56 protein-coding genes (2 of these 56 cut by a window edge) are annotated in these 57,113 nt (G+C 52.6%); 37 read left to right on the top strand and 19 right to left on the bottom strand.

The features are described 5' to 3' along the window. The 8 genes from hflK to HV261_RS25465 form a co-directional block, all read left to right on the top strand. Positions 1–951, top strand: the 3' portion of a protein-coding gene (gene hflK, locus HV261_RS25500; protein WP_137384000.1) for an FtsH protease activity modulator HflK. Its footprint begins 303 nt before the window's first position; only the last 951 of its 1,254 coding nucleotides appear in the window; the start codon falls outside the window, past its left edge; it ends in the stop codon at positions 949–951. A gap of 2 nt (positions 952–953) precedes the next feature. Then, the gene (gene hflC, locus HV261_RS25495) at positions 954–1,958 is read left to right on the top strand and encodes a protease modulator HflC (RefSeq protein ID WP_005122169.1); all 1,005 of its coding nucleotides are present in this window, start codon (positions 954–956) and stop codon (positions 1,956–1,958) included. 82 nt (positions 1,959–2,040) lie between these two features. Next, positions 2,041–2,238 carry a DUF2065 domain-containing protein gene (locus HV261_RS25490; RefSeq protein WP_202039811.1) on the top strand — a complete coding sequence of 66 codons (198 nt, stop codon included), beginning with the start codon at positions 2,041–2,043 and terminating at the stop codon, positions 2,236–2,238. Positions 2,239–2,340: 102 nt separating this feature from the next. Next, on the top strand, positions 2,341–3,639 hold the full coding sequence (gene purA, locus HV261_RS25485) for an adenylosuccinate synthase (RefSeq protein ID WP_202039810.1): 1,299 nt from the start codon (positions 2,341–2,343) through the stop codon (positions 3,637–3,639). Positions 3,640–3,855: 216 nt separating this feature from the next. Then, entirely contained in the window at positions 3,856–4,281 is a 426-nt protein-coding gene (gene nsrR, locus HV261_RS25480) for a nitric oxide-sensing transcriptional repressor NsrR (protein WP_005134424.1), read from the top strand. Between the two features lie 38 nt (positions 4,282–4,319). Beyond that, entirely contained in the window at positions 4,320–6,782 is a 2,463-nt protein-coding gene (rnr, locus tag HV261_RS25475) for a ribonuclease R (protein WP_202039809.1), read from the top strand. Between the two features lie 70 nt (positions 6,783–6,852). After that, the gene (gene rlmB / locus HV261_RS25470; RefSeq protein WP_003830482.1) at positions 6,853–7,584 is read left to right on the top strand and encodes a 23S rRNA (guanosine(2251)-2'-O)-methyltransferase RlmB; all 732 of its coding nucleotides are present in this window, start codon (positions 6,853–6,855) and stop codon (positions 7,582–7,584) included. 119 nt (positions 7,585–7,703) lie between these two features. Then, the gene (locus tag HV261_RS25465) at positions 7,704–9,326 is read left to right on the top strand and encodes an isovaleryl-CoA dehydrogenase (protein WP_202039808.1); all 1,623 of its coding nucleotides are present in this window, start codon (positions 7,704–7,706) and stop codon (positions 9,324–9,326) included. 85 nt (positions 9,327–9,411) lie between these two features. On the opposite strand, the gene yjfN is transcribed toward HV261_RS25465, so the two are convergent. Both yjfN and bsmA read right to left on the bottom strand, forming a co-directional pair. Next, positions 9,412–9,687: a DUF1471 family protease activator YjfN gene (gene yjfN, locus HV261_RS25460; protein WP_202039807.1), complete on the bottom strand. Its 276-nt coding sequence runs from the start codon at positions 9,685–9,687 to the stop codon at positions 9,412–9,414. 147 nt (positions 9,688–9,834) lie between these two features. Continuing rightward, complete coding sequence (gene bsmA / locus HV261_RS25455; protein WP_040232967.1) at positions 9,835–10,164, bottom strand: biofilm peroxide resistance protein BsmA; 330 nt, start codon at positions 10,162–10,164, stop codon at positions 9,835–9,837. A 181-nt stretch (positions 10,165–10,345) separates the two neighbouring features. Between bsmA and yjfP the strand changes: the two genes are divergently transcribed. Beyond that, complete coding sequence (yjfP, locus tag HV261_RS25450; protein WP_202039806.1) at positions 10,346–11,095, top strand: esterase; 750 nt, start codon at positions 10,346–10,348, stop codon at positions 11,093–11,095. On the opposite strand, the gene ulaR is transcribed toward yjfP, so the two are convergent. Next, a complete protein-coding gene (gene ulaR / locus HV261_RS25445) occupies positions 11,092–11,847 on the bottom strand; it encodes an HTH-type transcriptional regulator UlaR (protein ID WP_202039805.1) in 756 nt (251 codons plus the stop codon). The genes yjfP and ulaR overlap by 4 nt on opposite strands. 105 nt (positions 11,848–11,952) lie before the next feature. Continuing rightward, positions 11,953–13,017 (bottom strand): L-ascorbate 6-phosphate lactonase, encoded by a 1,065-nt coding sequence (ulaG, locus tag HV261_RS25440; RefSeq protein ID WP_202039804.1) that lies wholly within the window; start codon positions 13,015–13,017, stop codon positions 11,953–11,955. 367 nt (positions 13,018–13,384) lie between these two features. Here ulaG and ulaA point away from each other — a divergent pair, with 367 nt between their 5' ends. The 6 genes from ulaA to HV261_RS25410 are packed head-to-tail and all read left to right on the top strand — an operon-like array spanning position 13,385 to position 17,795. Beyond that, complete coding sequence (gene ulaA / locus HV261_RS25435; RefSeq protein WP_202039823.1) at positions 13,385–14,782, top strand: PTS ascorbate transporter subunit IIC; 1,398 nt, start codon at positions 13,385–13,387, stop codon at positions 14,780–14,782. A gap of 15 nt (positions 14,783–14,797) precedes the next feature. Continuing rightward, on the top strand, positions 14,798–15,103 hold the full coding sequence (gene ulaB / locus HV261_RS25430) for a PTS ascorbate transporter subunit IIB (protein ID WP_045439008.1): 306 nt from the start codon (positions 14,798–14,800) through the stop codon (positions 15,101–15,103). Positions 15,104–15,114: 11 nt separating this feature from the next. Next, positions 15,115–15,582 (top strand): PTS ascorbate transporter subunit IIA, encoded by a 468-nt coding sequence (gene ulaC / locus HV261_RS25425; protein ID WP_202039803.1) that lies wholly within the window; start codon positions 15,115–15,117, stop codon positions 15,580–15,582. Between the two features lie 12 nt (positions 15,583–15,594). Continuing rightward, positions 15,595–16,245, top strand: coding sequence for a 3-keto-L-gulonate-6-phosphate decarboxylase UlaD (locus tag HV261_RS25420; RefSeq protein WP_202039802.1), 651 nt, complete (start codon positions 15,595–15,597; stop codon positions 16,243–16,245). A gap of 9 nt (positions 16,246–16,254) precedes the next feature. Beyond that, a complete protein-coding gene (locus tag HV261_RS25415) occupies positions 16,255–17,109 on the top strand; it encodes an L-ribulose-5-phosphate 3-epimerase (RefSeq protein WP_202039801.1) in 855 nt (284 codons plus the stop codon). Further along, positions 17,109–17,795, top strand: coding sequence for an L-ribulose-5-phosphate 4-epimerase (locus tag HV261_RS25410; RefSeq protein ID WP_202039822.1), 687 nt, complete (start codon positions 17,109–17,111; stop codon positions 17,793–17,795). The genes HV261_RS25415 and HV261_RS25410 overlap by 1 nt, the downstream gene beginning before the upstream one ends. A gap of 131 nt (positions 17,796–17,926) precedes the next feature. On the opposite strand, the gene yjfY is transcribed toward HV261_RS25410, so the two are convergent. Beyond that, the gene (gene yjfY / locus HV261_RS25405) at positions 17,927–18,202 is read right to left on the bottom strand and encodes a DUF1471 family protein YjfY (RefSeq protein ID WP_202039800.1); all 276 of its coding nucleotides are present in this window, start codon (positions 18,200–18,202) and stop codon (positions 17,927–17,929) included. Positions 18,203–18,502: 300 nt separating this feature from the next. On the opposite strand from yjfY, the gene HV261_RS25400 reads away from it, so the two are divergent. The 6 genes from HV261_RS25400 to HV261_RS25375 all read left to right on the top strand — a co-directional run bounded on the left by HV261_RS25400 (position 18,503) and on the right by HV261_RS25375 (position 21,931). Then, entirely contained in the window at positions 18,503–19,267 is a 765-nt protein-coding gene (locus HV261_RS25400; RefSeq protein ID WP_202039799.1) for a TSUP family transporter, read from the top strand. Positions 19,268–19,425: 158 nt separating this feature from the next. Beyond that, positions 19,426–19,821 (top strand): 30S ribosomal protein S6, encoded by a 396-nt coding sequence (gene rpsF, locus HV261_RS25395; RefSeq protein ID WP_003025672.1) that lies wholly within the window; start codon positions 19,426–19,428, stop codon positions 19,819–19,821. 6 nt (positions 19,822–19,827) lie between these two features. Further along, positions 19,828–20,142: a primosomal replication protein N gene (gene priB, locus HV261_RS25390; protein ID WP_006686338.1), complete on the top strand. Its 315-nt coding sequence runs from the start codon at positions 19,828–19,830 to the stop codon at positions 20,140–20,142. A gap of 4 nt (positions 20,143–20,146) precedes the next feature. Further along, positions 20,147–20,374, top strand: a complete 228-nt coding sequence (gene rpsR / locus HV261_RS25385; protein WP_000135199.1) for a 30S ribosomal protein S18 — start codon at positions 20,147–20,149, stop codon at positions 20,372–20,374. A gap of 41 nt (positions 20,375–20,415) precedes the next feature. Then, positions 20,416–20,865, top strand: coding sequence for a 50S ribosomal protein L9 (gene rplI / locus HV261_RS25380; protein WP_137383988.1), 450 nt, complete (start codon positions 20,416–20,418; stop codon positions 20,863–20,865). Positions 20,866–21,007: 142 nt separating this feature from the next. Then, positions 21,008–21,931 carry a DMT family transporter gene (locus HV261_RS25375; RefSeq protein ID WP_202039798.1) on the top strand — a complete coding sequence of 308 codons (924 nt, stop codon included), beginning with the start codon at positions 21,008–21,010 and terminating at the stop codon, positions 21,929–21,931. Positions 21,932–22,019: 88 nt separating this feature from the next. Here HV261_RS25375 and HV261_RS25370 read toward each other — a convergent pair whose 3' ends face one another. Then, entirely contained in the window at positions 22,020–22,670 is a 651-nt protein-coding gene (locus HV261_RS25370) for a LysM-like peptidoglycan-binding domain-containing protein (RefSeq protein WP_202039797.1), read from the bottom strand. 218 nt (positions 22,671–22,888) lie between these two features. Between HV261_RS25370 and fklB the strand changes: the two genes are divergently transcribed. Both fklB and cycA read left to right on the top strand, forming a co-directional pair. After that, on the top strand, positions 22,889–23,509 hold the full coding sequence (fklB, locus tag HV261_RS25365; RefSeq protein WP_202039821.1) for a peptidylprolyl isomerase: 621 nt from the start codon (positions 22,889–22,891) through the stop codon (positions 23,507–23,509). Positions 23,510–23,817: 308 nt separating this feature from the next. Continuing rightward, entirely contained in the window at positions 23,818–25,227 is a 1,410-nt protein-coding gene (cycA, locus tag HV261_RS25360) for a D-serine/D-alanine/glycine transporter (protein WP_137383985.1), read from the top strand. A gap of 148 nt (positions 25,228–25,375) precedes the next feature. On the opposite strand, the gene ytfE is transcribed toward cycA, so the two are convergent. After that, positions 25,376–26,038: an iron-sulfur cluster repair protein YtfE gene (ytfE, locus tag HV261_RS25355; RefSeq protein WP_137383984.1), complete on the bottom strand. Its 663-nt coding sequence runs from the start codon at positions 26,036–26,038 to the stop codon at positions 25,376–25,378. A 245-nt stretch (positions 26,039–26,283) separates the two neighbouring features. On the opposite strand from ytfE, the gene HV261_RS25350 reads away from it, so the two are divergent. Beyond that, positions 26,284–27,855, top strand: a complete 1,572-nt coding sequence (locus tag HV261_RS25350; RefSeq protein WP_202039796.1) for a methyl-accepting chemotaxis protein — start codon at positions 26,284–26,286, stop codon at positions 27,853–27,855. Between the two features lie 41 nt (positions 27,856–27,896). On the opposite strand, the gene HV261_RS25345 is transcribed toward HV261_RS25350, so the two are convergent. The 3 genes from HV261_RS25345 to HV261_RS25335 form a co-directional block, all read right to left on the bottom strand. Next, the gene (locus HV261_RS25345) at positions 27,897–28,862 is read right to left on the bottom strand and encodes a DMT family transporter (protein WP_202039820.1); all 966 of its coding nucleotides are present in this window, start codon (positions 28,860–28,862) and stop codon (positions 27,897–27,899) included. 76 nt (positions 28,863–28,938) lie between these two features. Beyond that, on the bottom strand, positions 28,939–29,763 hold the full coding sequence (locus HV261_RS25340; RefSeq protein ID WP_202039795.1) for an AraC family transcriptional regulator: 825 nt from the start codon (positions 29,761–29,763) through the stop codon (positions 28,939–28,941). Between the two features lie 81 nt (positions 29,764–29,844). Beyond that, positions 29,845–30,693, bottom strand: coding sequence for an SDR family oxidoreductase (locus tag HV261_RS25335; RefSeq protein ID WP_202039794.1), 849 nt, complete (start codon positions 30,691–30,693; stop codon positions 29,845–29,847). 90 nt (positions 30,694–30,783) lie between these two features. Between HV261_RS25335 and HV261_RS25330 the strand changes: the two genes are divergently transcribed. Continuing rightward, a complete protein-coding gene (locus HV261_RS25330) occupies positions 30,784–31,164 on the top strand; it encodes a winged helix-turn-helix transcriptional regulator (protein ID WP_202039819.1) in 381 nt (126 codons plus the stop codon). 62 nt (positions 31,165–31,226) lie between these two features. On the opposite strand, the gene HV261_RS25325 is transcribed toward HV261_RS25330, so the two are convergent. Continuing rightward, a complete protein-coding gene (locus tag HV261_RS25325) occupies positions 31,227–33,170 on the bottom strand; it encodes a bifunctional 2',3'-cyclic-nucleotide 2'-phosphodiesterase/3'-nucleotidase (RefSeq protein WP_202039793.1) in 1,944 nt (647 codons plus the stop codon). A gap of 187 nt (positions 33,171–33,357) precedes the next feature. Between HV261_RS25325 and cysQ the strand changes: the two genes are divergently transcribed. Beyond that, positions 33,358–34,098: a 3'(2'),5'-bisphosphate nucleotidase CysQ gene (gene cysQ, locus HV261_RS25320; protein ID WP_202039792.1), complete on the top strand. Its 741-nt coding sequence runs from the start codon at positions 33,358–33,360 to the stop codon at positions 34,096–34,098. Here cysQ and HV261_RS25315 read toward each other — a convergent pair. Then, complete coding sequence (locus tag HV261_RS25315; protein ID WP_202039791.1) at positions 34,088–34,645, bottom strand: YtfJ family protein; 558 nt, start codon at positions 34,643–34,645, stop codon at positions 34,088–34,090. The two genes, cysQ and HV261_RS25315, sit on opposite strands and share 11 nt — an antisense overlap. A gap of 326 nt (positions 34,646–34,971) precedes the next feature. Between HV261_RS25315 and ytfK the strand changes: the two genes are divergently transcribed. Further along, on the top strand, positions 34,972–35,178 hold the full coding sequence (gene ytfK, locus HV261_RS25310) for a stringent response modulator YtfK (RefSeq protein WP_003025710.1): 207 nt from the start codon (positions 34,972–34,974) through the stop codon (positions 35,176–35,178). A gap of 65 nt (positions 35,179–35,243) precedes the next feature. On the opposite strand, the gene paeA is transcribed toward ytfK, so the two are convergent. After that, complete coding sequence (paeA, locus tag HV261_RS25305; RefSeq protein WP_202039790.1) at positions 35,244–36,581, bottom strand: polyamine export protein PaeA; 1,338 nt, start codon at positions 36,579–36,581, stop codon at positions 35,244–35,246. 298 nt (positions 36,582–36,879) lie between these two features. After that, positions 36,880–37,518: a peptide-methionine (S)-S-oxide reductase MsrA gene (gene msrA / locus HV261_RS25300; protein WP_202039789.1), complete on the bottom strand. Its 639-nt coding sequence runs from the start codon at positions 37,516–37,518 to the stop codon at positions 36,880–36,882. A 212-nt stretch (positions 37,519–37,730) separates the two neighbouring features. Here msrA and tamA point away from each other — a divergent pair, with 212 nt between their 5' ends. From tamA to HV261_RS25285, 3 genes are read left to right on the top strand one after another with little or no spacing between them, the layout of a single operon-like run. After that, complete coding sequence (gene tamA / locus HV261_RS25295) at positions 37,731–39,464, top strand: autotransporter assembly complex protein TamA (protein WP_202039788.1); 1,734 nt, start codon at positions 37,731–37,733, stop codon at positions 39,462–39,464. Continuing rightward, a complete protein-coding gene (gene tamB, locus HV261_RS25290; protein ID WP_202039787.1) occupies positions 39,461–43,237 on the top strand; it encodes an autotransporter assembly complex protein TamB in 3,777 nt (1,258 codons plus the stop codon). Before tamA ends, tamB begins: the two co-directional genes overlap by 4 nt. Positions 43,238–43,239: 2 nt before the next feature. Then, positions 43,240–43,584, top strand: a complete 345-nt coding sequence (locus HV261_RS25285) for a gamma-glutamylcyclotransferase family protein (RefSeq protein WP_048212859.1) — start codon at positions 43,240–43,242, stop codon at positions 43,582–43,584. Between the two features lie 57 nt (positions 43,585–43,641). Here the strand turns inward: HV261_RS25285 and HV261_RS25280 are convergent, their stop codons facing one another. The 3 genes from HV261_RS25280 to ppa all read right to left on the bottom strand — a co-directional run bounded on the left by HV261_RS25280 (position 43,642) and on the right by ppa (position 47,544). Further along, complete coding sequence (locus HV261_RS25280; RefSeq protein WP_202039786.1) at positions 43,642–45,651, bottom strand: TonB-dependent receptor domain-containing protein; 2,010 nt, start codon at positions 45,649–45,651, stop codon at positions 43,642–43,644. A gap of 85 nt (positions 45,652–45,736) precedes the next feature. After that, positions 45,737–46,807, bottom strand: coding sequence for a 7-bladed beta-propeller protein YncE (gene yncE, locus HV261_RS25275; RefSeq protein WP_202039785.1), 1,071 nt, complete (start codon positions 46,805–46,807; stop codon positions 45,737–45,739). Positions 46,808–47,016: 209 nt separating this feature from the next. Beyond that, positions 47,017–47,544, bottom strand: a complete 528-nt coding sequence (ppa, locus tag HV261_RS25270) for an inorganic diphosphatase (protein ID WP_005134479.1) — start codon at positions 47,542–47,544, stop codon at positions 47,017–47,019. 309 nt (positions 47,545–47,853) lie between these two features. On the opposite strand from ppa, the gene ytfQ reads away from it, so the two are divergent. The 5 genes from ytfQ (at position 47,854) to HV261_RS25245 (ending at position 53,656) form a co-directional block, all read left to right on the top strand. Further along, positions 47,854–48,810 carry a galactofuranose ABC transporter substrate-binding protein YtfQ gene (gene ytfQ, locus HV261_RS25265; RefSeq protein WP_048212856.1) on the top strand — a complete coding sequence of 319 codons (957 nt, stop codon included), beginning with the start codon at positions 47,854–47,856 and terminating at the stop codon, positions 48,808–48,810. A gap of 103 nt (positions 48,811–48,913) precedes the next feature. Beyond that, positions 48,914–50,416 carry a galactofuranose ABC transporter, ATP-binding protein YtfR gene (gene ytfR / locus HV261_RS25260; RefSeq protein ID WP_202039784.1) on the top strand — a complete coding sequence of 501 codons (1,503 nt, stop codon included), beginning with the start codon at positions 48,914–48,916 and terminating at the stop codon, positions 50,414–50,416. Positions 50,417–50,429: 13 nt separating this feature from the next. Continuing rightward, complete coding sequence (gene ytfT, locus HV261_RS25255; protein WP_202039783.1) at positions 50,430–51,452, top strand: galactofuranose ABC transporter, ATP-binding protein YtfT; 1,023 nt, start codon at positions 50,430–50,432, stop codon at positions 51,450–51,452. Further along, complete coding sequence (gene yjfF, locus HV261_RS25250; protein ID WP_202039782.1) at positions 51,439–52,440, top strand: galactofuranose ABC transporter, permease protein YjfF; 1,002 nt, start codon at positions 51,439–51,441, stop codon at positions 52,438–52,440. The genes ytfT and yjfF overlap by 14 nt, the downstream gene beginning before the upstream one ends. Before the next feature lie 103 nt (positions 52,441–52,543). After that, positions 52,544–53,656 carry a methyl-accepting chemotaxis protein gene (locus HV261_RS25245; protein WP_202039781.1) on the top strand — a complete coding sequence of 371 codons (1,113 nt, stop codon included), beginning with the start codon at positions 52,544–52,546 and terminating at the stop codon, positions 53,654–53,656. 125 nt (positions 53,657–53,781) lie between these two features. Here HV261_RS25245 and fbp read toward each other — a convergent pair whose 3' ends face one another. Next, positions 53,782–54,780 (bottom strand): class 1 fructose-bisphosphatase, encoded by a 999-nt coding sequence (gene fbp, locus HV261_RS25240; RefSeq protein WP_199982346.1) that lies wholly within the window; start codon positions 54,778–54,780, stop codon positions 53,782–53,784. Between the two features lie 175 nt (positions 54,781–54,955). On the opposite strand from fbp, the gene mpl reads away from it, so the two are divergent. Next, positions 54,956–56,335 (top strand): UDP-N-acetylmuramate:L-alanyl-gamma-D-glutamyl-meso-diaminopimelate ligase, encoded by a 1,380-nt coding sequence (gene mpl, locus HV261_RS25235; RefSeq protein ID WP_202039780.1) that lies wholly within the window; start codon positions 54,956–54,958, stop codon positions 56,333–56,335. Positions 56,336–56,478: 143 nt separating this feature from the next. Then, complete coding sequence (locus HV261_RS25230) at positions 56,479–57,003, top strand: GNAT family N-acetyltransferase (RefSeq protein WP_202039779.1); 525 nt, start codon at positions 56,479–56,481, stop codon at positions 57,001–57,003. Positions 57,004–57,040: 37 nt separating this feature from the next. Here the strand turns inward: HV261_RS25230 and yjgA are convergent, their stop codons facing one another. Next, positions 57,041–57,113, bottom strand: partial view of a ribosome biogenesis factor YjgA gene (gene yjgA, locus HV261_RS25225; RefSeq protein WP_202039778.1) — the final stretch only. Its footprint extends 479 nt past the window's final position; 73 of the gene's 552 nt are visible here — the last part of the coding sequence; its start codon lies beyond the right edge, outside the window; its stop codon occupies positions 57,041–57,043.

Raw genomic sequence — 57,113 nt, 5'->3', positions numbered from 1 at the left:
GAAGCGGAACGTGGCGTGGTGACACGCTTCGGTAAATTCAGCCATCTGGTTGAGCCGGGTCTGAACTGGAAACCGACCTTTATCGATGAAGTGACTCCGGTCAACGTTGAAGCTGTGCGTGAACTTGCCGCATCCGGCGTGATGCTGACATCAGACGAAAACGTCGTGCGCGTTGAAATGAACGTGCAGTACCGCGTGACCGATCCGCAGCGTTACCTGTTTAGCGTAACCAGCGCGGATGACAGTCTGCGTCAGGCAACCGACAGCGCCCTGCGTGGGGTCATCGGTAAATACACCATGGATCGAATCCTGACCGAAGGGCGTACCGTTATTCGTAGCGATACCCAACGTGAACTGGAAGAAACCATTCGTCCGTACAACATGGGTATCACCCTGCTGGACGTCAACTTCCAGGCAGCGCGTCCGCCGGAAGAGGTAAAAGCGGCGTTTGATGATGCTATCGCAGCGCGTGAAAACGAGCAGCAGTACATCCGTGAAGCAGAAGCGTATACCAACGAAGTTCAGCCACGTGCAAACGGTCAGGCGCAGCGTATTCTGGAAGAAGCGCGTGCGTATAAGACCCAGACCATCCTGGAAGCACAGGGTGAAGTGGCGCGTTTCGCAAAAATTCTGCCGGAATATAAAGCCGCACCGCAGATTACTCGCGAGCGTCTGTATATCGAAACCATGGAAAAAGTGCTGAGCCATACCCGTAAAGTCCTGGTTAACGATAAGGGCAGCAATCTGATGGTTCTGCCGCTGGATCAGATGCTGAAAGGCGGTAATGCGCCAGCAGCGAAGAGCGACAGCAGTTCAAATCTGCTGCGTCTGCCACCGGTAACGTCTTCCGGTACTGGAGCAAGCAACACCTCGTCCACCAGTCAGGGCGATATTATGGACCAACGCCGCGCGAACGCGCAGCGTAACGACTACCAGCGTCAGGGGGAATAACGATGCGTAAGTCAGTTATTGCGATTATCATCATCGTTCTGGTAGTTCTGTTCATGTCTGTCTTTGTGGTCAAAGAAGGCGAGCGCGGTATTACCCTGCGCTTTGGGAAAGTTCTGCGTGACGATGACAACAAACCGCTGGTCGTTGCACCAGGCCTGCACTTCAAGATTCCGTTTATTGAATCCGTGAAGATGCTGGATGCGCGTATTCAGACCATGGACAACCAGGCCGATCGCTTTGTGACCAAAGAGAAGAAAGACCTGATCGTTGACTCTTACATCAAGTGGCGCATCAGTGACTTTAGCCGCTACTACCTGGCAACGGGCGGTGGCGATGTTTCTCAGGCAGAAGTGTTGTTGAAACGTAAGTTCTCTGACCGTCTGCGTTCTGAAATCGGTCGTCTGGACGTGAAAGATATCGTTACCGATTCCCGCGGTCGTTTGACCCTGGAAGTCCGTGACGCGCTGAACTCCGGTTCTGCTGGCACAGAAGATGAAGTCGCGACTCCGGCGGCGGATAGCGCGATCGCCGAAGCGGCTGAACGTGTGCAGGCTGAAACGAACGGTAAAGTCCCGGTCATCAACCCGAACAGTATGGCGGCACTGGGTATCGAAGTGGTCGATGTGCGTATCAAGCAAATCAACCTGCCAGCTGAAGTGTCCGAGGCTATTTACAACCGTATGCGCGCTGAGCGTGAAGCGGTAGCGCGTCGCCATCGTTCACAGGGTCAGGAAGAAGCGGAAAAACTGCGTGCAACAGCGGACTATGAAGTCACTAAAACGCTGGCAGAATCTGAGCGTCAGGGCCGCATTATGCGCGGTGAAGGCGATGCAGAAGCCGCTAAATTGTTTGCCGATGCGTTCAGTCAGGATCCTGATTTCTACGCCTTCATCCGTAGCCTGCGCGCTTACGAGAAGAGCTTCGAAGGAAACCAGGATGTCATGGTCATGAGCCCGGACAGCGATTTCTTCCGCTACATGAAGACGCCGAATAGCGCAACACGCTAAAATAGCGCCAGCGGTTTTAGACCAGCAAAACCACCGGCATCCCCAGGGATGCGGTGGTTTTCTTTTTATATAAGGACGACGGATGAACTCAACAATTGTGCTGGCGCTCGCGCTGGTTTTGGTGCTGGAAGGCTTGGGTCCTATGCTGTATCCCCGCGCCTGGAAGAAAATGATCTCGGCGATGGCACAACTTCCTGAAAATATTTTGCGTCGTTTTGGTGGAGGTCTTGTGGTCGCGGGCGTGGTCGTCTACTACATGTTGAGGAAAACGATTGGCTGATCAATAAGTAGACTAATTTGCAGATTTTTGGATGCAAAAAGTGCTGTATATCTGAAAAAGCGGTGGTAGAATCCATTTTTAAGCAAACGGTGATTTTGAAAAATGGGTAACAACGTCGTCGTACTGGGCACCCAATGGGGTGACGAAGGTAAAGGGAAGATCGTCGATCTTCTGACTGAACGGGCTAAATATGTTGTACGCTACCAGGGCGGTCACAACGCAGGCCATACTCTCGTAATCAACGGTGAAAAAACCGTCCTCCATCTTATTCCATCAGGTATTCTTCGCGAGAATGTAACCAGCATCATCGGTAACGGTGTTGTACTGTCTCCATCCGCGCTGATGAAAGAGATGAAAGGGCTGGAAGATCGTGGTATCCCGGTTCGTGAGCGCCTGCTGCTGTCTGAAGCGTGTCCGCTGATCCTTGATTATCATGTTGCGTTGGATAACGCTCGTGAGAAAGCGCGCGGTGAGAAAGCGATCGGTACCACCGGTCGTGGTATCGGCCCGGCTTATGAAGATAAAGTGGCTCGTCGCGGTCTGCGCGTTGGCGATCTGTTTGATAAAGTAACTTTCGCTGAAAAACTGAAAGAAGTGATGGAATATCACAACTTCCAGTTGGTGAATTTCTACAAAGTTGAAGCAGTTGACTACCAGAAAGTGCTGGATGATGTGATGGCGATTGCCGACATCCTGACGTCTATGGTTGTTGATGTTTCCGATCTGCTGGACCAGGCGCGTAAGCGTGGCGATTTTGTCATGTTTGAAGGTGCGCAGGGTACCCTGCTGGATATCGACCACGGTACCTATCCGTACGTAACGTCTTCCAACACCACTGCTGGTGGCGTGGCGACCGGCTCCGGCCTGGGCCCGCGTTATGTGGACTACGTTCTGGGTATCATCAAAGCTTACTCTACCCGTGTAGGTGCAGGTCCGTTCCCGACTGAATTGTTTGATGATGTCGGCGAGTTCCTGTGCAAACAAGGTAACGAGTATGGCGCAACGACGGGTCGTCGTCGTCGTACCGGTTGGCTGGACTCCGTGGCTGTACGTCGTGCAGTACAGATTAACTCCCTGTCTGGCTTCTGCCTGACCAAACTGGACGTCCTGGACGGTTTGAAAGAGGTTAAAATCTGTGTTGCTTACCGTATGCCGGATGGCCGTGAAGTCACGACTACTCCGCTGGCAGCAGACGACTGGAAAGGTATTGAGCCGATTTACGAAACCATGCCTGGCTGGTCTGAATCCACCTTTGGTGTGAAGGATCGTAGCGGTCTGCCGCAGGCAGCACTGAACTACATCAAGCGTATTGAAGAACTGACCGGTGTGCCGATTGATATTATCTCAACTGGCCCAGACCGTACTGAAACCATGATCCTGCGCGACCCGTTCGACGCATAATTCTGGTTACAGCGTAGCGTCAAATGGCGCTGCGCTTGCACTAATTTAGGCCGGGTGAGGCGCTTTGCATCAGAATCCGGCTTAAAATCACGTAGGTTCCTCGCTTTTTTCCTTCCCGAACTGAAATAAATTAGCGACCTGGCTGGTGGCTGGTTTATCATCAATATAAATAATACTACCAGGCTTATCCGTTTTATCCCTTTTCCTGAGGTTGATGTGCAGTTAACAAGTTTCACCGATTACGGATTACGTGCGCTAATCTACATGGCGTCGCTACCCGAAGGACGTATGACCAGTATTTCTGAGGTGACAGAAGTCTACGGCGTGTCCCGTAATCATATGGTCAAAATAATCAATCAACTTAGCCGGGCGGGCTTCGTTACTGCTATTCGTGGAAAAAATGGCGGCATCCGCCTGGGCAAACCGGCTAAGGCTATTGGAATTGGTGATGTGGTTCGCGAGCTGGAACCCTTATCGCTGGTTAACTGTAGCAGCGAGTTTTGCCACATTACCCCTGCCTGCCGACTCAAGCAGGCGCTTTCTAAGGCAGTGCAAAGTTTTCTCACGGAACTGGACAACTACACACTTGCTGATTTGGTTGAAGAGAATCAACCGCTTTATAAATTATTGCTGGTGGAGTGACGAAAATCTTCATCAGAGCTGACAATGGAGGAACCTCGATGTCACAAGATCCTTTCCAGGAACGCGAAGCTGAAAAATACGCGAACCCTATCCCGAGCCGGGAATTTATCCTCGAACATTTAACTAAACGTGAAAAACCGGCCAACCGCGATGAGCTGGCCGCTGAACTCAACATTGAAGGTGAAGAGCAGCTGGAAGCGCTGCGTCGCCGCCTGCGCGCGATGGAGCGTGACGGGCAACTGGTCTTTACCCGTCGTCAGTGCTACGCGCTGCCGGAGCGTCTTGACCTGCTAAAAGGCACCGTTATTGGCCATCGTGATGGCTACGGTTTCTTGCGCGTCGAAGGACGCAAAGATGATTTGTACCTGTCCAGCGAGCAGATGAAAACCTGCATTCATGGCGATCAGGTACTGGCACAACCGCTGGGTGCAGATCGTAAAGGTCGCCGCGAAGCACGTATCGTGCGCGTGCTGGTACCGAAAACCAGCCAGATTGTTGGTCGCTACTTTACTGACGCGGGTGTGGGATTTGTCGTACCGGACGATAGCCGACTGAGTTTTGACATCCTGATCCCGCCTGAAGAGGTGATGGGTGCCCGTATGGGCTTTGTGGTGGTGGTTGAACTCACCCAGCGCCCGACTCGCCGTACCAAAGCGGTGGGTAAAATTGTCGAAGTGCTGGGCGATAATATGGGCACCAGCATGGCCGTTGATATGGCTCTGCGTACTCATGAAATTCCCTATATCTGGCCGCAGGCAGTAGAGAAACAGGTCGCCGGCCTGAAAGAAGAAGTGCCGGAAGAGGCGAAAGTCGGGCGTGTTGATTTGCGCGATTTACCGCTGGTTACTATCGATGGTGAAGATGCGCGTGACTTTGACGATGCCGTTTACTGCGAGAAAAAGCGTGGCGGCGGCTGGCGTTTATGGGTGGCGATTGCTGACGTAAGTTATTACGTTCGCCCACCGACCCCGCTGGACCAGGAAGCCCGTAGCCGCGGTACATCCGTGTACTTCCCATCGCAGGTTGTTCCAATGCTGCCGGAAGTGCTGTCAAACGGATTGTGTTCGCTCAACCCGCAGGTGGACAGGCTGTGTATGGTCTGTGAAATGACCATTTCGTCGAAAGGTCGCTTAACCGGCTTTAAATTCTACGAAGCGGTAATGAGCTCCCATGCGCGCCTGACTTACACCAAAGTCTGGCACATGCTACAGGGTGACCAGGAGCTGCGTGAACAGTACGCGCCGCTGGTTAAACACATTGAAGAGCTACATAACCTCTACAAAGTACTAGATAAAGCGCGGGAAGAGCGCGGCGGTATCTCGTTTGAGAGTGAAGAGGCGAAGTTTATCTTCAATGCTGAACGCCGTATTGAGCGTATTGAGCAGACGCAGCGTAATGACGCGCACAAACTGATTGAAGAGTGCATGATCATGGCGAATATCTCAGCGGCGCGATTCGTTGAGAAAGCCAAAGAGCCTGCGCTGTTCCGTATTCACGATAAGCCAACGACCGAAGCGATTAACTCTTTCCGCTCGGTACTGGCCGAGCTGGGGCTGGAGCTGCCTGGTGGTAACAAACCAGAGCCGCGTGATTATGCCGAACTGCTGGAGTCGATTGCTGATCGACCTGACGCAGAAATGCTGCAAACTATGCTGCTGCGTTCGATGAAGCAGGCGATTTACGATCCGGAAAACCGCGGTCACTTTGGTCTGGCGCTGCAATCTTATGCACACTTTACCTCGCCGATCCGTCGATACCCGGACCTCTCGTTGCACCGTGCAATCAAGTATCTGCTGGCGCAGGAGCAGGGTCATAAAGGTAACACCACGGAAACGGGTGGCTACCATTATTCGATGGAAGAGATGCTGCAACTGGGCCAGCACTGTTCGATGGCAGAGCGCCGTGCTGACGAAGCCACGCGCGATGTTTCCGACTGGCTGAAGTGCGACTTTATGCTGGATCAGGTCGGTAATGTCTTTAAGGGCGTTATTGCCAGCGTGACGGGTTTTGGCTTCTTTGTTCGTCTTGATGAGCTGTTTATCGACGGTCTGGTGCATGTCTCCTCGCTGGATAACGATTACTATCGTTTTGACCAGGTAGGGCAACGCCTGACTGGCGAATCCAGCGGTCAGATGTATCGTCTTGGCGATCGTGTAGAAGTCCGTGTGGAAGCCGTCAATATGGACGAGCGCAAAATCGACTTTAGTCTGATTTCCAGCGAACGAGCGCCGCGCAACGAGGGTAAAACCGCGCGCGAAAAAGCCAAAAAAGGCGATGCAGGTAAGAATACCGGTAAACGTCGTCAGATGGGCAAAAAGGTGAATTTCGAGCCGGACAGTGCTTTCCGCGGTGAGAAAAAAGGCAGAGCCAAACCTCAGGCGGATAAGAATGCGGCTGAGAAAAAAGGCGACAAAAAAGCGAAAAAGCCATCGGCGAAAACGCTTAAAATCGCTGCCGCCACCAAAGCCAAACGCGCGGCGAAAAAGAAAGTCACGGAATAAGCCATAAACCGTAAGCCGGGTGGCCAGCGTGTCGCCCGGCGTTACACCTAAACTATTAACGAGTACATTCATGAGTGAAATGATTTACGGCATCCATGCGGTGCAGGCTCTGTTGGAGCGTGCGCCTGAGCGCTTTCAGGACGTCTTTATTCTCAAAGGTCGTGAAGATAAACGTCTGCTGCCGCTGATCCATGCACTGGAAGCACAGGGTGTTGTCATCCAGTTAGCTAACCGCCAGTTCCTGGATGAGAAAAGTGAGGGTGCGGTTCATCAGGGGATTATTGCGCGCGTGAAGCCGGGTCGTCAGTATCAGGAAAACGATCTCCCGGATCTGATTGCTACGCTCGATCAGCCGTTCTTTTTGATCCTCGATGGCGTCACCGATCCGCATAACCTGGGCGCATGCCTGCGTAGCGCAGACGCTGCCGGTGTGCATGCGGTTATCGTGCCGAAAGATCGTTCTGCACAATTGAATGCGACGGCGAAAAAAGTTGCCTGTGGCGCGGCAGAAAGCGTACCGCTGATCCGCGTGACCAACCTGGCGCGCACCATGCGTATGTTGCAAGAAGAGAACATCTGGATCGTTGGTACCGCAGGCGAAGCTGACCATACGTTGTATCAGAGCAAAATGACCGGACGTCTGGCGCTGGTAATGGGCGCAGAGGGCGAAGGTATGCGTCGCCTGACCCGTGAACACTGCGATGAACTGATCAGCATCCCAATGGCCGGGAGCGTTTCATCGCTTAACGTCTCAGTCGCGACGGGAATTTGCCTGTTTGAAGCTGTTCGTCAGCGCGGGTAATTGATTCCCTCTTCTCTTAAGCCATCCTTCGGGATGGCTTTTTTGTGACCTTTATCCCAGGCACTCTCTTCTCTGACTGGCCATACTTATGGCGACGGCCATTGACGGAGGGAGACACAATGCACTGGCAAACGCATACCGTTTTTAACCAACCTGTACCGCTCAATAACAGCAATTTATACCTGTCCGATGGCGCACTGTGTGAAGCCGTTGCTCGCGAAGGCGCGGGCTGGGACAGCGATCTTCTCGCCAGTATTGGCCAGCAATTAGGGACCGCAGAATCGCTCGAGCTGGGCCGCCTGGCCAATACCTTTCCCCCCGAATTATTGCGTTACGATCCGCAGGGGCAGCGCCTGGATGATGTGCGGTTTCATCCCGCCTGGCATTTACTGATGCAGGGATTGTGCGCAAATCGCGTGCATAACCTGGCCTGGGAAGAGGAGGCGAGGCAGGGCTCGTTTGTTGCCCGGGCGGCACGTTTTATGCTGCATGCGCAGGTGGAGGCGGGCACCTTGTGCCCGATAACCATGACCTTTGCCGCCACGCCGCTGTTACTGCAGATGCTACCTTCACAATTTCATGACTGGTTTACCCCTCTGCGCAGCGATCGCTATGACTCACATTTGCTGCCCGGTGGACAAAAGCGTGGGGTGCTGATTGGTATGGGAATGACGGAGAAGCAAGGGGGTTCAGATGTGCTGAGCAATACCACTCAGGCTGAGCGTCTTGCAGATGGCTCATATCGCCTGGTGGGACATAAATGGTTTTTCTCCGTGCCGCAAAGCGATGCCCATTTGGTGCTGGCGCAGACAAAGGGGGGATTATCCTGCTTTTTTGTACCGCGATTCTTACCTGATGGTCGACGCAACGCCATCCGCCTTGAACGCCTGAAAGATAAGCTCGGTAACCGTTCTAATGCCAGCTGTGAGGTTGAGTTTCAGGATGCCATCGGCTGGTTGCTGGGCGAGGAAGGGGAAGGTATTCGCCACATCCTGAAAATGGGCGGTATGACGCGTTTCGACTGCGCGCTGGGTAGTCACAGCATGATGCGACGCGCTTTTTCCGTGGCGATTTATCATGCACATCAGCGGCAGGTATTTGGTAAACCTTTGATCGAACAACCGATGATGCGTCAGGTACTAAGCCGAATGGCGTTGCAGTTGGAAGGGCAGACCGCGTTACTGTTTCGGCTGGCGCGAGCCTGGGATCGCCGCACCGATACGAAAGAAGCCCTGTGGGCCAGATTATTCACACCCGCAGCGAAATTTGCCATCTGCAAAAATGGCATGCCGTTTGTTGCCGAGGCCATGGAAGTGCTGGGTGGGGTGGGATATTGCGAAGAAAGTGAGTTGCCCCGTTTGTACCGTGAAATGCCGGTGAACAGTATCTGGGAGGGTTCCGGCAACATTATGTGTCTTGATGTATTGCGGGTGCTGACGAAACAACCCGGCATGTACGATATGCTCAGTGAGGCTTTTGCTGAAGTAAAAGGGCAAGATCGTCATTACGATCGGATGGTGCGTCAGTTACAGCAACACCTACGTAAGCCCAGTGAGGCGTTGGCGAGGGAGATTACGCAGCAGCTTTTTCTACTCGGGTGTGGCGCGCAGATATTGCGTTATGCCTCTCCGCCAGTGGCGCAGGCCTGGTGTCAGATGATGCTGGATACGCGTGGTGTAAAACAGTTGTCTGCACAGGTGCAGAGTGATTTGCTACTGCGGGCGACGGGAGGAATACGGTAATACTGTGCCAGATGGCGATGCTGTCGCGTCGTATCCTGCCTACGTTCAATACAGGCAGGATACGTTTACGCCATCCGGCAATCTGTTATGCATAAAGTATGGCCTGTACGCGCCAGTTATCTGGCTGCTGTTCTTCATACATCTGAATAATCCGGTACCATGAGGCACCTTGTTCATCCGCTTTTAACGCCACAATGCGTTCTACGTCCTGCGGGTTTCCTGCAATGTTACTGACCGATATCAGGCCAATTTCGTTCAGGCCTGTTACGCAGTCAGCACTGGCGAACTCGGCAGACTGCGCCGTTGTACCGACCAGTCCGGCAGAAAGCAGCAGTGAGGATAAGGCAAGTGATTGTTTCATCGTCAGCTCCATTATTCGTACCCCTACACATGGCAGGGCATTCCATCGCGATAATAAACCTCAAGCTCCCTGCTGTTGGTTTATTGTGCACAGGTAAACGCATAGGGGCGCAAAGCAATGTAAAGCTGACTAAATTTCAACCCAATGTTATTTACGATACAAAATAGCTTGTGAATACCATTGGCCTGTCACGATGGTCTCATCAACTAATAAGACCACGTAATAATCAGCTTTAGCCGCGACGGCTTTGGCACGGATCTCTGCCAGCGCATCATCTGGAGAGCCTCTTACCAGCGCATTGACTGTCCCTATTCGCTGCAACCCGTTGCTCTGGTCGCGGCGGATCTCTTGCGGGTGGTCGGCTACGGGCGGTGCAGGTTGTGGTGTACCCTGTAGCACACTACAGGCGCTTAAAAACGTCACCAGCAACAAAGAGGCAAACCGACGCATAACTCTATCTCGTTTCCTGATAGCCATAGTGTAGTGCCTTATTAAATTCCCTTTAGGGGAATGTTCCCGAATTGTTATCTCTCACGCGATTTTCGAATGAAAATGTTGCGAAAGCGTAACCCAGTTCTCAACATTATGAATCATTGCTGAACACATTCACTTGCGTTAAGTATTTCTCCATGGCATACCAGAAAAAAAGAGGCGACAAATGATCGAAATTGAAACACGCCAGCTGGCTGGTATCCCTGTCCTGCACGCCGTTCCTGCGGGTAAACGCGAGTGCTCACTCCCTTGTATTATCTTCTATCACGGGTTTACCTCTTCAAGTCTGGTCTACAGCTATTTTGCCGTTGCTCTGGCACAGGCCGGATTCCGGGTCGTGATGCCTGATGCGCCCGATCATGGCGCACGCTCCACGAGTGACGCTCAGGGGAGAATGTATCGCTTCTGGCAGATTTTGCAGCAAAATATGCAGGAGTTTACGACGTTACGTGCGGCGCTGGTGGCAGAAAATTGGCTATCAGATGAACGTCTTGCCGTCGGGGGTGCCTCAATGGGGGCAATGACGGCTCTGGGCATTATGGCACGTCATCCTGACGTAAAATGTGCAGCGAGCCTGATGGGGTCGGGTTATTTTACCCGGCTTGCACAAACGCTTTTTCCCCCTGTAGCGGTTCAGACGCCAGAACAGCAGGCGGAATTTGATAAGATTATCGGCCCGCTAGCCGAGTGGGATGTCACACACCAGTTGCAACGTCTGGCCGACAGACCATTGCTGTTGTGGCATGGCCAGGATGACGATGTGGTTCCGGCTGTGGAAACGTTCCGTTTGCAGCAGGCGTTAATTCAGGCAGGTCTGGATAACCATCTGACCTGCCTGTGGGAAGCGGGTGTCCGACACCGCATCACGCCAGAAGCGCTCGCTGCGACAGTATCGTTTTTCCGCCAGCACCTTTAAACGCGCATAATGTTCACGCCCTGAGCCTCAAGTTGTTGCAGAATCTCAGGGTTAGCATTTTTGCCGGTAATCAGCATATCGATTTGATCGGCGCGACTGAACAACATCCCCGCACGCTCACCAACTTTACTGCTATCGACCAGCACCACCAGTTTGCCGACCACGTTGAGCATCTTTTGCTCTGCCATCGCCGTCAGCATATCGGTTTTATACAGTCCATCTGCGGTCAGTCCTTTACCACTCGTAAACATCCAGTGTCCGGCATACAGGCTATTTTCGCTGCCCTGCGGGCTAAGCGTGATGGATTGGCTCTTGTTGTATTGCCCTCCCATGATGATCACACTGTCATGCTCCTGGTCGATCAGATAGTTTGCCAGCGGCAGATAATTCGTGATGATCTGCACGGGTTTGCCACACATTTCGCGACCCAGCAGGAAGGCGGTTGAGCCGCAGTTGATCACCACGCTTTCTCCGGCATTCACTAGCTGGGATGCCGCTTTGGCAATGCGAACTTTTTCATCGTGATTCTGTGCCTGGTGCAGATTCATCGGTGTCCAGCGTGGGCGCTGCTGGGTAATGGCTTCTGCGCCGTTACGGACTTTTTTGAGTTTGCCGCTTTCGTCGAGTTTGTTGATATCCCTGCGTGCTGTGGCCGGTGAAATCCCCAGGCGCTCAATCACGTTCTCAACGGTAACAAAGCCCAATTGCGCCAGCATATCCAGCAATATTTGATGTCTTTGTGCTTCAGTCATGAGCTATTCCGATACAAATTGATTTGAAAAGATGATATTTGAAATAGCCTGGAAATACTAAGTAAATGGGAAAAAATGCCGGGAGAAACCGGCATTTTGTGTGGATCACAGGAAGGATTTAAACGGTAAATCCGGCTCAATCGTGAAGCAGTCATCAAAGCCGCGCGGATAGTGATATTCAAAGTTATCTTTGTCCAGCGGCCAGGTGAACTTGCCGCCGACCTGCCAGATAAACGGCTTAAAGCCATACTTCAGCCGATCTTTTTTCATGTTCCACAGGACGCGGATCTCCTGTGGATCAGCCTGAAAGTTTGACCAGATATCATGATGGAAAGGGATCACCACTTTTGTATTTAAGGATTCCGCCATACGCAGTATGTCGGAGCTGGTCATCTTGTCCGTAATCCCACGCGGGTTTTCACCGTAGGAGCCGAGCGCGACGTCGATCTGATGCTCGTTGCCATGCTTTGCATAGTAGTTGGAATAGTGCGAGTCTCCGCTGTGGTACAACGTGCCGCCCGGAGTCTTGAACAGATAGTTGACCGCGCGTGCATCCATGCCATCTGGCAGCACGCCAGCGGCTTTCTGATCGGCTGGCAGGGTGATTAACGCAGTACGATCAAATGCGTCAAGCGCATGAATTTCAATATCTTTCACGTTAACCACATCGCCGGGTTTTACCACGATGCAGCGCTCTTGTGGTACACCCCAACCGATCCACAGATCGACACAGGTTTGCGGTCCGATAAACGGTACGTCGTCTGCACAATTCTGCATGATGGCGGCGGCGACATTCACATCAATGTGATCGTTATGATCGTGCGTAGCAAGAACCGCGTCGATCTGACGAATAGCAAACGGATCAAGGACAAACGGCGTAGTGCGCAGGTTGGGTTGTAGTTTCTTTACACCCGCCATGCGCTGCATTTGGTGGCCGGTTTTCATCAGTGGATTGCCGTGGCTTTGTTTACCGGTGCCGCACCAGAAATCGACGCAGACGTTAGTCCCGCCTTCCGACTTCAGCCAAATTCCAGTACAGCCAAGCCACCACATCGCAAAGGTGCCTGGTGCAACCTGTTCCTGCTCGATCTCTTCATTCAGCCAGCTTCCCCACTCCGGGAATGTGCTCAGGATCCATGATTCACGCGTGATGCTTTTTACTTTACTCATCGCAATTACCTTCATGTTTGTTCAAGTTGAATCAAATTGTGATTTGTTTTGATTGATACTGACATCATTTTATCAAGAAGGCAATGTGCTGATTTTTCTTATTCAGCGGGTAAGTGTGAGGAAATCACTACATAGCAGGATGATTTGTAAGAAATGAATTTTTGTATTTTATTGTTTTAATGAGGTTTATTTTTTATTTTCTGAATAAAGATTAAAACCATGCTGCAAGCAAGAGAATTATTTGCGTACTGCATCACATTTAATCAAATTCAATCTTGTTGTGATTACTTTTGAAAACTAGAGTGAGAGCACAACATCCTGGGCATCTGTAATGAATGTTCAGCAACTTCGTCTTCTGGAGATCGTTATGGAGATCCTCTACAACATCTTTACCGTCTTTTTTAATCAGGTTATGACTAACGCCCCACTGCTGCTGGGTATCGTGACCTGTCTCGGCTACATCTTGCTGCGTAAAAGCGTCAGCGTAATTATTAAAGGCACGATCAAAACGATCATCGGCTTTATGTTGCTGCAGGCAGGGTCCGGCATCCTGACCAGCACGTTCAAACCGGTAGTGGCTAAGATGTCTGAGGTCTATGGCATCAACGGGGCGATTTCAGATACCTATGCCTCAATGATGGCGACCATTGAACGCATGGGGGATGCCTATAGCTGGGTGGGGTATGCGGTGCTGTTAGCGCTGGCGCTGAATATTTGTTACGTACTGCTACGGCGTATTACCGGTATCCGCACCATCATGCTGACCGGACACATCATGTTCCAGCAGGCGGGGCTGATTGCGGTTTCTCTGTATATCTTTGGTTACCCGATGTGGACCACCATTATCTGTACGGCGGTACTGGTGTCGCTCTATTGGGGTATTACCTCCAACATGATGTATAAGCCGACGCAAGACGTGACTGACGGCTGCGGCTTCTCTATTGGTCACCAGCAGCAGTTCGCCTCCTGGATTGCTTACAAAATTGCCCCCTATCTCGGTAAGAAAGAAGAGAGTGTCGAAGACCTTAAACTGCCGGGCTGGCTGAATATTTTCCATGACAACATCGTTTCAACCGCGATCGTGATGACCCTCTTCTTCGGTGCAATCCTGCTCTCTTTTGGCATTGATGTGGTCCAGGCGATGGCGGGAAAGACGCACTGGACGGTGTATATCCTGCAAACCGGTTTCTCGTTCGCTGTTGCCATTTTCATCATCACCCAGGGTGTACGTATGTTCGTTGCTGAACTTTCAGAAGCGTTCAACGGTATTTCTCAACGTTTGATTCCTGGGGCGGTCCTGGCGATTGACTGTGCGGCGATATACAGCTTTGCCCCAAACGCTGTGGTCTGGGGTTTTATGTGGGGCACCATCGGTCAACTGATTGCTGTTGGCATTCTGGTAGGTCTCGGCTCTTCCATTCTGATTATCCCCGGCTTTATTCCAATGTTCTTCTCTAACGCCACTATCGGCGTATTTGCCAACCATTTTGGCGGCTGGCGAGCGGCGCTCAAGATTTGTCTGGTGATGGGCATGATTGAAATATTCGGCTGCGTCTGGGCAGTAAAACTCACCGGTATGAGCGCCTGGATGGGGATGGCTGACTGGTCGATTCTGGCCCCGCCTATGATGCAGGGTTTTGCCTCTATCGGGCTGATTTTTATGGCCGTCATTATTCTGATTGCACTGGCTTATATGTTTTTCGCAGGACGCACCTTGCGCGCTGAGGAAGACGCAGAAAAACAACTGGCAGAACACTCTGCTTAATAAGGAGTTCCGATTATGACCGTACGTATTCTGGCTGTATGTGGCAACGGACAGGGCAGTTCCATGATCATGAAAATGAAGGTGGATCAGTTTTTAACTCAGTCAAATATTGACCACACGGTGAACAGCTGCGCAGTGGGTGAGTATAAAAGTGAACTGAGCGGCGCGGACATCATCATCGCCTCTACCCATATCGCCGGCGAAATTACCGTTTCTGGCAATAAGTATGTAGTAGGGGTACGCAACATGCTGTCTCCCGCTGATTTTGGTCCAAAACTGCTGGAAGTGATTAAAGAACACTTTCCGCAGGACGTGAAGTAAGGACGCGGAATATGAAACTACGTGATTCGCTGGCGGACAATAATTCCATCCTTTTGCAAGCTGAGGTCAGTAGCTGGCAGGAAGCGGTAAAACTCAGTGTTGATTTGCTGGTTAAGGCTGATGTGGTCGAGCCACGCTACTACCAGGCCATTCTCGACGGGGTTGCACAGCACGGTCCTTACTTTGTGATTGCCCCAGGGCTGGCTATGCCGCATGGCCGTCCTGAAGAGGGGGTTAAAAAAACCGGTTTTGCGTTGGTCACGCTGAAAACGCCGTTAGTGTTCAACCATGAAGATAACGACCCGGTCGACATCCTGATAACGATGGCCGCGGTTGACGCTAATACGCATCAGGAAGTCGGCATCATGCAGATCGTTAACCTGTTTGACGATGAAGCCAATTTTGACCGCTTACGTGCCTGCCGCACCGCGCAGGAAGTGCTGGATTTAATTGATAACGCCACTGCGGCGGCTGTTTAAAGGAACAATAAAATGTCATTACCTATGTTGCAGGTTGCGCTGGATAACCAATCAATGGCTTCTGCGTATGAAACGACGCGGCTGATTGCCGAAGAGGTGGATATTATTGAGGTCGGCACCATCCTTTGTATTGCTGAAGGTGTGCGTGCCGTTCGCGATCTGAAGGCGCTCTATCCACATAAAATTGTGCTGGCGGATGCCAAAATTGCCGATGCGGGAAAAATCCTCTCCCGCATGTGCTTTGAAGCCAATGCCGACTGGGTCACGGTGATTTGCTGTGCAGATATCAACACCGCCAAAGGTGCGCTGGAAGTGGCGCACGAGTTTAACGGCGACGTACAGATTGAACTGACTGGCTATTGGACGTGGGAACAAGCACAAGAGTGGCGCGAAGCCGGTATTGGGCAGGTGGTATATCACCGCAGCCGCGATGCGCAGGCGGCCGGTGTGGCATGGGGAGAGGCGGATATCAGTGCCATCAAACGTCTGTCTGATATGGGCTTTAAGGTCACCGTTACCGGGGGCCTGGCGCTGGAAGACCTGCCGCTGTTCCAGGGGATTCCGATTCATGTCTTTATTGCCGGTCGCAGCATTCGCGACGCTGTGTCTCCGGTGGAGGCTGCGCGTCAGTTCAAACGTTCCATCGCCCAACTGTGGGGATAAGGAGCGGATATGTTGTCGAAACAGGTCCCGCTCGGTATTTATGAAAAAGCGCTCCCCGGTGGGGAGTGCTGGCTGGAACGCTTGCAGCTGGCGAAGGAACTGGGCTTTGACTTTGTTGAAATGTCGGTAGATGAAACCGACGCCCGCCTGGCGCGTCTTGACTGGAGCCGCGAGCAGAGACTGGCGCTGGTGGCCGCTATCGCCGAGACAGGGATACGGGTACCGTCCATGTGCCTGAGTGCGCATCGTCGTTTCCCGCTCGGTAGCGAAGATGACGTAGTGCGTGCGCAGGGGCTGGAGATCATGCGTAAAGCCATTCAGTTTGCCCAGGACATCGGTATTCGCGTGATCCAACTGGCGGGCTATGACGTCTACTATCAGGAAGCCAATAACGAGACGCGCCGTCGCTTCCGTGACGGGCTGAAAGAGAGCGTCGAGATGGCAAGTCGTGCGCAGGTGACGCTGGCGATGGAGATCATGGATTATCCGTTGATGAATTCGATCAGCAAGGCGCTGGGTTATGCCCACTACCTCAACAATCCGTGGTTCCAGCTCTATCCTGACATTGGCAATTTGTCGGCGTGGGATAATGACGTACAGATGGAACTGCAGGCGGGAATGGGCCATATCGTCGCCGTACACGTGAAAGATACCAAACCTGGCGTATTCAAAAATGTGCCGTTTGGTGAAGGGGTTGTTGATTTCGAACGCTGTTTCGAGACGCTCAAGCAGAGTGGGTATTGCGGGCCATACCTGATTGAGATGTGGAGTGAAACGGCGGATAACCCTGCGCTAGAAGTAGCGAAGGCGCGCGACTGGGTGAAGGCGCGGATGGCCAGTGCCGGTCTGATGGAGGCAACGTGATACAAGAGCTCAGGCAGCAGGTTTTTGCGGCTAACATGGACCTTCCACGCTACGGGCTGGTGACCTTTACCTGGGGAAACGTCAGCGCCATCAATCGTGAACATGGGCTGGTGGTGATTAAACCCAGCGGCGTCGACTACCGAACGATGAAAGTGGACGACATGGTGGTAGTCGATCTGGACGGCAACGTGGTGGAGGGACGCTATCGTCCTTCTTCAGATACCGCCACCCATCTGGCGCTGTATCGCCGTTATCCGTCGCTTGGCGGCGTGGTGCATACCCACTCAACTCATGCCACAGCGTGGGCGCAGGCGGGTCTGGCAATACCTGCGCTTGGCACGACGCATGCGGATTACTTCTTTGGCGATATTCCCTGTACCCGGGCTTTAACTGAAGCTGAAGTTCAGGATGAGTATGAGCTGAATACCGGTAGGGTGATTGTTGAAACGTTGGGGGAGGTCGAACCTTTACATACGCCAGGCGTCGTCGTGTATCAGCATGGCCCGTTTGCCTGGGGCAAAGATGCTCACGATGCGGTACATAACGCGGTGGTGATGGAAGAGGTGGCAAAAATGGCGTGGATTGCGCGTGGCATTAATCCGGCGCTAAACCCCATCGACGATTATCTGATGAATAAGCATTTTATGCGTAAGCATGGTCCAAACGCCTATTATGGACAGAAGTAACGGCTAAGTCCTGGAGCCAAGTCATTCAGGGGATGTTATCGATCTGGCTTCAGGGCTTTTTTGCAAAAAAAGCCCCCAATAAAGGGGGCAAGTCAAACTGTGGCAATGTTCTCGTTGGTTATTTCCGGGTGCTAGCGATAAATGTCTGCGCTGGCGTGTATGTTGCCATTACTACCGGGCTCTCTGATGAGGATCTCGTGGTAGTAAGTTGCGCCTTGCGCATCTGTCTCTTCGTTCAGAGCCTGAGTGGCTTCACTTTCAGTGGCGAAGTTATGATTTATGTAAATTACGCCTAAGCTCTGTACATCATCCATATTTCTGGCCTGATGATTGTCAATTTTGATGGCTGCCATTGCATTTGCGCTCAGCAAAAGCACAGCCAGAAGGGTCAAAACACGGGCTCGCATAGGTACCTCCTCGACTGCGGTCTTTGGTTGCTTGTCTCCTGTGAGTCGTTAGCTTCTGATGTAATTTTAACCGTAACCAACGTAGTCGATAGCGACCATTTCTGATGCAGTTGTTCAAAAAATTACCGCATTGCCATCTTTCCTTTAATTAACAGTCAGCTGATATCTCTCGCTGCGATAAAAAAAATACCTGTTTCCCAGGCATAAACTCTTACCAAATTGTCAATTTAACCCGAGGAGTACGCCGTTTATAGTGGGCCGAATAATCAACATAACTTTATGATTATAAGGCAAAAACTTATGGATACTTCATTCATGGATTTCAGCTACTTTGTGATTATGTTTATGGTCGCGCTGGTGGCTGGCTTTATTAACGTGGTGTCAGGCGGCGGCGGGTTTCTTTCTATTGGCGCATTACTGATTTCCGGTTTACCCCCGGCTAACGCGCTGGCAACCAATAAGATTCAGGCGTTGGGCAGTTCGCTGACCTCTGGGATTTACTTTTTACGCCGGGGACACATCAACGTACAGGAACATAAGTACGTGTTCTTATCTGCTTTTATTGGTTCGGCATTAGGTACGACGCTTATTCAGTTCATTGAACCAGAACTGCTGAAAAAACTGCTGCCGGTACTGATTATTGCCGTCGCTATCTACTTTATTTTTGCGCCTAATCTCAGCGAACCGAAGAGAAAGCAAAAAGTCTCCCTGTTTCTCTTTTCGTTGATCGGCGGTGGTTGCATTGGTTTTTATGATGGATTTCTCGGCGCTGGGGCCGGCTCCTTTTATACGCTCAGCTATATCCTGCTGCGGGGATACAGTATCGATAAAGCGCAAATCCACTCGAATTTTATTAACCTGGCGTCGAACATCGCCTCGATTTTGTTCTTCATTTTCGGCGGTAAAATGATCTGGTCGCTGGGGCTGGTGATGTTTGCCGGGCAGTCCCTCGGCGCACGTCTTGGCGCGACTGTCGTACTGACGCGCGGTAAGAAAGTTATCCGACCCATGATTGTGATTGTCTCCATTTGCATCAGCGTCAAAATGCTGCTGGATATGTATTAATGGCGACATGATAAATAATCGTACAAGCACCTTGAGTTTACCTGCTGACCCCAGTATTATGACGCGTCATTTTTCAGCCGACCTTTAACACGTTCCTTGCCTCCATGGGCCTCGGCTGACCCAGACAGGAGGCTGAATAATCCGTAAGGAGCAATTCGATGCGTCATTACGAAATCGTTTTTATGGTCCATCCTGACCAGAGCGAACAGGTTCCGGGTATGATCGAACGCTACACTGCTGCCATCACTGGTGCAGAAGGCACGATCCACCGTCTGGAAGACTGGGGCCGCCGTCAGCTGGCTTACCCGATCAACAAACTGCACAAAGCTCACTACGTTCTGATGAACGTTGAAGCGCCGCAGGAAGTGATCGATGAGCTGGAAACTACCTTCCGCTTCAACGATGCCGTTATCCGCAGCATGGTTATGCGTACTAAACACGCTGTTACCGAAGCATCTCCGATGGTTAAAGCGAAAGACGAGCGTCGTGAACGTCGCGATGATTTCGCTAACGAAACCGCAGATGATGCTGAAGCTGGGGATTCTGAAGAGTAATTTCTGATGACCAACCGTCTGGCGCTGTCCGGCACCGTGTGCAGGGCTCCCCTTCGAAAGGTCAGTCCATCAGGAATTCCTCATTGCCAGTTCGTGCTTGAGCATCGTTCTGTGCAGGAGGAAGCCGGGTTTCACCGGCAGGCGTGGTGCCAAATGCCCGTTATTGTTAGCGGACACGAAAACCAGGCCATTACTCACAGTATAACGGTCGGTAGCGCAGTGACCGTTCAGGGGTTCATCTCTTGCCACAAGGCAAAGAACGGCCTGAGCAAAATGGTTCTGCATGCCGAGCAGATTGAATTGATAGATTCTGGAGACTAGCCATATGGCACGTTATTTCCGTCGTCGCAAGTTCTGCCGTTTCACCGCGGAAGGCGTTCAAGAGATCGACTATAAAGATATCGCTACGCTGAAAAACTACATCACCGAAAGCGGTAAGATTGTCCCAAGCCGTATCACCGGTACCCGTGCAAAATACCAGCGTCAGCTGGCTCGCGCTATCAAACGCGCTCGCTACCTGTCCCTGCTGCCGTACACTGATCGTCATCAGTAATCGGTCACGGTCCATTAATACGACTTTGAGAGGATAAGGTAATGCAAGTTATTCTGCTTGATAAAGTAGCAAACCTGGGTAGCCTGGGTGATCAGGTTAACGTTAAAGCGGGCTATGCTCGTAACTTCCTGGTACCACAGGGTAAAGCTGTTCCTGCTACCAAGAAAAACGTTGAATTTTTCGAAGCGCGTCGCGCTGAACTGGAAGCCAAACTGGCTGACGTTCTGGCCGCTGCTGAAGCTCGTGCTGAGAAAATCAATGCACTGGAAACCGTTACCATCGCGTCTAAAGCAGGCGACGAAGGTAAACTGTTCGGTTCCATCGGTACTCGCGACATCGCTGACGCTGTAACTGCAGCTGGCGTTGACGTTGCTAAGAGCGAAGTTCGTCTGCCGAACGGCGTTCTGCGTACCACTGGCGAGCACGAAGTGAGCTTCCAGGTTCACAGCGAAGTGTTTGCTAAGCTGACTGTAAACGTAGTTGCAGAATAAGTTTTTATTCTGATGACCGCGTAAAAGCGCCGGCCCTGTGCCGGCGTTTTGCTTTTCTACCCTCCTGTTTTTCGCTCTGGCTATTCTTTGTCCTTTTCGGGATAATCATAAAAATAAAACATTATTTCAAAGTGGTGATGGAATGGAACCAACGCACCAACCTCTGTTCGCGCGTAAAAATGTTGTCTACCTGGGCGCAGCCTTCTGTTGCCTGTTGTGGGGGAGTGCTTATCCGGCGATCAAAAGTGGATATGAGATCTTCCAGATTGCCACGGATGACATTCCGTCAAAAATTGTCTTTGCCGGATATCGTTTCCTGTTCGCGGGATTATTGTTGTTGCTGCTGGCGATGGTGCAGCGTAAACCGATTGGCAGGTTAAGCCCGCGCCAGTTTGGCCAGCTTACGCTGCTTGGGCTGACGCAAACCTCGCTACAATACATTTTCTTTTATATCGGTCTGGCATTCACGACGGGTGTAAAGGGGTCAATCATGAACGCTACCGGTACATTCTTTAGCGTGCTGTTGGCCCATTTTATCTATCAAAACGACAAACTAAGCTACAACAAAGCACTGGGTTGTATTCTGGGTTTTACCGGCGTGATGGTGGTGAACTTTAACAGCGGAATGGATTTTAGTTTCAGCCTGTTAGGGGACGGTTCAGTCGTGATGGCGGCCTTTATTCTCTCTGCGGCCACGCTATACGGTAAACGCATTTCTCAGACGGTAGACCCAACGGTCATGACAGGTTACCAATTGGGGATGGGCGGTCTGGCGTTGGTTATCGGCGGTTATGCTTTTGGCGGGACGCTGACCGTACACGGCTCTGCTTCAGTGGCTATTCTGGGTTACCTGACGTTGCTTTCATCGGTGGCCTTCGCTTTGTGGAGCATTTTGCTCAAGTACAACCGCGTGGGAATGATCGCGCCGTTTAACTTCCTGATCCCGGTTTCAGGGGCGGTGCTGTCGTCAATTTTCCTCGGTGAGAACATTCTCGAATGGAAATATGCGGTGGCGCTGGTGCTGGTCTGTTCGGGGATTTGGTGGGTGAATAAGGTGAAGCGGTAACGCCTGATGGCGCTACCGCTTATCAGGCCTACAATCGCGGGGGCCGTAGGCCGGGTAAGGCGAAGCCGCCACCCGGCAATCAGTTCATTTAGCGTGCGCGAATAAAGCTGCCGTTAGGCTGGCGGGTAAACAACACCTGCTGACCATTTCCGCTATCAATGGTTAACCCGGTCACCACCCCATTAGCATTCTGCCTGATTTGGATCATCTGGCCGTCTTTCAAATTGCTCAGCGGCTTCCCGGCGCCTTCCACTTGTGCCATTGCGTACACATCCGTTGGCGGAAGGTTATGGTCCCGGAAGACCTGCGCCAGCGTTTTCCCTGAGTCTACGCGGTAGGTACGCCACTGCTGCTCAATACCACTATTCTGCTGAAAGGGCTGCGTCTGAGGCTGTGATTGCTGGCTCTGTGGCTGTGTATCGGGATCGCCTTCCTGGATGGGTTCCGGCGCAACGGGAGCGACCTGGCCGGGATCATTTTGTGGTGCGACCAACTGTGCCTGAAGCTGCGCTTCAGTTGGCGGCTGGGACTGCGACTGCAAATCCAGCTGTGCATTACGCGTGACCACCGGGGTATCGTTGGTGTCATTGGAAGGGAGCAGGAAACCTATCACCAGCACGATGGCAGCAGCAATAATGCCACGGCGATGCATAGGCGGTAGCGGGTCCATAATGCGAAAATTGTCCGGTGCATGCCAGATTTTCGCCAGGGTTGGTTTTAATTCAAAGCGCCCGGGCATGGCTTTCCTCCTGCTCCGCGTCTCGTTCCTCTGTCATAGAGTATAGATCGCTAACTCTATGATACTTGTTCAGGTACCCGCTTTCGTGACATTGATACGGGCAATAGCATTGTTTCTTTTTCCTCGCGATTTGTCATCTGTTCCCGAGACAAAGTTTTACCGGATGCGGCATGGCTGATATGCTGCCCGCTACTTTACATCCGATGAAAGGAAATATGATGGCTACCCCGACTTTTGACACTATCGAAGCGCAAGCAAGCTACGGCATTGGTTTGCAGGTAGGACAGCAGCTGAGCGAATCCGGTCTGGAAGGGCTGTTGCCTGAAGCGCTGGTAGCGGGTATCGCTGATGCGCTGGAAGGAAAACACCCGGCAGTGCCTGTTGATGTTGTGCACCGTGCGCTGCGTGAAATTCACGAACGCGCTGATGCAGTACGTCGCGAGCGTTTCCAGGCTATGGCGGCTGATGGCGTCAAATATCTGGAAGAAAACCGTGAGAAAGAAGGTGTGAATAGCACTGAATCCGGTCTGCAGTTCCGTGTGTTGACTCAGGGTGAAGGTTCTATCCCGGCGCGTACCGACCACGTACGCGTGCATTATACCGGTAAACTGATCGACGGTACCGTGTTTGACAGCTCTGTTGCGCGTGGCGAACCGGCTGAATTCCCGGTTAACGGCGTGATCCCAGGCTGGATTGAAGCACTGACCCTGATGCCGGTAGGTTCCAAATGGGAACTGACTATTCCTCAGGAACTGGCTTACGGTGAGCGTGGCGCTGGCGCGTCCATTCCTCCGTTTAGTACGCTGGTATTTGAAGTTGAGCTGCTTGAAATCGTGTAAGCAGTAACTTCTGTTCCCCCCGACGCTGGGGGGAGCAACAAAATAGCGTGAAAAGCTATTGTTATGCCGATATCGATATTTTATCTTGCAAATGATGTTATTGCGTGTATTTTTGTGAACTGATTCTCGCTATCAGAGTGATATGACACTCACTTTAAACATAAAATTAACATTATATCTAAATCTTAGTATTCATCCCGCCGATTCTTACCTAATATCGATGAGTCCTGCCAACAGGATCGTCGTATCATAGACACACTAAAGGCCGTAGAGCCTGAACAACACAGACAGGTACAGGAAGAAAAAACATGGTAGATCAGGTAAAAGTCGACGCCGTTGAAGAGGCTTCGTCTGAACAGTCGCTACGGCGCAATCTCACAAACCGTCATATTCAACTTATTGCCATTGGTGGCGCTATTGGTACCGGCCTGTTTATGGGCTCTGGGAAAACCATCAGCCTCGCCGGGCCGTCGATCATTTTTGTCTATATGATCATCGGTTTTATGCTGTTTTTCGTGATGCGGGCAATGGGAGAATTGCTGCTCTCGAATCTCGAATACAAATCCTTTAGTGATTTCGCCTCCGACCTGCTCGGGCCATGGGCCGGGTATTTTACCGGCTGGACCTATTGGTTCTGCTGGGTGGTTACCGGGATGGCAGACGTCGTTGCGATTACGGCGTATGCGCAATTCTGGTTCCCCGGGCTGTCAGACTGGGTGGCATCGCTGGCGGTGATCATTCTGTTGCTGGCTCTTAACCTCGCCACGGTCAAAATGTTTGGTGAGATGGAGTTCTGGTTTGCGATGATCAAAATCGTCGCCATTGTCGGCCTGATTGTCGTCGGTCTGGTGATGGTACTGACGCACTTCCAGTCGCCAACCGGCGTTCAGGCCTCGTTCACTCATCTGTGGAATGACGGTGGCTGGTTCCCGAAAGGTCTGAGTGGCTTCTTTGCGGGCTTCCAGATAGCGGTCTTCGCGTTTGTCGGTATTGAACTGGTGGGGACGACGGCTGCTGAAACTAAAGATCCGGAAAAGTCTCTGCCGCGCGCGATTAACTCGATTCCAATCCGTATCATCATGTTCTACGTTTTCGCGCTGATCGTGATTATGTCCGTGACGCCGTGGAGCTCGGTGGTTCCTACCAAGAGCCCATTCGTTGAGCTGTTTGTGCTGGTAGGTCTGCCAGCGGCAGCGAGCCTGATTAACTTTGTGGTGCTGACATCAGCGGCCTCTTCCGCAAACAGCGGCGTGTTCTCTACCAGCCGTATGCTGTTTGGTCTGGCTCAGGAAGGCGTTGCGCCAAAAGCGTTTGCTAAGCTGTCTAAACGTGCGGTGCCGGCGAAAGGCTTGACCTTCTCCTGTATCTGCCTGTTGGGCGGCGTGGTAATGCTCTATGTGAATCCGAGCGTAATCGGTGCGTTCACCATGATCACCACCGTGTCGGCAATCCTGTTTATGTTTGTCTGGACTATCATTCTTTGCTCTTATCTGGTGTATCGCAAACAGCGTCCACACCTGCATGAGAAATCGATCTACAAGATGCCGTTAGGCAAGCTGATGTGCTGGGTATGTATGGCGTTCTTCGTCTTCGTACTGGTGCTGCTGACGCTGGAAGAGGATACCCGTCAGGCGCTGATCGTCACGCCGCTGTGGTTTATCGCTCTGGGTCTGGGCTGGTTGTTTATCGGTAAGAAACGTATGGCAGGTACGCGTTAATCGCTAAGCAGTGAGATGTAGGCCGGATAAGGCGTTTACGCCGCATCCGGCAATATGCCGTCGGGATTGCCTGATGCGCTGCGCTTATCAGGCCTACGTTCAAGGTCGTTGTAGGCCCGGTAAGGCGAAGCCGCCACCGGGCAAAAGGTTACTCCCCGGCTAACGCACGCGGGAACAACACATTGTTTTCCAGACTGATGTGTTCCATCAGATCGTCGATCATCTCGTTAATGCCGTTATACATTGCTTTCCAGGTGGTGCAGGCTTCTGGCGGCGGCGTTACGTTGTTGGTGATGTGCTTGATCACTTCTACCAGTTCGCCGGCCTCGTCATGTTCGCTTTCCATCACGCTGATTGGTCCCATCGCCTGGCTCCCCATTCCCTGTTTGATCATTGGGAACAGGATTTGCTCTTCTTTCATCATGTGGCTGGACAGCTCTTCATGCAGCATCGTCAGGTTCTTCGCCAGACCACGCGGTACGCTCGGCTTGTCGGCATGAACACGTTCAACTTTAGTGGCTTGCAGGATCAGCTCCGGCAGCTGTTCGCGGTGGCGGTCATGATAACGAATGACGATATGGTCGATGATTTCTGCCAGTGCCACGGTGCGCCAGTCTTTTTCCAGCGGCTGCTCAGCCAACTGAGCGAGCTGCGCTTCGATAGCTTCCACATCCAGCTCTTTACGTGCGGCAGCGCGTGCCAGCGTTTGCTTACCGCCGCAGCAGTAATCCATATCGTATTTACGAAACAGTGCCGACGCGCGAGGAATAGAGAGCGCCAGTTCACCTAAAGGTTGATCGCGATAAGACATAGCCGTTACCTCATTCTCAATAATATAAGATGTATTTTAAATACAACTTATGAGGAAGGATATAACCCTTTCGGGGCAGAGGATTTTGTGATGATTGTCACGAAAATTTCTTATCTCGTTAACATGCTGAATCTTATTGAAAAGGGACAACGCGGTGAAAAAAGCTACGCCGCAAGATTAAATAAGCCGACGCTGCTGCCGATAGTTAGACCTCAGACAATACCTGCATAACTAAAAGGCAACAGATGTTCAAACGAATCAAAGTGATAACCTTACTTATCACCGTGTTACTCGCCCTGGGCGCGATGCAGCTCATTTCCGCAGGCGTTTTTATTGGCGCACTTAAAAACGACAAGGATAACTTTAACGTTTCTCAACTTTCCAGCCAGAACGTGGCGGAGTTTACCGATGCATGGATTAGCCTGAACCAGGCTCGCGTCACGCTAAACCGGGGCATGCTGCGTCTGCAAGGGACGATGGCGAGCGAAATTAATGGCGGACAGTTGACGGAGTTAGTGAACACGGCGAATCGCCTGCTGGCAGACGCAAAAGAGCATTACGATAAATACTACGCGCTGCCGGAAACGCCGGGTCTGGATGAACGTCTGGCAGACCGACTGGAAGAACAGTACGGTATCTATTCTACTGCGCTTGCAAAAATGAACGCGCTGCTGGCTGAAGGCAAACTGGAAGAGATGTTCAAACAGAATGCCGAGCAAAAGCAGACGGCCATGCAAGAGGTTTATCAGGAATGGCGTGCTGCGCAAACCGCGCTGGCGAATGAGGGCGTTCGGGATAACGAAAATGACTACCAGAAAATTATCTGGTTGTTATCCGCCATATTGTTGATTGTGTTAACCGTCATTATTGTCAGTTGGATTGCCATGCAGCGTGTCCTGCTGAAACCACTCCACGAGGTGATGGGGCATATTCGCCATATCGCTTCAGGTGATCTGACCCACACGATTACCGCTGATGGACGTAACGAAATGGCGCTATTGGCCCAGAACGTCCGTGATATGCAGCAGGCGCTGGCGAACACAGTTAGCGTGGTACGTGACGGTGCGGATACTATCTATACCGGTGCGGGTGAAATTGCCGCAGGCAGTAACGATCTCTCTTCGCGCACTGAACAGCAGGCTGCCTCTCTGGAAGAAACTGCTGCCAGTATGGAACAACTCACGGCCACCGTAAAACAGAATGCGGACAATGCGCGACAGGCGACCAGCCTTGCAAAAAATGCCTCGCAGACGGCGCAGAAAGGCGGAACTGTGGTCGACGGTGTGGTGCGTACGATGGATGAAATCGCCACCAGTTCCAGCAAAATTGCGCAAATTACCACGGTTATCGACGGTATTGCTTTCCAGACGAATATTCTGGCATTGAATGCGGCGGTAGAAGCGGCGCGTGCGGGTGAACAGGGGCGCGGTTTTGCCGTGGTGGCCGGTGAAGTGCGCACGCTGGCGCAGCGTAGCGCTCAGGCGGCGAAAGAGATTAAGGCGCTGATTGATGATTCAGGGAATCGGGTCAATGCCGGTACGGCACTGGTGCATGAAGCGGGTGAGACGATGGCGGAAATTGTCAGCGCCGTCACTCAGGTTACCGATATTATGAGCGAAATTGCGTCGGCGTCCGATGAGCAGAGTCGGGGAATCGATCAGGTCGGTCAGGCTGTTGCCGAAATGGATCGTGTGACACAGCAAAACGCCTCGCTGGTGGAAGAGTCTGCCTCTGCAGCTGCCGCGCTCGAAGAGCAGGCGGCCAGACTGAATCAGACGGTGGCGGTGTTTAAAGTGTCGCGCCGGATGGCGGCGTAAACGCCTTATCCGGCCTACAAGGTAGGCCGGGTCCGGCAACATCATGATTGTGAAACCACGACGACGCTCGGTTTTTCCGGTTTGGCTCTGACCGCGACCACCACACCGACAACCAACAGTGCGATGCCGCTCAGGGTCAGCAATGGCGGCATCTCCTGACGCAGAATAAAGGTGTACAACAGGCCTGCCAGTGTTTCAAAGACAATCAGTGGTCCGAGGATCACCGTCGGCAACTTCTGACTGGCGACGTTCCAGCACAGTGCGCCAACCCACGAGCACAATACGGCAATGGCGATCATCAGGCCGATAAACACGTCTGGTCGCGGGCCAAAGGGCAGCGAGAATTCCGGTGTTTGTCCACGCAGCCACAGGCAGGCTGCGATGTACCCCAGCAGCGAAACCGGAAGCGTCACCAGCGCCTGAGCCGTTGCCCACATCATTGGATGCTTATCCGGGTTTTCCCGCAGCCAGCGGGCATTGCGTAGCGCGTACCAGGCCCAGCACACCACGGAGATCAGCGCCAGCGCGATGCCTGAACCATATCGCCAGCCGCTAAAATCAGGCAACCCCTGACTCAGCTCAGAGATATTCACACACAGCAGGCCCATGCCGATCAGTACCAGCGCAGGGGCCAGACGCCACCACGATAATTTGCCGTCACGTTGGCTATAAAGCAGGTTTGCGAAGACCGGGATCACCACCGGTAATGTACCTATAATCATTGTTGAAACGGGGGCGCCGGTGCGCTGAATGGCGCTGGCCAGGCAAACGTAATAAATCAAATTCCCCATCATTGTTAGCGCCAGCGCCGTTATCCAGTCTTTACGCGTCAACTGGCGCAGTCGTCCGCGACCCAGCCAGGCCAACGGTAGTGCGATCAGCCCCAACGCCAGATAACGCCCCATCGACTGTAATACCGCCGGGTATTCCGGCACGATCAAGGGTCCGACAAAAATTAATCCCCACATCAGCCCGGCCAGCAGGGCATACAACACACCGCTAATCATTTTTGACATCCACATCATTAAACATAGCGCTGAGTGTAGGCAGGGAAAACATCACTGTATTGTATGAGATTGCGCATTAGCGCGAATAAACCTGCTTCTGATAGCGTACCGGCGTAATGCCATAGCGATGGGTAAAGGCGCGGGTGAGGTGCGATTGGTCGGTCAGTCCGGTGGCGGCGGCCACATCTGCGGCAGGCATACCATAGGTAAGAAAACCTTTGGCTCGCCACAGGCGGATAGCCATCAGCATCTGATGCGGTGTGACGTGAAAATGAGACTTGAACTGGCGCTGAAAATGCCAGGGACTGAGTGACGCCACGCGAGCCAGTTCATCGAGTGTCACAGGGTGCATGTAGTTATCGTGCAGGTATTCACGCACGCGTTCGAAGCGATGTGACCCCTCCGATAATACCGGTGCATGGCGAGCCAGCGGCTGGAATGTATCGATCAGGTCAAGCAGCAATCCTTTTTGCGCCAGCGGGTCTTCGGTGTTCCACAAACCGTGGATCAATGAACAGATCTGACGCGAACGCAGCGGATCGTGACGGGTAACGTCATGGAACCACCAGTGACGAACGCCGGTGACCTCTTCCAGAAGAGAGGGCTCAAGGTAGATCATCCGGTAGCGCCAGCCGTCGGCGGTTTCAGCTTCACCGGTGTGCAGTTCATCGGGGTTCATGGTGACAACGGAGTGGGCAGGCGCTACGTATTGCGTGCCGCGATAGCGAAAACGCTCGGCACCGGCTTCAATCGCGCCAATGCCGAAAGCCTCATGGGTGTGCGGCTCAAACGCATAACGGGAGATGTGCGCATGATACAGTTCAACGCCTGGCACCTGCGCCAGATGGCGAAAGCGGGCGCTGTCTTTCTCATCAATAAACTGCTCAGGTACACCTTGCACGTTTTCTCTCCCCACGCATCATCCTGTCATTATCAGAGAGGATGCGTGAGGATGCCACCACAATTAACCGATTTTTAACACTTATACGATACCTTTGACGCTGTCCGCCAACGAGGTGGTTGGGCGGCCGATCAGTGTGCTCAGGGTATGGCTGTCGTCGAACAGTCCGCCTTTGGCGGCGCCGACGTCAGAGTCAGCCAGCATGTCCGCCAGTCCGGCAGGCAGACCAAAACCTTTTAGCGCGGCGGCAAAATCGGCTTCACTCAGGTTCTGATACACCACCTTTTTACCACTCTGTTTGGCCAGCTCAGCGGCCAGTTGGCTCAGCGTCCAGCCCTCATCGCCTGCCAGCTCGTAGATTTTACCAGCGTGACCGTCTTCGCTGATAACGCGCGCAGCGGCAGCGGCATAGTCGGCGCGGGTCGCCGAGGCGATTTTGCCTTCTCCTGCAGCCCCAATAAACACGCCGTGCTCCAGTGCCGCTGGCGCACTCGCCAGATAGTTTTCGGTGTACCAGCCGTTACGCAGCAGCGCGTACGCGATACCGGATTCAGCCAGCATCTTCTCGGTTGCCACATGCTCATCAGCCAGCCCCAGCGGGGAGGTGTCGGCGTGCAGCAGGCTGGTGTAGGCGATAAATTTTACGTGGGCAGCTTTCGCTGCGTTAATCACGTTGCGATGCTGCGGGGCACGTTGTCCCACTTCGCTCGACGAGATCAGCAGTAGCTTGTCGATACCCTGTAAGGCAGTTGTAAAGGCGGCTTCATTACTGTAATCCGCCTGACGAACGGTAATGCCCTGCTGGCTAAGCGCCGTCGCTTTAGCGGGATTACGCACAATTGCCACAATCTGGCTGGCAGGGACGGTTTTCAGCAGAGATTCAATAACGTGTTGGCCCAGTTGGCCGGTGGCGCCGGTAATCGCGATCATGGGGTGACTCCTTGGTATTGGTCTTGTGTTTAATCACGCTAACACCTAAACTTACTTTTAGTAAGTACGTACAAAAAGGTTAGTATGAAAATGACAGTTTCGACGCTCTCCCAGCAGTTACGCGATGGCAACTTGTTTGCCGAACAGTGTCCCTCCCGCGAGGTGTTAAAACACGTCACCAGCCGCTGGGGCGTGTTGATTCTGGTGGCGCTGCGCGACGGTACGCACCGTTTCAGCGATTTGCGCCGTAAGATGGGCGGGGTCAGTGAAAAGATGCTGGCGCAATCCCTGCAAGCGTTAGAGCATGACGGGTTTATCAATCGGGTGTCGTATCCGGTAGTACCACCGCACGTGGAGTATAGCCTGACGCCGTTGGGTGAGCAGGTGAGCGATAAAGTCGCCGCGCTGGCGGACTGGATTGAAATAAATTTACCGCAGGTTTTGGCGCAGCGGGACGAGCGGGCGGCGTGATGGGTAGGCGGCGTATTTTGTCGGCCGGATAAGACGCTATAGCGTCGCATCCGGCACAAAAGTTACTTACTTAAATCCAGCTGATAAATGGCGAAACCGATATCATCGGTCGCGACTTTCTTCAGCGGATACTGGCCTTTCTCTTTAATAAACGCTGCGGCTTTATCAGACGGTGATGTTTCAAAGCGAATATCCAGTGGTGTATCGCTGTTAATCGGTGCCAGACGCCAGTTGTTATCTGCTGCCGGGTGGATTTCACCAGCACGCTTCGTCTGTGCTCCAATCCAGGCCGCCAGCACCGAGCGGTTTTCATCCGGAGAGGCAAACGCGATGTGGCTTTCGCCGGTTCCGGCAAATTTACCGCCGTAGGCGCGGTAGTTGTTGGTCGCGACGAGGAAGGTGGTATTCGGATCGATAGGTTTGCCGTTAAAGGTCAGGTTTTTAATACGTTCCGCTTGTGGGTTAACGGTCTGACATTCACCGTCGTAACGGGCCGGCTGTGAAACATCAATCTGATAATTCACGCCGTCAATCACGTCAAAGTTATAGGTACGGAACCCATCCCAGTTAATCAACGACTGCGGCTTGCTGCTGTGAACATCTATCTGATTAAACTGACCGGCGGAACATTCCAGCCACTCTTTCACCTCTTTACCGCTGGCTTTCACCACCACCAGGGTGTTGGGATAGAGATACAAATCAGCGGCGTTACGGAAGGTGAGCTGACCTTTTTCGACTTCCACAAAGCTTGCCGGATCGTTCTTACGTCCTCCGACCTTAAATGGCGCGGCGGCGGAGAGCACCGGCAGTTTTGCCAGATCCGGATCGCCCTGAATAAAGTGTTCCACATAGGCTTTCTGCGCGTTGTTCACCACCTGTACGGTGGGGTCATCCTGTACCAGCGCCAGATAGCTGTACATGTTGTCGGCGGATTTACCGATCGGTTTGCTGACAAACTCACGCGTGGCGTCGTGATCGGCTTTCAGGATCTTAACGATTTTCTGGTCCTCGCCCGCCAGAGATTTTTTCGCTGCGGCGTCGTAAATCGGGCGCGCCTCGGCTTTCGCCTGGGTGACCTGCCATTTACCGCTATCGTTACTCAGCACCAGGTCGACCACGCCCAGATGATCGCCCCACATACCCGGCATGACTGCAGGTACGCCATTGAGCGTGCCTTTCGCGATATCTGCTCCTTTGATGTTGGCAAAATCTTTCCCCGGGAAGACGGCATGAGCATGGCCAAACATAATGGCGTCCACGCCCGGGACTTCGCTGAGGTAATAAACGGAGTTTTCCGCCATGGTCTGATACGGGTCGGCAGAAAGCCCGGAGTGAGCAACCACCACCACGACATCGGCGCCTTTTTCCCGCATTTCCGGAATATATTTACGTGCCGTTTCGGTGATGTCATTCACCGTTACTTTGCCGCTGAGGTTGGCTTTATCCCAGGTCATAATCTGTGGGGGCACAAAGCCGATATAGCCAATCTTCAGCGTCTGCTTGTTCCCTTCTTTGTCGAGCACCTCTGTATCTTTGATCAAATAAGGCGTAAACAGCGGCTTTTGGGTCTTAACGTCGATGATATTGGCGTTAACGTAAGGGAATTTCGCGCCAGCGAGGGCATTGTGCAGATAGTCGAGGCCGTAGTTAAATTCATGATTACCAAGGTTGCCGACCGCGTAGTCCAGCGTGTTGAGCGCCTTATATACCGGATGTGTTTCACCCGCTTTCAGCCCTTTGGCCGCCATGTAATCCCCGAGCGGGCTGCCCTGAATCAGATCGCCGTTATCAACCAGCACGCTGTTTTTGACTTCGCTGCGTGCCGCATTAATCAGACTCGCCGTCCTCACCAGGCCGAATTTTTCAGTCGCCGTATCTTTGTAATAATCGAAATCCATCATATTGCTATGTAAATCAGTGGTTTCCATTATTCGCAGATCGACGGTCGCGGCATTCATGCTGGCTGCAATCAGCGTGGCGAGAAGCGTTGCACTAAACTTAATCATCAGGGGCATCCTTTTAAGATCTAAGCCACAAAAGAAAATGTATATAAATCTTCTTGCTTACAGAACTGTGAATCATGACATGAATATAGCGTTTAAAACCGCAGACGCTATCACAGTTGGCGGATCCCTTGGCGATCGGGTATAAGTAAAACAACGAGTTAACACCACGACAGAAACGAGGTGGAGAATGCTAGAACATGTATGCCAGCTTGCACGGAACGCGGGCGATGCCATTATGCAGGTCTACGATGGACTCAAACCGATGGAGATTACCAGCAAGCAGGATGATTCTCCGGTCACTGCGGCGGATATTGCCGCGCACACGGTGATCCTCGAAGGATTACTGGCACTGACGCCGGATATTCCGGTTCTGTCTGAAGAGGCGCCTCCGGGCTGGGATGTTCGTCAACACTGGCAGCGCTACTGGTTGGTCGATCCGCTGGATGGGACCAAAGAGTTCATTAAGCGTAACGGTGAATTTACCGTTAACATTGCGCTTATCGAGAAGGGAAAGCCGGTGCTGGGCGTGGTGTATGCCCCCGTGATGAAAGTGATGTACAGCGCGGAACAGGGCAAAGCGTGGAAAGAAGAGTGCGGTGTACGCAAACAAATTCAGGTTCGTGATGCTCGTCCACCGCTGGTGGTGATTAGCCGTTCGCACGCGGACAATGAACTAAAAGAGTATCTGCAACAGTTGGGCGAACATCAGACCACGTCGATTGGCTCGTCGCTGAAGTTTTGTCTGGTTGCCGAAGGGCAGGCGCAGCTGTATCCGCGTTTTGGACCTACCAACGTGTGGGACACCGCAGCAGGCCACGCGGTTGCAGCCGCTGCCGGGGCTCACGTTCACGACTGGCAGGGGAAAACTCTGGATTACACCCCACGTGAATCGTTCCTCAACCCCGGCTTCCGCGTCTCTATTTACTGAGTAATTTATGCAGCAGGGCAATCACCTGCTGCACCTCTTCCTGCGTTAATGCGCCATCTTTTGCCCACTGCACGCGTCCGTCCTTGTCGAGTACGACAATAGCGGAGCTCTCTTCATCCAGTTGCCAGGCTTTACGCGCAATGCCATTGCTGTCGACAATGAATTGCGACCACGGGTAGAGCTTCTTATTACTCTCCAGGCTGCTGCGCACGAACATGCCCGAACCAGGAATGGCGTCATCCGTGTTGACGATGGTGGTGGTCTGGTATTTATCATGCGGCAGATTTGCCGCTTTGATAGCTTCAATCAGTGTCGCATTTTTCTCTTTGGCGGAAGTACGTCCGGCGATGTGTTGCACAATGCGGACTTTCCCTGGCAGTTGCGCGCTATTCCAGTTTTTGTAGCTAAACTTATCATTATCGAGAATCAGTTCGCCGCGATCGGCAATGCCCACCGGCGGTACGCGCTGGTTGGCTTCAAACTTATGCGCGGAGGCAATCATCGGCAGCAGCAGGCACGACAGGGCCAGCAGTTTTTGTAAGGTCATGGGTTTTCCTTCTTTCTTTATTTTGCAGGTAATCCGACCACTTGGGTCTGGAATTTAATCATATGTGCGAATGATGCTTTTTCCCGCAAGCGCGATGCCAGTTTGCGGACGGGCGCACAAATCCTGCGAAAAATGAAGGCTTATACTGAAGACAGCGAAGCGTTGAAAAGATAATTCTGAATAATTGTAACCTGAAGGTAAATAAACTTATACACGCTGGAAACATGGTTCAGATAGTCTATAGTCATAAGGCATTAAAATTTGCGCCTGAGGATTGTCGGACCGATTGTGGTACCGCAAAGGCGTAACGCTCAGCAGGAGATACAATGAAAATTTTCCAACGATACAACCCGCTGCAGGTGGCGAAGTACGTGAAGATCCTGTTTCGTGGACGGTTATATATCAAGGATGTAGGCGCTTTTGAGTTTGATAAGGGTAAGATTCTTATCCCAAAAGTGAAGGACAAACTGCATTTTTCTGTTATGTCCGAAGTTAACCGTCAGGTTTTGCGTCTGCAGACAGAGATGGCTTAACCAAAGTGCTATGCAGTAGTTAAAAAAACGGCTCCTGATGGGAGCCGTTGATGTTTCTGGCGGGATTACGCCCTGGTCTCTTCTTTTGCATCCGGCAGTTTCGGTACCAGGACGCTCGGTTTACTGTCCAGACGTGTTACCAGCAGCTGATCGATCTTGTAGTTATCGATATCCACCACTTCAAATTTGTAGCCTGAGAACTTCACTGAATCGGTGCGTTTCGGGATTTTACGCAGCATGAACATCATGAAACCGCCGATGGTTTCATAGTTACCGGACTGCGGGAATTCGTCGATATCCAGCACACGCATCACGTCATCAATCGGCGTACCGCCGTCAACCAGCCATGAATTCTCATCACGCGCGACGATCTGTTCTTCCAGACCCTGGCCGACTAAGTCACCCATCAGTGTCGTCATTACGTCATTAAGCGTAATAATCCCCACCACCAGTGCATACTCGTTCATGATGACGGCAAAGTCTTCACCTGCGGTTTTGAAGCTTTCCAGTGCTTCTGAGAGCGTCAGCGTATCCGGAACAATCAGCGTATTGCGGATCTGCACGCCGCTATTCAGCGCCATGCTTTGGTTTGCCAGTACGCGATTAAGCAAGTCTTTGGAATCCACATAGCCAATGATGTGGTCGATATCTTCATTACAGACCAGAAACTTGGAATGCGGATGTTCCGCCACCTTGTTCTTCAGGCTCTGTTCGTCTTCGTGCAGATCAAACCAGATAATGTTTTCGCGCGAGGTCATTGAAGACGGCACGGTACGGGATTCCAGTTCAAATACGTTTTCGATCAGCTCATGTTCCTGCTTGCGCAGAACCCCTGCCAATGCGCCGGCTTCTACTACGGCGTAAATATCGTCCGAAGTGATGTCATCTTTACGCACCATCGGGATCTTAAACAGACGGAAAATGTTATTTGCCAGACCATTAAAGAACCATACCAGCGGGCGGAACACGAGCAGACAGAAGCGCATCGGGTTGATGATACGCAAAGCCACAGCTTCTGGCGCAATCATACCGATGCGTTTCGGGGTTAAATCCGCGAACAGGATGAACAGGCCAGTCACCAGGGAGAACGACAGAATAAAGCTCAATTGTTCAGACAGCTCTGGGGCAAAGTATTTCGAGAACAGACCGTTAAATGCCGGTGAAAACGCTGCGTCACCGACGATACCGCCAAGAATCGCAACCGCATTAAGACCAATTTGCACAACGGTAAAGAACATGCCGGGGTTTTCCTGCATCTTCAAAACACGCTGTGCATTTACGTTGCCTTCATCGGCAAGCAGTTTAAGTTTTATTTTGCGCGAGGCAGCAAGTGAGATCTCGGATATCGAGAAAAACGCACTCACGGCGATCAGGCAGAGAATGACTAAAATACTGTTTAACATATCTTATCCGACCGTTAGGGCCAGATCCTCGGAAGGGAGAAGTTGGTACTCGTCGTCTTTCAAGCTGCAGGTGCGTTGGGGCCAGCGCTAGCGCTGTTCAAAACACCTATGGCGTTTTGTCCTGCAACCCGAAATCCATAAAGTATAAATCCAATGGAAAATTCATTGAAAACCTGCTCGTGGAGTTGAGCCGGTAAATTCAGACGCTAGTATAGCGTAAGGTACTGTAAAGCCGCCAGAGGTCACGTGAAGAGCGTGGGGAGGCCCGATAAGCGCTGTGCTATCGGGCCGTTGCGGATTAACTCTGCGGTGGCAGGCAAACGCCTATGCCGCCAATGCCACAGTATCCATAAGGGTTTTTATGCAGATACTGCTGGTGATCGTCCTCGGCGTAGTAGAACGGGGTCGCCGTGCTGATTTCCGTCGTAATCTCGCGTTCGTCGTCCGCGGCGGTCATTGCCGCCTGAAAACGTTCAAGGCTGGCCTGCGCGGCCGCGCTTTGCTCCGGGGTTAATGGATAAATTGCGGAACGGTACTGAGTGCCCTGGTCGTTCCCCTGACGCATACCCTGCGCCGGGTCATGATTTTCCCAGAACACCTGCAGCAGTTGTTCGTAGCTGATAACATGCGGGTCATAGACGATGCGTACCGCTTCGGCATGGCCCGTATCACCAGAACACACTTCCCGATAGGTTGGGTTAGGGGTATAGCCACCGGTGTATCCGGCTGCCGTGCTATATACCCCCGGTAGTGACCAGAATAAGCGCTCCACGCCCCAGAAACATCCCATGGCGAAGAGGGCTATCTCCATGCCGTCGGGCACGTTGGTCATCGAATGCTGATTAACCGCATGCAACGTTGCTACCGGCATCGGGGTATTGCGTCCAGGTAGCGCATCTGCTTGAGTAACAAGATGCTTTCTATCAAATAAACTCATGGCCGTTCTCCCGAAATCAGTCATTTGGGTTAAGGTTGTAACGAGACGCGTCTTTGCCCACAATAAATAGCGTGAATGCGTCTAGAGTTAAACATAAGAAATATTTGGGTTGTCGTCTGTTTTTCAACTCTTATTGTTGATTTTTTGTTAAGCCGAGGAACGGCATAGTATTTTTTTCCAGGGGTGGGAAAAAAGGATATTCAGGAGAAAATGTGCCACATATCCGTCAGTTATGTTGGGTGGGATTACTGTGCTTAAGTGGCTCCGCCACCGCTGCGAATGTTCGCTTACAGGTCGAAGGATTATCAGGACCGCTGGAGAAAAACGTCCGTGCGCAACTGTCCACGATTCAGAGTGACGAAGTCACACCAGACCGGCGTTTTCGTGCGCGCGTTGATGATGCTATCCGCGAAGGGCTAAAAGCGCTGGGCTACTTTGAGCCGACCATTGATTTTGAGCTACGTCCACCACCGGCGAAAGGACGTCAGGTGCTGATTGCCAAAGTGACGCCCGGCGAGCCGGTGCTGATTGGCGGCACCGAGGTGATTCTGCGCGGCGGCGCGCGTACGGACAAAGATTACCTGGATCTGCTGAAGACGCGTCCGGCAATAGGCACCGTGCTGAATCAAGGCGATTATGACAGCTTCAAAAAGTCGCTCACCAGTGTGGCGTTGCGTAAAGGCTATTTCGACAGCGAATTTAATAAAAGTCAGCTCGGAATTGCACTCGATCGCCGCCAGGCGTTCTGGGATATCGATTACAACAGCGGAGAGCGCTACCGCTTTGGTCATGTCACTTTTGAAGGTTCGCAAATTCGCGATGAGTATCTGCAAAATCTGGTGCCCTTTAAAGAAGGTGAAGAGTACGAGTCGAAAGATCTGGGTGAACTGAACCGTCGTCTGTCGGCGACCGGATGGTTTAATTCCGTGGTGGTGGCGCCTGAATTTGATAAAGCCCGTGAAACCAAAGTACTGCCGCTAAAAGGCGTGGTCTCGCCGCGCACTGAAAATACCATCGAAACCGGGGCCGGCTACTCGACTGACGTCGGACCGCGGTTGAAAACCTCGTGGAAAAAGCCGTGGATGAACTCCTACGGCCATAGCCTGACCACCAGTGCCAGTATTTCTGCGCCAGAGCAGGTCCTTGATTTCAGCTATAAAATGCCGCTGTTAAAGAACCCGCTGGAGCAGTATTACCTGGTGCAGGGGGGTTTTAAGCGTACCGATTTAAACGACACCGAGCAGGACTCCACCACGCTCGCGGTCTCCCGCTACTGGGATCTGTCGAGTGGCTGGCAGCGTGCAATCAACCTGCGCTGGAGCCTCGACCACTTTACCCAGGGTGACGTCACCAACACGACGATGCTGCTCTATCCGGGTGTGATGATTAGCCGGACGCGCTCGCGCGGCGGGCTGATGCCTGTCTGGGGTGATTCCCAGCGCTATTCCATTGACTATTCGAATACGGCCTGGGGTTCAGACGTTGATTTCTCCGTCTTCCAAGCGCAGAACGTCTGGATCCGCACGCTGTATGACAAGCACCGTTTTGTGATGCGCGGTAACCTCGGCTGGATTGAAACCGGTGACTTCGACAAAGTCCCGCCGGATCTGCGTTTCTTCGCCGGGGGCGACCGCAGTATTCGTGGCTACAAATACAAATCTATTTCGCCGGAAGGCAGCGACGGCAAGCTGAAAGGGGCCTCGAAGCTGGCGACGGGCTCGCTGGAATACCAGTACAACGTGACCGGGAAATGGTGGGGCGCGATGTTTGTCGATAGCGGTGAAGCGGTCAGCGATATCCGCAGAAGCGATTTCAAAACCGGTGCCGGGGTCGGCGTACGCTGGCAGTCGCCGGTGGGGCCTATCAAGCTCGATTTTGCCGTCCCTGTCGGCGACAAAGATGAACATGGTTTACAGTTTTACATCGGTCTGGGGCCTGAATTATGAGTTTATGGAAGAAGATAAGCCTCGGGGTACTGGTTTTTATCCTGTTGTTGTTAGGTACCGTCGCGTTCCTGGTGGGGACAACCTCCGGTCTGCATCTGGTCTTCAAGGCAGCTAATCGCTGGGTGCCTGGGCTGGAGATTGGTCAGGTTACTGGTGGCTGGCGGGGTCTGTCGCTGAAAAATATCCGCTACGACCAGCCCGGTGTGGCGGTAAATGCCGGTGAAGTGCATCTGGCGGTGGGACTCAACTGCCTGTGGAACAGTAGCCTGTGCGTCAACGATCTGTCGCTGAAAGATATCAACGTGGCGATCGACAGTAAAAAGATGCCGCCTTCCGCGCCGGTTGCAGAAGAAGAGAGCGGGCCGCTCAACCTTTCCACGCCTTATCCCATCACGCTTTCACGCGTGGCGCTGAATAATATCAATATCAAAATTGATGACACCACGGTTTCCGTCCTGGATTTCACTTCCGGCCTCAACTGGCAGGAAAAAACGCTGACCCTGAAGCCTACGTCATTACAGGGGCTGCTGATCGCGCTGCCTAAAGTGGCGGACGTGGCGCAGGAAGAGGTCGTCGAACCGAAGATTCAACATCCGCAGCCGGACGAAAAGCCGCTGGGTGAAACGCTAAAAGATCTGTTCTCCAAACCGGTGTTACCGGAGATGACCGATGTCCATCTGCCGCTGAATCTCAACATTGAAGAGTTTCGTGGCGAGCAGCTGCGGGTGACCGGGGATACAGATTTAACGGTACATAACATGCTGCTGAAAGTGAGCAGCATTGACGGCAACATGAAGCTTGATGCGCTGGATATTGATTCGAATCAGGGAACAGTAAAAGCCAGCGGCACGGCGCAGCTCACCGACACATGGCCGGTCGATATAACCCTGAACAGCACACTCAACATCGACCCGTTAAAAGGCGAAAAGGTGAAGCTGAAGGTCGGCGGCGCGCTGCGTGAACAGCTGGAGGTCGGCGTCAATCTTTCCGGTCCGGTCGATCTGGATCTGCGTGCGCAAACGCGCCTGGCGGAAGCGGGGTTACCGCTCAATCTGGAGGTGAACAGTAAACAGGTTTACTGGCCGTTCACCGGCGACAAGCAGTTCCAGGCTGATGATATTAAGCTCAAGCTGACCGGCAAAATGACCGACTACACGTTATCGATGCGCACCGCCGTGAAAGGGCAGGATATCCCTCCGGCCACCATTACGCTGGATGCCAAAGGTAACGAACAACAGATCAATCTCGACAAACTCAGCATTGCGGCGCTGGAAGGAAAAACCGAGCTGAAGGCGCTGGTGGACTGGCAGCAGGCCATTAGCTGGCGCGGAGAGTTGACGCTGGATGGCATCAATACGGCAAAAGAGATCCCTGACTGGCCGTCAAAACTGAATGGTCTGGTGAAAACCCGCGGCAGTCTGTACGGCGGAAGCTGGCAGATGGAGGTTCCGGAACTGAAGCTGACCGGGAATGTGAAACAGAATAAGGTCAATGTGAACGGTTCACTGAAGGGGAATAGCTACCTGCAGTGGACCATTCCGGGTCTGCACCTGGAACTGGGGCGCAACAGCGCTGAGGTAAAAGGGGAGCTGGGGGTTAAAGATCTCAATCTGGATGCGACGATTGATGCCCCGAATCTGGATAACGCACTGCCGGGGCTGGGCGGTACGGCGAAAGGGCTGGTAAAAGTTCGCGGCACAGTTGAGGCACCGCAACTGCTGGCGGATATCACCGCCCGTGGTCTGCGCTGGCAGGAACTTTCCGTGGCTCAGGTGCGCGTCGAGGGTGACGTGAAATCAGCTGAGCAAATCGCCGGTAGCCTCAACGTGCGCGTAGAGCGAATTGTGCAACCTGACGTCAATATCGGGCTGGTCACTCTGAACGCGAAAGGCAGTGAAAAGCAGCATGAATTACAGCTACGCATTCAGGGGGAGCCGGTTTCCGGGCAACTGGATCTGGCCGGCAGCTTCGATCGCAAAGAACAGCGTTGGAAAGGGGCGTTGAGCAATACCCGCTTCCAGACGCCGGTCGGTCCGTGGTCGCTTAACCGTGCGATTGCGCTGGATTACCGTAACCAGGAGCAGAAAATCAGCATTGGGCCACACTGCTGGAATAACCCGAATGCGGAACTGTGCGTGCCGCAGACGATTGATGCGGGCGCGGAAGGCCGTGCGGTGGTGAATCTCAACCGTTTTGATCTGGCGATGCTGAAACCGTTTATGCCGGATACAACCCAGGCCAGTGGCGTATTCAGTGGCAAAGCGGATGTGAGCTGGGACACCACCAAAGAGGGGCTACCACAGGGACAGGTCATGCTAAGTGGGCGTAACGTGAAGGTCACCCAGAGCGTAAACGATGCCGCGTTACCGGTCGCGTTTGAGACGCTGAACCTGACCGCCGACCTGCACAACAACCGTGCCGAACTGGGCTGGCTGATCCGCCTGACCAATAACGGGCAGTTTGACGGACAGGTGCAGGTAACCGATCCGCAGGGACGGCGTAATCTTGGCGGTAATGTGAATATCCGCAACTTCAATCTGGCGATGGTGAATCCCATCTTCTCCAGAGGTGAAAAGGCTGCGGGAATGATCAACGCCAATCTGCGTCTGGGCGGCGATGTGCAAAGTCCGCAGTTGCTTGGACAACTGCAGCTTAGCGGTCTGGATGTTGATGGTAACTTTATGCCGTTTGATATGCAGCCCAGCCAACTGGCTGTGAACTTTAACGGAACGCGTTCGACGTTGGCGGGCGTGGTGCGTACGCAGCAGGGGCAGATTAACCTCAGCGGCGATGCCGACTGGAGCCAGATAGATAACTGGCGGGCGCGTGTTGCAGCCAAAGGCAGTCGCGTGCGTATTACCGTGCCGCCGATGGTTCGTCTGGACGTCTCGCCGGATGTGGTCTTCGAAGCCACGCCGAGCCTGTTTACCCTTGATGGCAACGTGGATGTGCCGTGGGCGCGTATTGTGGTGCACGACCTGCCGGAAAGCGCGGTGGGAGTGTCCAGCGACATGGTGATGCTCAACGACAATCTGCAGCCAGAGAAGCCGCAAAGCGCCGGTATTCCGATCAACAGCAACCTGAACATTCATGTAGGCAACAACGTACGAATCGATGCCTTTGGTCTGAAAGCGCGTCTGACGGGCGATCTGAAAGTTGCGCAGGATAAGCAGGGCCTTGGGTTGAACGGACAGATCAATATCCCGAGCGGGCGTTTCCATGCCTATGGTCAGGATTTGATTGTGCGTAAGGGTGAGCTGTTATTCTCCGGTCCGCCGGATCAGCCGTTACTCAACATAGAAGCAATTCGTAACCCGGATGCCACCGAAGACGACGTGATCGCCGGTGTTCGCGTCACCGGCACTGCCGATGAACCGAAAGCGGAGATCTTCTCCGACCCGGCGATGTCGCAGCAAATGGCGCTTTCCTATCTGCTACGCGGACAAGGACTAGACAGCGAGCAGAGCGACAGCGCGGCGATGACCTCAATGCTTATTGGCCTGGGGGTTGCACAAAGTGGTCAGGTTGTGGGTAAAATCGGGGAGACATTTGGCGTAAGCAATCTGGCACTGGACACGCAAGGGGTGGGTGACTCCTCTCAGGTGGTTGTCAGCGGATACGTACTGCCAGGTCTGCAGGTGAAATATGGTGTGGGTATATTTGACTCTTTAGCGACACTCACGCTACGTTATCGTCTGATGCCTAAGCTATATCTGGAAGCCGTGTCTGGCGTAGATCAGGCACTTGATTTGCTCTATCAGTTCGAGTTTTAGCAATGCGAATATTTGTCTACGGCAGTTTACGAACCAAACAAGGCAACAGCCACTGGATGACCAATGCCCTGTTGCTGGGAAATTTCAGTATCGACAACTACCAGTTGTACAGCCTGGGCCACTATCCAGGCGCAGTTCCGGGGAACGGAACGGTACACGGGGAAGTTTATCGTATTGACAACGCCACGCTGGCAGAGCTTGACGCTCTGCGTACGCGAGGTGGCGAATATGCACGCCAGTTAATTCAGACGCCGTACGGAAGTGCATGGATGTACGTGTACCAACGTTCAGTCGAGGGATTAACGCTGATTGAAAGCGGTAACTGGTTAGACCGAGACCAGTACTGATATATCGCCTACGAGAATAAACAACGCCGCCTTCGGGTGGCGTTGTTTATTTAAGGCTTAAAACTCTACGCGCGCGCCGAGGTTATAGCGACGGCCTTCCACCTGAGCAGATTCATTCCACGCGGTAGTCAGCTTCGGATCTTCATCCAACACGTTGTAGATACCTGCCATCAACTGCGTGTGCTTATTGAGCTGATAACGTACGCCCACATCAACCATTGTGTAGTCATCGTATTTGTAGTTATTGCCGCTGTTGCGGTTACTGCTGCGATAGTTCACTGTACTCCACACGTCGAGACTCTGTGTCGCTGCCCAGGTCAGCGACAGATTCGCCATATGACGCGGGTAGTCGTTCAGCGCGTAGCCTTTGTTGACGCCGCTTTTCTGCTCGCTGTGGTTCCAGGTGTAGTTAGCGTTGGCTTTGAGGTCGGCGCTAATTTGCCAGTCGGCATTCAGCTCAATGCCATATACGTCTGCCTCACTGACGTTAAAGTATTTACTGACGGAATCTGCTTTGTAGCCATTCACCGAGCACTGGTTTGTCGCCGTGGTTTCACAAATGGTTTGTTCAGCGATTTTGTCTTTGAACTGGGTATAGAAGACCGTGCTATCCAGAGCCAGCGCATCGCCCGTCCAGTAGAGACCCAGCTCAGAGTTAACGCTTTTCTCTGGTTTCAGGTCGTCATTACCTACCGTCAGGAATGGATAAGGCACGGTTGAGCCGTAAGGGGTGACGAAGTTGCTGGATGTCGCGCGTAGCTCCGGCTTTTTATATCCTGCCGAAATACCGCCCTTTAGCGCCCAGGCATCGCTGAAGGCCCAGTTGCCGTACATTTTTGGCGTAATATGCGTACCAAAGTTATCGTCCTGATCCATACGCGCTGAGGTGGTCAGGATGAAATCGTCAATACTCCAGCCATCTTCAGCAAACAGCGCCCAGCCGTTGCGGCTGATTTTGGTTACCGGCTCTGAGCCGGGCAGCGTTTTGTTAGCCACATCAAAGCGGTCATTTAACTCTTCGCGGGTAAAATTCGCCCCGACGGTCAGTTTATGGTTGTCGAGTGTAAACGTGGTTTGCGAATTAGCGACATAGTTTTCCATCTGTACATACTGCGGAGCCTGCCCGTTATAGACGTACTTCGAACGGCCTTTCTCGTAGTTAATGTAGTTGGTTGTCGCGATGGTATCGTCTGCGTACCAGCCGGTATGCGTCAGGGTGGCGGCATTACGATCGAACAGCCATGACCACGGCGCGCCGCGTTTCTGAGTCCGGTTTTTCTCCTGCTCACCGGTGACCACGTTGAGGTCGAACAGGTTATTTTCGCTGGCGGCCAGGCCCAGCGTCATATCAACGGATTTACGGTTGTGTTTGCCGAAATAATTATTGCGATCGTCATCGCGACGGTCGAGCCAGTCGGCCGCCACGCTAAGGCCCAGCACATCGGGCACAATCGGCCCCATGGTAAACAGGTTCATCTGGCTGGTATTACCCAAATACTGGTGTTCCTGAAGCCAGGTATTCGCCGCAATCGCCGTCGTCCAGTCTTTCGCGCCGTACGGTTTTTTGGTGATGACGTTGACGACGCCACCGATAGCGTCTGAACCGTACAGCGAGGACATTGGCCCGCGAATAACCTCGATACGCTCAATGGCCTCCATAGGCGGTAAGAAGTTGGCTTCGGTACCAATATCATGGCCGTAGGGGCGCGACTCACCGGTATTCTGTTTGACGCTGTTAACCATAAAAGCGGTATAGGACGGGTCCATACCGCGGATCATAATGCTGCCCGCGTTCATGCCGCTGCTGTTGGTGACCGAGACACCGGGAAGGTTTTTAATCGCTTCGCCAATGCTACGGTCCGGCTGAATATCCAGCGTTTTACGATCGATAACTGAAATGGTGGCCGGCGCTTCGCGCTTTTGCTGCGAGAACCCGGATGCGGTGATCACCATTTCATCTTCACTATTGCGTGAGGTTTCCGTTAATTCTTCGGCCTGCGTGGGAAAAATAACACCGCCTGAGAATGCAACGATCCCTGTCAGCGTAATAAGTTGACGCGTTTTCATAATATAAGACACCTGAAAAGTAAAAAATAAAAGCATCACCTTGCAACCCGGAAAAGCTGCAAGGTGTAAGAAGCGTTTTTAATTATTAATATTTAGACAGATCGACTTTCAGCACGTAGTCGGGTTTTATGCCAATCATCTTTTCCGGCTGCTTTACACTGACGAACAGGGTGTTAGCATCTGCCGAAAGTGCGAGGCTGTTAGGTAAAGCCTTGGTTTCAATACTTTGTTTTACCTGATAAGTCTTGCTGTCCACAATGCTGATGCGCTTTGCATTACGGTGGGTGATATAGACTTCCTGGCGTTTTTCGTTATATAGCACGGCTAAAGAATTAATGACCTTAATTGGTGCAATAACTTTTCCATTATTAATATCGACAACCAGAACATCAGCCAGATCAGGATCGGTCAGAAACGCACGATTATTTTTTGCATCAAGCGCAATATTCAGGAAGAAATGTTTTTTGTCAGATTCAATGGTGAAACGGTTAATAATCTTTTGGCTGGTGGTATCCAGTGTAATCAGTTCATTTCGGCCATTAACGACATACAAGCGATCTTTATCAGCATCGACGGCCATACCGGTTGGGTACTGACCCATGTTTTCAAGGGTGGCAATTTTTTCACGTTTTTGCGTATCCACGACCCAGACAATGCCTTTTTCAGCCACGCCGGAGACATACAGGCGGTGATGCTGTTTATCGAGCACCATTTCACGGGTATGGACAATGTCTTTCGGGTTGCTGGCTTCGCTCAGTTGCAGTATCGCCAACTCTTTACCGCTGCGGGTATCGATTAAAGTGACTGAACCTTCCAGCGTATTACCGACATACAGTACCTGGTTCTCTTCATCCAGCGCGGTGGCGAAAGCACGGCGGCTGGTCTTGATGACTTCGGTGGTTGTGAGTTTTTCCAGATCGAGTTTGTAGATAAGCCCGCTGGTTTTGTCTTTATCAAATGACGGAGACGAGGCGGCAAAGAGCGTGTTCTGCTGACTATCAACCGCCAGTTCATACACGCCGTTACCGACATCGTGGGTCAGAAAATCGTTTTCAGGCAGCGTCTCTGCCGTGCTGGGCAGGCTGGTAAATAACAGCGCCGTGACGAGTGCTACGCCGGAATAGTGTTTCAGGGACTTCACAGTGTGGAGGTTCATTGACTTTTATTCACATTTATTTACGTGCTGCGAATGATAATGAGATCTAATCTCATTCGCAAATAAGATAAATGAAATGTGACTACCCAATCTGGTAGGTCAAAAAGAAACCAGCGGGCTACCGGGAGAATAAAGGGAGGGAAAGTACAGGCATAAAAAAACCCTTACTAACCAGAGGCTGGTGTTCAGGGTTTTCAGTGCAGGCGAAATTATTTCTTCGCGCGCTCGAAGGAAGCAACGATTTCAGCTTTAGCCGCTTCAGCGTTGTCCCAACCGTCAACTTTCACCCATTTGCCCGCTTCGAGATCTTTATAGTGTTCGAAGAAGTGAGTGATCTGCGCTTTCAGCAGGTCCGGCAGGTCGTTCACATCTTTGATGTGATCGTATTCTTTGCTCAGTTTGGTGTGCGGTACGGCAACCAGTTTCGCATCTTCACCGGATTCGTCGGTCATTTTCAGTACGCCAACCGGACGGCAACGAATGACTGAACCTGGCTCCAGCGGGTACGGAGTCGGGACCAGAACGTCTACCGGATCACCATCCAGAGACAGGGTGTGGTTGATGTAACCGTAGTTGCACGGATAGAACATCGCGGTGGACATGAAGCGGTCAACGAACAGGGCGCCGCTCTCTTTGTCAACTTCGTATTTGATCGGATCTGCGTTTGCAGGGATCTCGATAACAACGTAGATATCTTCCGGCAGATCTTTACCGGCAGGGACGTTGAGTAAGCTCATGTCTGTTTCCTTTAAATAAGCTATGGCAAACAAGTGGCGGGTATTATAGCCAACTCGCGCCGAATGTCTCCGCTTGTTTTCGCTTTCGCGGCGCACATTTTCTTCTTTTTTCTTCTCTTTCGTGACAGGAAAATCCATATCTTTAGCCGCATTTTTCATAGTGATATGAAAGCGATTACAAAGTTGTGATTAACGTTTTATTTACTTTTTTGAAGTGTGATGTAACGCAATTCGTTACATGCTCAATTGTCTATAGTTTTTTCGCGACTGTTTATTAACCAACAATAATCCCCCTACGAGGACGCACTTATGTGGAAGCGCTTACTTTTAGTCACAGCAGTTTCGACAGCCATGTCGTCTATGGCATTGGCAGCCCCTTTAACCGTAGGATTTTCGCAGGTTGGCTCTGAATCCGGCTGGCGCGCGGCGGAAACCAATGTGGCGAAAAGCGAGGCCGAAAAGCGTGGTATTACGCTGAAAATCGCTGACGGCCAGCAAAAACAGGAAAACCAGATTAAAGCCGTACGCTCATTTGTCGCGCAGGGCGTGGATGCCATCTTCATTGCGCCGGTCGTGGCAACGGGTTGGGAGCCGGTGTTAAAAGAAGCGAAAGATGCCAACATTCCGGTCTTTTTGCTCGATCGTTCCATCGATGTAAAAGACAAATCTCTCTATATGACCACCGTTACCGCCAATAACGTGCTGGAAGGTAAATTAATCGGCGACTGGCTGATTAAAGAGGTGAACGGCAAACCGTGTAACGTGGTTGAGCTGCAAGGGACCGTCGGTGCCAGCGTGGCGATTGACCGTAAAAAAGGTTTTGCCGAAGCCATCGCCAGCGCGCCAAACATCAAAATTATTCGCTCTCAGTCCGGGGACTTCACCCGCAGTAAAGGCAAAGAAGTCATGGAGAGCTTTATCAAAGCTGAAAACAACGGCAAGAACATCTGCATGGTTTACGCTCACAACGATGACATGGTGATCGGGGCTATCCAGGCGATTAAAGAAGCGGGTCTGAAGCCGGGCAAAGATATTCTGACCGGTTCAATCGATGGCGTACCGGATATCTATAAAGCGATGATTGATGGCGAAGCCAACGCCAGCGTCGAGCTGACGCCAAATATGGCAGGGCCGGCATTCGATGCGCTGGAGAAATTCAAGAAAGACGGCACGATGCCTGAGAAGCTGACCATTACCAAATCCATCCTCTATCTGCCGGATACGGCGAAAGAAGAGTTAGAGAAGAAGAAAAACATGGGCTACTAGGCCTTCATGAAAATGCCGGGGGCGCTGCGCTTGCCCAACCTACATTACGCTCTTTTGTAGGCCGGATAAGCGTAGCGCCATCCGGCGTGATGCAGGGGGAACCATGACCACCGACCAACATCAGGAAATCCTCCGCACCGAAGGATTAAGCAAATTCTTTCCCGGCGTTAAGGCGCTGGATAATGTGGATTTCAGTTTGCGTCGTGGCGAGATTATGGCGCTGCTGGGAGAAAACGGGGCCGGAAAATCGACGCTGATCAAAGCGCTGACCGGCGTTTATCATGCCGATCGCGGCACGATCTGGCTCGAAGGCCAGACTATTTCCCCTAAGAATACCGCTCATGCCCAGCAACTGGGGATTGGCACCGTCTATCAGGAAGTGAACCTGCTGCCCAATATGTCGGTGGCAGATAATCTGTTTATTGGTCGTGAGCCGCGGCGCTTTGGCCTGCTGCAGCGCAAGCAAATGGAAAAGCGTGCTACGGAGCTGATGGCCTCCTACGGTTTTTCGCTCGACGTGCGCGAGCCGCTGAACCGCTTTTCGGTGGCGATGCAGCAGATAGTTGCCATCTGTCGGGCGATCGATCTCTCCGCGAAAGTGCTGATCCTTGATGAGCCCACCGCCAGCCTCGACACCCAGGAAGTTGAAATGCTGTTCGGCCTGATGCGGCATCTGCGCGATCGCGGCGTCAGTCTGATCTTCGTCACCCACTTCCTCGATCAGGTTTATCAGGTCAGCGATCGCATCACCGTTCTGCGTAACGGCGGCTTCGTTGGCTGCCGTGAAACCCGCGAGCTGCCACAGATCGAACTGGTCAAAATGATGTTGGGCCGTGAACTGGATACCCATGCGCTACAGCGTGCGGGCCGCACATTGCTGAGCGATAAGCCAGTAGCGGCGTTCAGTGATTTTGGCAAAAAAGGCACGATTGCACCGTTCGATCTGCAGGTACGCCCCGGCGAGATCGTCGGGCTGGCGGGGCTGCTGGGTTCGGGGCGAACAGAAGCGGCAGAAGTGATCTTCGGTATTAAACCTGCGGACAGCGGCAGTGCGCTGATCAAAGGTAAACCGCAGGTACTGCGATCGCCGCATCAGGCTTCGTGTCTGGGGATCGGCTTTTGCCCGGAGGATCGCAAAACGGATGGCATCATCGCCGCGGCTTCGGTACGGGAAAACATCATTCTGGCATTGCAGGCGCAGCGCGGCTGGCTGCGGCCCATCCCGCGGAAAGAACAAAACGAGATCGCCGAGCGCTTTATTCGTCAGCTCGGTATTCGCACCCCCAACGCTGAGCAGTCGATCGAATTTCTCTCCGGCGGCAATCAGCAAAAAGTCTTGCTCTCGCGCTGGTTGCTGACCAAACCGCAGTTCCTGATCCTCGATGAACCCACGCGTGGGATCGACGTTGGTGCGCATGCCGAGATTATCCGCCTGATCGAAACGCTGTGCGCGGATGGTCTGGCGCTACTGGTGATTTCATCCGAACTGGAAGAGTTAGTGGGCTATGCCGATCGGGTCATTATTATGCGCGATCGCAAACAGGTGGCCGAGATCCCGCTGGCTGAATTGTCCGTACCGGCGATCATGAATGCTATTGCGGCCTAAGGAGACTATGGTGATGCCTCAATCTCTCCCTCAATCCAATCCGCCTGAGCGGCGGTTTCGCTGGCCAAAGGGAATGCCGCAACTGGTGGCGCTGCTGTTGGTGCTGCTGGTGGATAGCCTGGTCGCGCCGCACTTTTATCAGGTCATTTTGCAGGATGGCCGCTTGTTCGGCAGCCCGATTGATATTCTCAACCGCGCCGCGCCCGTGGCGCTGCTGGCGATTGGTATGACGCTGGTGATTGCCACTGGCGGCATCGATCTTTCCGTTGGGGCGGTGATGGCCATTGCCGGGGCGACAACCGCTGCGATGACGGTTGCCGGGTACAGCTTACCCGTGGTGCTGCTTGCTGCCTTAGGCTCCGGCCTTCTGGCGGGATTGTGGAACGGGATTCTGGTGGCGATCCTCAAGATCCAACCGTTTGTCGCGACGCTGATCCTGATGGTGGCCGGGCGCGGCGTTGCGCAGTTGATCACCTCCGGGCAGATCGTCACCTTCAACTCACCTGATCTGTCGTGGTTTGGCAGCGGCTCGCTGTTACTGTTCCCCACGCCGGTAATTATTGCACTGCTCACGCTGGTGGTGTTCTGGTTGCTGACCCGAAAAACGGCGCTGGGCATGTTTATTGAAGCGGTAGGTATCAACATTCGTGCGGCGAAAAATGCCGGAGTCAACACCCGCGTCATAGTGATGCTTACCTATGTGCTGAGCGGCCTGTGCGCGGCGATTGCCGGCATTATCGTCACCGCGGATATCCGCGGGGCAGACGCCAATAACGCCGGATTGTGGCTGGAGCTGGATGCCATCCTGGCGGTAGTTATTGGCGGTGGCTCGCTGATGGGCGGACGTTTTAACCTGCTGCTATCGGTAATTGGCGCGTTGATCATTCAGGGGATGAACACCGGGATTTTACTGTCGGGCTTCCAGCCGGAACTGAATCAGGTGGTCAAAGCCATCGTGGTGTTGTGCGTGCTGGTCGTGCAGTCACAACGCTTTATCAGCCTGATAAAAGGAGTGCGCGGTCGTGATAAAACGTAATTTACCGCTGATGATCACCCTCGGGGTCTTTATTTTGGGCTACCTCTACTGCCTGACGCAATTTCCGGCTTTTGCCTCCACCCGGGTGATCTGCAATATTCTGACCGATAACGCCTTTTTAGGGATTATCGCCGTCGGCATGACTTTCGTCATTCTCTCCGGGGGGATCGATCTTTCCGTCGGGTCAGTGATTGCCTTTACGGGGGTATTTTTAGCAAAGGCGATTGGTTACTGGGGGATTTCGCCACTGCTGGCGTTTCCTTTGATTCTGGCAATGGGCTGTGCGTTTGGTGCGTTTATGGGATTGCTGATTGATGCCCTGAAGATCCCGGCATTTATTATCACCCTGGCGGGAATGTTCTTCCTGCGCGGTGTCAGCTATCTGGTTTCCGAAGAGTCGATTCCGATTAACCATCCTGTGTATGACGCCCTCTCCAGTCTGGCATGGAAGATCCCCGGCGGCGGTCGCCTGAGTGCGATGGGATTACTGATGCTAGGGGTCGTCGTCATCGGTATATTCCTGGCGCACCGTACGCGCTTTGGTAATCAGGTTTACGCCATTGGCGGCAACGCCACTTCGGCCAACCTGATGGGTATCTCAACCCGCAGCACCACCATCCGTATCTATATGCTGTCCACCGGGCTTGCGACGCTTGCCGGCATTGTCTTTTCCATTTATACCCAGGCCGGTTATGCGCTGGCAGGGGTCGGGGTAGAACTGGATGCTATCGCCTCGGTGGTGATTGGCGGTACGTTGCTCAGCGGTGGGGTTGGGACAGTTTTAGGTACCTTATTTGGTGTTGCCATACAGGGGCTGATTCAGACCTATATTAATTTTGATGGCACATTAAGTTCCTGGTGGACGAAGATCGCGATTGGTATTTTATTGTTTGTTTTTATTGCCTTACAACGTGGTCTCACGGTGCTTTGGGAAAATCGTCAGAGCTCGCCGGTCACCCGCGTGAGCACGGCTGAAGTGCCAAAGTAACGTCATGATTTTCCAGAAAACATTTAAATACCTAAACTTTTTCCGGTTGTAGTCGATAGGTTCTGTACAGGTCTGTTTTATCCCTACAACCGGAAATATAACGATGCCAAAATCCCTTTCAATTCGATCAAGTTTGTTGGTGTTATTGTCTCTGCTGACGTTTCTTCTGTTGCTGACCGGCAGTATGGGGCTTTATGCCGCCACCCGCGTTATTAACTCTTTGGTTTATCACGGTATTATGAGTTCTGCTATGTTGGCTGCCATTGCGTTGCTGGCGGTCATTTGGTTTATGCTGCGAAATAAGTTTCTCAAACCGTTGGATAACATTATTGAACAGCTGGAACGTCTGGCGACAGGCGATTTGTCGCCTGTCAGCGCGTTATCGGCCAGCGCTGAATTCAACCGCCTTAACGCTGCGATGGATGAAATGCGCCATGCATTGGGGGATTCTGTGCAGCGAGTGCGTGAAGCCAGCTCGCAAATTGATGTTGGCAGCCGTGAATTGAGCGCAGGTAACCAGCATCTGGCGCAACGTACAGAATCCACCGCCACGTCGCTGGAACAGACCGCTGCCAGTATGGAAGAACTCACCGCCACCGTGAAACAGAATGCGGAAAACGCAGAGCAGGCGCATCAGCTGGCAAAATCGGTATCGGATACCGCCGATCGGGGCAGTGAGATGGTGTGCTATATAATTGAAAAAATGCGCGATATTTCCGGCAGCTCCAGCCGAATTGCCGATATCCTCAGTGTGATTGACGGTATTGCTTTCCAGACCAATATCCTGGCACTCAATGCCTCCGTTGAAGCGGCGCGCGCGGGTGAGCAAGGCCGTGGTTTTGCGGTGGTAGCAGGGGAAGTACGCAATCTTGCCAGCCGTAGCGCCGAGGCGGCAAAAGAGATCCGTACATTGATCAGTGATTCCCATACGCATGTTGGTGAGGGAAGTGAACTGGCGCAGCAGGCGGGTGAAACCATGGATGAAATCGCGACCGAGGTTATGCGTATGACCAAGCTGATGCGTGAAATTGCCAGCGCGTCTCAGGAGCAGAGCCGTGGGATTGAGCAGGTGAATATTGCGGTGAGTCAGATGGATGAAACAGCGCAGCAGAATGCGGCGTTGGTACAGCAGTCTTCGGCGGCTACCCGCTCGTTGGAAGAGCAGTCTTCAGCGCTAATCGAAGCCATGGCCGTATTTAAGCTACAGACAGCCTAACCGAACGATGGATTTTGTAGGCCGGATAAAGGCGTTTACGCCGCCATCCGGCAATATCACCGCATCGTGCCGGATGACGCTTCGCTTATCCGGCCTATAACGCGTTATAGGCCGGGATGTTGCGCTTACGCGTCCGGGAACTCGCGGATAAAGCGCTCTACATCGTCGACCATATGGTCATTACCGACGAAGAAGGAGCGACGCTGGTGCAGGCTTTCTGGGATGATATCCAAAATACGATTTTTACCGTCGCTCGCCTTGCCGCCTGCTTGCTCGGCCAGCAGGGCCATTGGGTTGCATTCGTACAGCAGGCGCAGTTTCCCTTCCGGGTGGCTGGCGGTGCTTGGGTACAGGTAGATCCCACCTTTCAGCAGATTGCGATGGAAGTCCGCAACCAGAGAGCCAATGTAGCGCGAGGTGTACGGGCGCTGGGTTGACTTATCTTCTTCCTGGCAGAATTTAATGTACTTCTTCACGCCGTTCGGGAATTTGATGTAGTTGCCTTCGTTAATGGAGTACGTGCTGCCTTTCGCCGGGAAGCGCATACGTTCCTGGCTGAGGCAAAATACGCCCAGAGAAGGATCGTAGGTGAAGGCGTGTACGCCGCAACCGGTGGTGTACACCAGCATGGTGGATGAACCATAAACAACGTAACCCGCAGCAACCTGTTTGTTGCCCGGCTGCAGGAAATCCTCTTCCGTGACCGGTGTGCCGACAGGGGTTACGCGGCGGTAAATAGAGAAAATCGTACCGACAGAGACGTTTACATCGATGTTGGATGAGCCATCCAGTGGATCCATTAGCACAACGTATTTTGCGTGTTCACAGCCTTCAAAGACGACGATTTCATCTTCTTCTTCTGAGGCAATACCCGCCACGATGTCGCGCGCCTTCAGTGCAGCTTTCAGTTTCTCGTTTGCGAACAGATCGAGTTTTTGTTGCACCTCTCCCTGTACGTTCTCTGCACCGCTGGCACCCAGGATATCGACCAGACCGGCCTTATTGATATCGCGGTGGATGATCTTGGCGCCCAGCTTTATTGCCGACAACAAAGCAGTGAGTTCACCGGTAGCATGAGAAAACTCGTGCTGCTTTTCGACAATAAATTCACCTAACGTTTTCATAACACTTTCCCTGCAATTTATGTGGAGTAAAGCGACCGCAACAATATTAACAAATATTTCAGCTATCGCGCTCAGGTGAATCGCGCCAGCAAACTACGGAATATCCTGAAATGCGTTTCTCAGTTGCCAGACATGTGCGTAAAATGGCCCCCAGATTAAAAAAGGATAGTGACGTATGCGCATTCATATTTTGGGAATTTGTGGCACTTTCATGGGCGGTCTGGCGATGCTGGCACGCTCGCTCGGTCATGAAGTAACGGGTTCGGACGCCAATGTGTATCCGCCGATGAGCACCTTACTTGAGAAGCAAGGCATTGAACTTATTCAGGGTTATGATGCCAGCCAGCTTGACCCACAGCCGGACCTGGTGATCATCGGCAATGCGATGACCCGTGGTAATCCCTGCGTGGAAGCGGTGCTGGAGAAGAACATTCCTTTCATGTCTGGCCCGCAATGGCTGCATGACTTTGTGTTGCGCGACCGCTGGGTACTGGCGGTGGCGGGAACGCACGGCAAAACGACTACGGCTGGAATGGCAACCTGGATCCTCGAAGTCTGTGGTTATAAGCCGGGCTTCGTAATCGGCGGCGTGCCGGGTAACTTTGAGGTTTCCGCGCGTCTGGGCGAAAGCAACTTTTTCGTGATTGAAGCGGATGAGTACGACTGCGCCTTCTTCGATAAGCGTTCCAAATTTGTGCATTACTGCCCGCGTACCCTGATCCTCAACAACCTTGAGTTCGATCACGCGGACATCTTTGACGATCTGAAAGCGATTCAGAAGCAGTTCCATCACCTGGTGCGCATCGTGCCGGGTCAGGGACGCATCATCTACCCGGAAAACGACATCAATCTGAAACAGACGATGGCGATGGGCTGCTGGAGCGAACAGGAGCTGGTGGGCGAGCAGGGTCACTGGCAGGCGAAAAAGCTAACCACCGATGCTTCCGAGTGGGAAGTGTGGCTGGACGGTGAAAAAGTGGGTGAAGTTAAGTGGGGTCTGGTAGGCGAACACAACATGCACAATGGCCTGATGGCGATTGCGGCAGCCCGCCACGTGGGCGTGTTGCCAGCGGATGCGGCGAATGCACTAGGCTCGTTCATCAACGCCCGCCGTCGTCTTGAACTGCGTGGCGAAGCGCACGGCGTGACGGTGTATGACGATTTTGCCCATCACCCAACCGCGATACTGGCAACGCTTGCGGCGCTGCGCGGTAAAGTGGGCGGCACGGCGCGCATTATTGCGGTGCTGGAACCTCGCTCTAACACCATGAAAATGGGCCTGTGCAAAGACGATCTCGCGCCATCATTAGGCCGTGCGGACGAAGTGTTCCTGCTGCAACCGCCGCATATTCCGTGGCAGGTAGCGGAAGTCGCTGAAGCCTGCGTCCAGCCAGCTCACTGGAGTGGTGATGTGGATGCGCTGGCGGATATGGTAGTGAAAACCGCGCAGCCTGGCGATCATATCCTGGTAATGAGCAACGGTGGTTTTGGCGGTATTCATCAAAAACTGCTGGATGGTCTGGCGAAGAAAGCTCAGGCAGAAGCGCAAGAGTAAAATAACGCCAGGTTTGCGATGTCTTTGTTCTGGCGTGCATCTGCGACCAGCCGCTATGCGGCTGGTTTTTTATTTTGCGCGCCTGGCGGTACAGGCATGACGTTTTTCTGGCAGGGTCGTGATTGTCTACAACGGTATTAACTATGCTCACTCGCGAAAAAATAACGTCTACCACCTCGGCACTTTTTCTCCCGTTGGATGCGCTTTACGCGCAGTCGTTTCCCTGGCATGAGCAGCGGGAAATGCCAGCGAAGCAGTTGGCGTTAAGTAACCCGCACTATGCGCTCGAAGCGTGGCTTGACGGTACGACATTGGTGGGGCTCAGCGGTTGCTGGGATTTCGGCGAATATACGTATATCGAGCATCTGGCGATTGATGGCGCGCTACGTTCGCAAGGCTATGGCAAAAAGGTGTTACACACCATTCTCACCCGTTCTCCGATGACGATTCTGGAGATTGATCCGATAACAACGGATATCGCTAATAAACGTTTACGCTTTTATGAGTCGATGGGGTTTTGTGCGAATGAATGGGCGCATACGCATCCGGCGTATCATCAGGGGATCGCTGACCATGAACTGATTGTGCTGAGCTATCCGCACCCGATAGATGCAAAACGCTACCAGCGCTTTAATGAGGATTTGCGCCATCATGTGATGGCGTTGTAAAGGTGGTGCCCCAAGAGATGGGGCATCCTTTGCGGAGTTACGCTTCGTTTTCCGCCAGTTCGCGCAGATACTGGAAGATCTGGCGGGAAGATTTTGGCGGTTTATTGCCC

The sequence above is a fragment of the Citrobacter sp. RHBSTW-00671 genome, assembly GCF_014103415.1.
GTDB lineage: Bacteria > Pseudomonadota > Gammaproteobacteria > Enterobacterales > Enterobacteriaceae > Citrobacter.
The sequence above is the reverse complement of the archived record's forward strand: the minus strand, read 5'-3'. Positions and strand labels throughout refer to the sequence as shown.

Bases quoted from the DNA above. Each gene is read 5' to 3' on its own strand.
- HV261_RS25465 (WP_202039808.1), top strand. From the start codon at position 7,704: ATGCACTGGCAAACGCATACCGTTTTTAACCAACCTGTACCGCTCAAT.
- hflC (WP_005122169.1), top strand. From the start codon at position 954: ATGCGTAAGTCAGTTATTGCGATTATCATCATCGTTCTGGTAGTTCTG.
- ulaC (WP_202039803.1), top strand. From the start codon at position 15,115: ATGAAACTACGTGATTCGCTGGCGGACAATAATTCCATCCTTTTGCAA.
- ytfT (WP_202039783.1), top strand. From the start codon at position 50,430: ATGCCTCAATCTCTCCCTCAATCCAATCCGCCTGAGCGGCGGTTTCGC.
- paeA (WP_202039790.1), bottom strand. From the start codon at position 36,581: ATGTTAAACAGTATTTTAGTCATTCTCTGCCTGATCGCCGTGAGTGCG.
- HV261_RS25415 (WP_202039801.1), top strand. From the start codon at position 16,255: ATGTTGTCGAAACAGGTCCCGCTCGGTATTTATGAAAAAGCGCTCCCC.
- ytfK (WP_003025710.1), top strand. From the start codon at position 34,972: ATGAAAATTTTCCAACGATACAACCCGCTGCAGGTGGCGAAGTACGTG.
- HV261_RS25325 (WP_202039793.1), bottom strand. From the start codon at position 33,170: ATGATTAAGTTTAGTGCAACGCTTCTCGCCACGCTGATTGCAGCCAGC.
- cysQ (WP_202039792.1), top strand. From the start codon at position 33,358: ATGCTAGAACATGTATGCCAGCTTGCACGGAACGCGGGCGATGCCATT.
- fbp (WP_199982346.1), bottom strand. From the start codon at position 54,780: ATGAAAACGTTAGGTGAATTTATTGTCGAAAAGCAGCACGAGTTTTCT.
- HV261_RS25315 (WP_202039791.1), bottom strand. From the start codon at position 34,645: ATGACCTTACAAAAACTGCTGGCCCTGTCGTGCCTGCTGCTGCCGATG.
- HV261_RS25490 (WP_202039811.1), top strand. From the start codon at position 2,041: ATGAACTCAACAATTGTGCTGGCGCTCGCGCTGGTTTTGGTGCTGGAA.
- ytfR (WP_202039784.1), top strand. From the start codon at position 48,914: ATGACCACCGACCAACATCAGGAAATCCTCCGCACCGAAGGATTAAGC.
- HV261_RS25345 (WP_202039820.1), bottom strand. From the start codon at position 28,862: ATGATTAGCGGTGTGTTGTATGCCCTGCTGGCCGGGCTGATGTGGGGA.
- HV261_RS25335 (WP_202039794.1), bottom strand. From the start codon at position 30,693: ATGATCGCGATTACCGGCGCCACCGGCCAACTGGGCCAACACGTTATT.
- cycA (WP_137383985.1), top strand. From the start codon at position 23,818: ATGGTAGATCAGGTAAAAGTCGACGCCGTTGAAGAGGCTTCGTCTGAA.
- msrA (WP_202039789.1), bottom strand. From the start codon at position 37,518: ATGAGTTTATTTGATAGAAAGCATCTTGTTACTCAAGCAGATGCGCTA.
- rpsR (WP_000135199.1), top strand. From the start codon at position 20,147: ATGGCACGTTATTTCCGTCGTCGCAAGTTCTGCCGTTTCACCGCGGAA.
- HV261_RS25420 (WP_202039802.1), top strand. From the start codon at position 15,595: ATGTCATTACCTATGTTGCAGGTTGCGCTGGATAACCAATCAATGGCT.
- rplI (WP_137383988.1), top strand. From the start codon at position 20,416: ATGCAAGTTATTCTGCTTGATAAAGTAGCAAACCTGGGTAGCCTGGGT.
- priB (WP_006686338.1), top strand. From the start codon at position 19,828: ATGACCAACCGTCTGGCGCTGTCCGGCACCGTGTGCAGGGCTCCCCTT.
- HV261_RS25330 (WP_202039819.1), top strand. From the start codon at position 30,784: ATGACAGTTTCGACGCTCTCCCAGCAGTTACGCGATGGCAACTTGTTT.
- ulaB (WP_045439008.1), top strand. From the start codon at position 14,798: ATGACCGTACGTATTCTGGCTGTATGTGGCAACGGACAGGGCAGTTCC.
- ulaA (WP_202039823.1), top strand. From the start codon at position 13,385: ATGGAGATCCTCTACAACATCTTTACCGTCTTTTTTAATCAGGTTATG.
- rlmB (WP_003830482.1), top strand. From the start codon at position 6,853: ATGAGTGAAATGATTTACGGCATCCATGCGGTGCAGGCTCTGTTGGAG.
- tamB (WP_202039787.1), top strand. From the start codon at position 39,461: ATGAGTTTATGGAAGAAGATAAGCCTCGGGGTACTGGTTTTTATCCTG.
- bsmA (WP_040232967.1), bottom strand. From the start codon at position 10,164: ATGGCTATCAGGAAACGAGATAGAGTTATGCGTCGGTTTGCCTCTTTG.
- rpsF (WP_003025672.1), top strand. From the start codon at position 19,426: ATGCGTCATTACGAAATCGTTTTTATGGTCCATCCTGACCAGAGCGAA.
- HV261_RS25400 (WP_202039799.1), top strand. From the start codon at position 18,503: ATGGATACTTCATTCATGGATTTCAGCTACTTTGTGATTATGTTTATG.
- yjfN (WP_202039807.1), bottom strand. From the start codon at position 9,687: ATGAAACAATCACTTGCCTTATCCTCACTGCTGCTTTCTGCCGGACTG.
- HV261_RS25375 (WP_202039798.1), top strand. From the start codon at position 21,008: ATGGAACCAACGCACCAACCTCTGTTCGCGCGTAAAAATGTTGTCTAC.
- ppa (WP_005134479.1), bottom strand. From the start codon at position 47,544: ATGAGCTTACTCAACGTCCCTGCCGGTAAAGATCTGCCGGAAGATATC.
- ytfQ (WP_048212856.1), top strand. From the start codon at position 47,854: ATGTGGAAGCGCTTACTTTTAGTCACAGCAGTTTCGACAGCCATGTCG.
- HV261_RS25350 (WP_202039796.1), top strand. From the start codon at position 26,284: ATGTTCAAACGAATCAAAGTGATAACCTTACTTATCACCGTGTTACTC.
- yncE (WP_202039785.1), bottom strand. From the start codon at position 46,807: ATGAACCTCCACACTGTGAAGTCCCTGAAACACTATTCCGGCGTAGCA.
- HV261_RS25280 (WP_202039786.1), bottom strand. From the start codon at position 45,651: ATGAAAACGCGTCAACTTATTACGCTGACAGGGATCGTTGCATTCTCA.
- ulaR (WP_202039805.1), bottom strand. From the start codon at position 11,847: ATGACTGAAGCACAAAGACATCAAATATTGCTGGATATGCTGGCGCAA.
- rnr (WP_202039809.1), top strand. From the start codon at position 4,320: ATGTCACAAGATCCTTTCCAGGAACGCGAAGCTGAAAAATACGCGAAC.
- mpl (WP_202039780.1), top strand. From the start codon at position 54,956: ATGCGCATTCATATTTTGGGAATTTGTGGCACTTTCATGGGCGGTCTG.
- ytfE (WP_137383984.1), bottom strand. From the start codon at position 26,038: ATGTCTTATCGCGATCAACCTTTAGGTGAACTGGCGCTCTCTATTCCT.
- HV261_RS25245 (WP_202039781.1), top strand. From the start codon at position 52,544: ATGCCAAAATCCCTTTCAATTCGATCAAGTTTGTTGGTGTTATTGTCT.
- ulaG (WP_202039804.1), bottom strand. From the start codon at position 13,017: ATGAGTAAAGTAAAAAGCATCACGCGTGAATCATGGATCCTGAGCACA.
- HV261_RS25230 (WP_202039779.1), top strand. From the start codon at position 56,479: ATGCTCACTCGCGAAAAAATAACGTCTACCACCTCGGCACTTTTTCTC.
- purA (WP_202039810.1), top strand. From the start codon at position 2,341: ATGGGTAACAACGTCGTCGTACTGGGCACCCAATGGGGTGACGAAGGT.
- fklB (WP_202039821.1), top strand. From the start codon at position 22,889: ATGGCTACCCCGACTTTTGACACTATCGAAGCGCAAGCAAGCTACGGC.
- HV261_RS25370 (WP_202039797.1), bottom strand. From the start codon at position 22,670: ATGCCCGGGCGCTTTGAATTAAAACCAACCCTGGCGAAAATCTGGCAT.
- yjfP (WP_202039806.1), top strand. From the start codon at position 10,346: ATGATCGAAATTGAAACACGCCAGCTGGCTGGTATCCCTGTCCTGCAC.
- yjfY (WP_202039800.1), bottom strand. From the start codon at position 18,202: ATGCGAGCCCGTGTTTTGACCCTTCTGGCTGTGCTTTTGCTGAGCGCA.
- HV261_RS25285 (WP_048212859.1), top strand. From the start codon at position 43,240: ATGCGAATATTTGTCTACGGCAGTTTACGAACCAAACAAGGCAACAGC.